Origin of the sequence: Burkholderia sp. RF7-non_BP4 (assembly GCF_001521935.1) — a bacterium.
Taxonomy (GTDB): Bacteria; Pseudomonadota; Gammaproteobacteria; order Burkholderiales; family Burkholderiaceae; genus Burkholderia; species Burkholderia diffusa.
The window spans coordinates 56,994-113,629 of the sequence record NZ_LOTA01000010.1 but is presented as its reverse complement, the minus strand read 5'-3'; the positions used below and the strand labels follow the sequence as shown (position 1 = coordinate 113,629).

Below are 56,636 nucleotides of genomic sequence, written 5' to 3'. Positions count from 1 at the left end.
GTTGTCTGGGTGCAGCGGGTTCGCCGCGAGCGGCGTCTCGAACGGCTCGTAGTGCTCGGGGAACGGACCTTCGTTCATCCCCGCGCGGGCGAAGAAGCGCGCGACGCCTTCCGGGTTCATGATGAACGGACCCATCCCGTTCTCGGGCGATTCGTCGGCCTTGAAGTCCGGCACGTCGGCGCCCTTCCACGCGCTGCCGTTCCAGCCGATCAGCTTGCGGGTCGGGTCGAACGGCTTGCCGCTCACGTCGCACGACGCGCGGTTGTAGAGGATCCGCCGGTTGGCCGGCCACGCCCACGCCCAGTTCAGCGTCTGACCGATGCCGGTCGGGTCCGAGTTGTCGCGCCGCCCCATCTGGTTGCCGGCCTGCGTCCAGGCACCGCAGAAGATCCAGCAGCCGCTCGCGGTCGTGCCGTCGTCCTTCAGCTGCGCGAACGCGGCGAGCTGCTCGCCCTTCTTCACGAGCGTCTTGGCCGGATCCTTCGGGTCGGGCAAGTCGGCGAGCGCACGGCCGTTGAACTCCATCGCGAGCTCTTCGGGCGTCGGGCTTTCCGGGTTCGCGTACGGCCAGGTCAGGTTCACGATCGGATCCGGATACTTGCCGCCGTCCGTCTGGTACATCTTGCGCATGCGCAGGAACAGCCCCGACATGATCTCGAGATCGCTGCGCGCCTGGCCCGGCGGCTCCGCGCCCTTCCAGTGCCATTGCAGCACGCGGCTCGAACTGACGAGCGAGCCGTTTTCCTCCGCGAAGCACGTGGTCGGCAGACGGAACACCTCGGTCTGGATCTTCGATGCATCGACGTCGTTGTAGTCGCCGTGATGCTTCCAGAACTCGGACGTCTCGGTTGCGAGCGGATCCATGATCACGAGCCACTTCAGCTTCGCGAGGCCTGCCGCCGTCTTCACCTTCGACGGCGCCGCCGCGAGCGGGTTGAAGCCCTGGCAGATGTAGCCGTTCATCTTGCCGGCATTCATCAGCTCGATTGCCTGCAGCAGGTCGTACTGCTTGTCCAGCTTCGGCAGGTAGTCGTAGGCCCAGTTGTTCTCGGCGGTCGCCGCATCGCCCCACCACGACTTCATGAAGCTGACGTGGAAGGCCTTGTAGTTCTTCCAGTAGCTCAGCTGGTTCGGTCGCAGCGGCAGCTGCGTGCGCTTCTTGATGTAGCCGTCGAAATCCTGCTCGGCCTGCATCGGCAGCGTCATGTAGCCCGGCAGCAGGTTCGACATCAGCCCGAGGTCGGTCAACCCCTGGATGTTCGAATGGCCGCGCAGCGCGTTCATGCCGCCGCCGGCGATGCCGATGTTGCCGAGCAGCAGCTGAACCATCGCGCCGGTGCGGATGATCTGCGCGCCGATCGAATGGTGGGTCCAGCCGAGCGCGTACAGCACCGTGCCGGCGCGGCCGGGAACGGCCGTCGTCGCGAGCATTTCGCACACCTTCAGGAATTTCTCCTTCGGCGTGCCGCACGTCTGCTGGACCATGTCCGGCGTATAGCGCGCGTAGTGCTGCTTCAGCAGGTTATACACGCAGCGCGGATGCTGCAGCGTCGGGTCGACCTTCACGAAGCCGTCGTCGCCGCGTTCGTAGTCCCAGCTCGATTTGTCCGGGTACGCGTGCTTCTCCGCATCGTAGCCGGAATAGATGCCGTCGTTGAACGCGAAATCCTCGCGCACGATGAACGAGAAGTCCGTGTAGTTCTTCACGTACTCATGCTGGATCTTGTCGTTCGTCAGCAGATAGTTGATCACACCGCCCAGGAAGACGATGTCGGTGCCGGTGCGGATCGGCGCGTAGTAATCGGCCACCGAGGCCGTACGCGTGAAGCGCGGGTCGACGACGATCAGCCGCGCCTTGCGGTGCGCCTTCGCCTCCGTTACCCACTTGAAACCGCACGGATGGGCCTCGGCTGCATTGCCGCCCATCACGAGAATCACGTCCGCGTTCTTGATGTCGACCCAATGGTTCGTCATCGCTCCACGGCCAAACGTCGGGGCAAGACCTGCCACCGTCGGGCCATGTCAGACACGCGCCTGATTGTCGAATGCGAGCATCCCCAGACTACGGATAGTCTTGTGGGTCAGGTAGCCGACTTCGTTGCTGCCCGCCGACGCGGCCAGCATGCCGGTGGTCAGCCAGCGGTTGACCTTCGCGCCGTCTTCGGCCGTCTCGACGAAGTTCGCGTCGCGGTCCGCTTTCATCAGCTTCGCGATCCGGTCGAGTGCGTCGTTCCACGAGATCGGTTCCCACTTGTCCGAGCCGGGCGCGCGGTATTCGGGATGCGTCAGGCGGTTCGGGCTGTGGATGAAATCGATCAGGCTCGCGCCCTTCGGGCACAGCGTGCCGCGATTGACGGGGTGGTCGGGATCGCCTTCGATATGGATGATGCTCGGCTGTGCGTTCTTCGCGCCGTCACCGAGGCTATACATCAGGATGCCGCAACCCACCGAGCAATAAGGGCAGGTGTTGCGCGTTTCGACTGTGCGCGCCAGCTTGTACTGTCGGACCTCGGCGAGCGCTTCCGTCGGAGAAAAGCCCATCAGGGCAAGACTCGATCCGGCAAGCGACGTGGCCGTCACCTTCAGGAACTGGCGCCGGGACATTTGTAGCATGATGGTCTCGGCGTTTTTGTGGGGTGAGGTGAAACTGAAAGGAATTATAGACAGTTCAGGCAACTATGATCGAATCCTCGGATCAATACGGATTTGTCTGATCCCCCGATGTCCTCGCGTACAACGCCCAACCGAACCGTCATGAAACGACCGATCACGTCCGAAGCCACCCGTCTCGCGCAACAACAGGCCAACTGGGCACTCAATGCGTTCAAGCGCTTCTCGTCCGACCGCTGCTCGGCGATGGCCGCGAGCATCGCGTTCTTCTCCGCGTTCTCGCTCGCGCCGACGCTCGTGATGGTGATCGCCGTGGCCGGCTGGTTCTACGGCGACGACGCCGCACGCGGCCAGGTGTTCGAGCAGGCGCATCAGTTGATCGGCGACGACGCGGCGGCCAGCATCCAGACGATCGTGCAGAACGCGCATCGCGCGGGCGAGCGCGGCGGAATCGCGACGCTGATCTCGTTCGCCGCGCTCGCGGTCGGCGCGTCGGCGACGTTCGCGTCGCTGAACACCGCGCTGAGCGTGATCTGGCCGAGCACGGAAAGCCGCTGGTCGAGCATGCTCGGGCTCGTGCGCGTGCGGCTGGTTTCGTTCGGGCTCGTGCTCGGCGTCGCGTTCCTGTTGATCGTGTCGCTGGTGCTCGATACCGCGATCACGTTCGTCGGCACCTGGCTGCTCGGCGATTCGCCGTACGTCGTGATCACCAATCTGCTGCAGTTCTTCGTCGGCATCGCGGTGCTCGCGGGCGCGTTCGCCGCGCTGATGAAGTTCCTGCCCGATGCGCGCGTCGCATGGCGCGACGCGACGATCGGCGGGATCGTGTCCGCGATCCTGTTCTCGGGCGGCAAGAAGCTGTTCGCGCTGTACCTCGCGCGCGCGGGCACGGCCAGCGCGTTCGGCGCGGCCGGATCGTTCGCGGTCCTGCTGATGTGGCTGTACTTCTCGGCGGCCGTGCTGCTGCTCGGCGCGGAATTCGCGGCCGCGCGCGGCGATGCGCATCGCCGCACCGGCAACACTGCGGCCGCGGCCGCGCCGACCGATCGCGCAAGCGGCGACTGATTCCCCACGTATTGCTTCCCGCGGTCGCGCCGCGCGCGTCGTATCGCCGCCCTACGCGACCGTCTCCCTTTCCGCAACCATCCCGCCCGCCACGCATTCGCGCACGTTGACGCGATCTTTGCGTCGGCAGGCGATGCGCGCTGCAACGGCAAACGTTTGCATGCCTCGATTTCCGCGTACGAACCGGCGAAATCCGCCCTTCTCCTGCCGAGCGCATCAACAGCTGCAACAATCGCAGCGCACCAAATGTCAACTATTTCAAAAAGAGGAACAGTCGTTGATGTCCTTGATATATATGGATTTTTTTCGGCTGTTACCTTTTCGAGACACTTTATTTTTTAAGCTTTCTTGCACGTATGGCACTGAGCTATTCTCCAATCCGCAACAAATAACGAATGACGATTCATTTGCGTGGAGATACTCAACGATGAAGAAACTCGCACTCTCGACCCTCTCGCTCGCCCTGCTGGGCGCCGCTGGCGCTGCTCACGCTCAGTCGAGCGTCACGCTGTACGGCGTGATCGATACGTCGATCGCATGGGTTCACGGCAACAACGGCCAGGCCAACAACTCGTGGCAAATGCTGTCGGGCAACCTGCAAGGCAGCCGTTGGGGCCTGAAAGGCGCTGAAGACCTCGGCGGTGGCCTGAAGGCGATCTTCCAGTTGGAAAACGGTTTTGATCCGGGCACCGGCCACCTGAACCAGGGCGGTCGCATGTTCGGTCGTCAGGCATACGTCGGCCTCGAGAGCGCCCAGTACGGTACGCTGACGCTCGGCCGCCAGTATGACCCGCTGGTCGATCTGGTCCAGGCAGTCACGGCTGACAACTACTTCGGCAGCGTGATGGCAACGCCGGGCGACGTCGACAACAACGACAACTCGCTGCGCGTCAGCAACGCAATCAAGTACACGTCGCCGGTCTGGGCAGGCTTCCAGGTCGAAGGCATGTACGCTCTCGGCGGCGTTGCAGGCAAGACGGGTTCGGGCCAGACGTGGTCGGTCGCGGCTGCCTACAACAACGGCCCGGTTGGCGTTGCAGCAGGCTACTTCTACGCAGCCAACCCGTCGCCGACGACGGCTGTCGGCCGCGCAGGCTGGGGTTCGACGACGTCCGACGCGATCTTCGACGGCCCGATCAACTCGGGTTACGCAACGGCGAAGTCGATCGCCATCGCGCAAGTCGCAGGCCAGTATGCCCTCGGCCCGGTGACGTTCGGCGTCGGCTACAGCAACGCACAGTACAAGCCGGATGCGTTCTCGGGCTTCGGCTCGACCGAGAAGTACAACACGATCCGCGGCTTCGCGACGTACCAGGTCACGCCGCCGCTGCTGCTGGGCCTCGGCTACTCGTACACGAAGGCTAGCGGCGACACGTCGGCCAAGTACCACCAAGTCGGTGTCGGCGCGGACTACTCGCTGTCGAAGCGCACGGACGTCTACCTGGTTGGCGCATACCAGCACGCAAGCGGCACGCAGCTCGTCGACGGCGTGCAGCAAAGCGCGCAAGCGTCGATCGCTTCGTACGGCTTCGCTGGCAAGAGCTCGGCCGAGCTGGTCGCGGTCGGCATTCGCCACAAGTTCTAAGAAGTACGTTTCCGGTGTGCATGGCGTCTCCGACGCCATGTCGCCGAACTGCAAAACCAGTCACCGGTTTCGGCCGTGGCTGGTTTTTTTTCGTCCGTTGCCGGCGGCGCCGTGGCGGGCGATGGTCGTGGTCGACACTTGGGTACGGCAACCGGCCGGGAGCGGCTCCTGGACCGCCTGTCGCGCGCTGGAAGCCCGTCCTCAGGCATCCGGACACCTCTTGCTGTCCGACGGCCGCATACGGCCGGTCAGGCGCACGCCGCCGCGCGGACCTCGCCATATCCCCCTGACGCGCGACGACGCGGAATCCAGCATCGCAACGGACACTTGTCCGCCGCCCCTGCCGATTTCGATCCCGCGACGCGAAGCACTATGCTTCGACTTGTCGATTTCGACGGCTTTCGTCCGTCGTATCGATGGCGGCACGCGGATTGCCCCATCCCTCACCGACATCCGATAGGAGACGCTCCATGACGATTCAGAAGATCACGCCGTTCCTCTGGTATGCGACGGAAGCCGAAGAAGCCGCGGCCTTCTACGCGGGCATTTTCCCGAACTCGCGCGTCGTGCGCGTCACGGCGGTACCCGGCACCAGCGGCACCCGGATGGTCGAATTCGAGCTGTTCGGCCAGCCGTTCATCGCGATGAGCCACCCGCGCACCGAGACGTTCAACCATGCGATCTCGCTGATGATCAGTTGCGCCGACCAGGCGGAACTCGACCGCTACTGGAGCGCGCTGCTCGACAACGGCGGCACGGCCGACGGCTGCGGCTGGCTGCGTGACCGCTTCGGCGTCTCATGGCAGATCGTGCCCGACGCGCTGATCCCGATGATGGCCGACCGTGACGAGGTCAAGGCGGCGCGCGTGGCCGCGGCCATGATGCAGATGACGAAGTTCGACGTCGCCGCGCTGAAGGCCGCCTACGCCGGCACGGCGGGCTGACGAAGCACCGGCGCCGCAGCCTCCTTCGCGCGGGCATCGGCACGCCCGCGGCGCGCGCGATACGCGCCTGACCGCGGCCGTCGACGGGATTGCATCGCGCCGCGACGCAATCGCGGGCAGCAGCCCTTCGCGCGCGGCTACGCCGACAACATGGCTTCGACGATCCGTCGCACGTAACGCACGAATACGGCGACCGGTTGGCCCGACAACAGCGCGTCGGCACCGTCGCCGTCACCGCGCAGATAGACGGTACGCGCGGCCGACAGAACGGGGCGGTACGTGTCGGGCAGGCGCTCCAGCGCCCACGCCGCGGCGACATCCTTCGGCGCGATCCTGCCGGTCGCGGCGCTGTACCAGATGCGCGCGAGCGCGAGCACGACGTTGCATTCGTCGCCGCGCCAGTCGGGCTCGGCATTCCACTGCGCAACCGTGGCGAGGAGCGCGGCGACGAAATCGCGTGCGGGCACCGCGTCGAACCACGCGGCCGCGCGCGGCCCGTGCAGCGCAACGTCGTGCTGCCGCACCTTCGTCAACAGAATGGCCAGATCGTGATCGACGCATGCCGGCTCGACGATACCCCCGCGCAGATCGCGGCGCAGCCATTCGCCGAACTGCAGTTCGCGCCGGGCAGGATGACGCCACGGCACCACGTCGCCGCGCACGACCACGGTTACTTCCAGCGCGCGCATGAGCGCCTCGCTCCGCGGCGGCGCAGACACGTCGAGCAAGTCGAGCATCAGCGCGCGCCGCACCGCTTCGCCCGGCGATGCGGCAACCGTCACCAGCAGGTCGATGTCGCTGCGCGGTTTCAGCCCGCCGTCGAGCGCCGAACCGAACAGATGCATCGCCTGCAGCGTCGCGCCGAGATGCCGTTCGATCGCGGCGCACGCGACCGTCACCTGCTCGGCGATCTCGGCGGGAACGATCGTCGCGTTCATCGCGCAAGCCCCGCGCGACGCACGCGCAACGCGCGGCGATGCACAGCCGCGCGCCGGCACGAACACGACGATCCGGCCATCCGCGCAAGCGGCCCGCCACACCGGATGCGCGTCACGTCATGCCGTATCCGCGCCGTGCGATACCGACGCGGCCGTTCGATTTGCGCGGCGCAATAAAAATCCCCGTACGCTTTCGCGTACGGGGATCGTCGGACATCGCAACGGCCGCCGACATGCATTCGGCGACCGTTACGCGGCATTACGCAGCCGCGTCCTTCAGCTTCTTCAGCGCACGTGCCTTCACGCGCACGCTGGCCGGCTTCGCCGGGAACCAGCGCTCTTCGCCCGTGAACGGATCCTTGCCGAAGCGCTTCTTCTTCGCCGGCACGACTTGCGCCGTGATCTTCAGCAGACCCGGCAGCGTGAACTCGCCTGCGCCCTTCTTGTGAACCGAGCCCAGCACGACGTTCTCGAGTGCGACGAGCACTGCCTTGACCGCCTTCACTTCGACAGCTGCGCGCTCAGCGATGTGCGTTGCGAGCGATGCCTTCGTGAACTTGTCCTTCAGCGGCGTCGGAGCAGCCGGTGCTGCCTTCGCGACAGCCTTCTTGGCCACTACTTTCTTCGCGGGCGCAGCCTTTTTGGCAGCCACTTTCTTGGTGGCCGGTGCGGCAGCCTTCTTGGCCACCTTTTTTGCGGAAGTCGCCATGTTTCTCCTACCAGGTGTGGTCGTTGGATACACGAAGCGTGCAACGCGCGCGCTTCAACGCCGGATTCTACAAGCGCCTTGACGCTTCGTGGAGTACTTTTATGCGTTTTCGCGGGGTTTCCCGCAGGTTTTGTTGCGCGCGACCGACTTCGACGCCGCTCCAGCATCGAAAAACGCCTTCACGTATACGTCCAAACGCGTCCGATCGCGAATTACGTTCGATATTTGCGCACCTATACTGACCTCGCTCAGTGCCCCGGATGCCTTCATGCGCGAAGTCAGATACGTCAAAGGACTCGACGGCCTGCGAGCCATCGCCGTCATCCTCGTTTTCCTGTCCCACAAGGGCCACGTCCTCGCCGTCGACGTGGGCAAGCTCGGTGTGTGGACGTTCTTCTTCATCAGCGGATTCCTGATCGTCGGCGAACTGCATCGCAATCGTCAGGCGATCGAGTGCGGCGCGATGACGCGCCGCCATGCGCTGGCGCTGTTTCTCGCGAAGCGCGCGCTGCGGATCTTTCCCGTCTACTACCTGCTGCTCGCCGCGCTCGCGATCGCGCACGCGCTGTTCTACCAGCGCGGCGTCGATCTCGGGCTCGCTTGGCACGCCACGTTCCTGTCGAATTACTGGATCGGCGTCGTCAAGGACGGCTGGCCGGGCTCCACGTCGCACTTCTGGAGCCTCGCGGTTGAGCAGCAGTTCTATCTGATTGCGCCGCTCACGCTGCTCGCGGTGCCGGCCGCGCGCCACGTCGTGCTCGGCGTCGCGGCCATCGCGCTGTGCGCGCTCGCGCATCTCGCGCTCTACGCGGTCGATGCATCGCCGGTGCTGATCTACGCGTTTTCCCCGTGGAATTTCGCGCTGATCGCACTGGGCGGCGTCGGCGCGATGGCGCTCGCCGATCGCGGCCAGGACGTCGTCCGCCGCATTCCGCCCGGCTGGCTCGGCGCCGCCGGCGTCGTGTTCTTCCTCGCGCTGCCCGCGTTCACGATGCTGCCGGACGTCGTCACGGGGCTCGCGGATCTCGGCCTGTCCGCGTCGCTCGGCGCGCTGATGCTGTGGATCGTCACCGAACCCGACCATCCGGCCGTGGCACTGCTCGACTGGGCGCCGCTCGTCTATCTCGGCACGATCAGCTACGGCTTCTACCTGTTCCACAACCTGATCCCGGCACGTTTCGGGGAGATGCCCGCGCTGTTCGCGCGCGTGCCGGTGCCCGTAATCGTCCGGGACGTGCTGCCCGAACTGCTGCAGTTCGCGCTTGCCGTGCTGCTCGCACATCTGTCGTGGCGCTATCTGGAACGGCGCCTGCTCGACTTCAAGAAGCCGATCGCCGCGATGCTGGCCCGGTACTTCGTCGCGCGGCCGAGCACGTCGCCGCGCTGAGCGCGATACCGGCGCGGACCCGACGCAGCCTGTACGCAACCGTCGTTCATCAGCGCGCAAGCGGCCGGCGCGCCGGCACCGGTTTCATCGCCGCGGCATCCGGCGCACCGCTCAACGCGCGCTCGAACCGGCATCACCGTCCGGCGGCATACCAGAATCGTCGCGCACACACCTGCTCGAACCCGCCCGACATCCGCATCGCCGCTCACCCGCCGCCGCACGCGCGCACTTCGTCCACACGCAAAAAAGCCCCGACGCACGAGGCAGCCGGGGCCAACGGAACAACCACCACCTGAAACAATGGAGCAGCGCGGCTGCTTATGCGACAGCAGCCAGCGCGGGCAGACAGGTACGCAGGTACGCCTCGAATTCGCGGCTCACTTCCGGATGCTGGAGCGCGAGCTCGACGGTCGCCTTGAGGTAGCCGATCTTGCTGCCGCAATCGAAACGCGTGCCGTAGTAGCGATACGCGAGCACCTGCTCGTTCGCGAGCAGCGTCTGGACCGCGTCGGTCAGCTGCAGCTCGCCGCCGGCGCCCGGCTTGAGCTTGCGCAGGTGATCGAAGATCGTCGGCATGAACACGTAGCGGCCGACCACGCCGAGGTTCGACGGCGCGTCTTCCGGCGCCGGCTTCTCGATGATGCCCGACAGCTTGATGATGTCCTCTTCCCACTCGCGGCCTTCGACGACGCCGTACGAGCGGCTGTCCTCGCGCGGAATCGTCTCGACGCCGATCACCGAGCTGTGATAGTGGTCGAACACGTCGACGAGCTGCTTGAGCACGGGCTGTTCGCCGTGCAGCAGGTCGTCGGCGAGAATCACCGCGAACGGCTCGCCGTGCACGAGCTTTTCCGCGCACAGCACCGCGTGGCCGAGACCGAGCGCTTCCGGCTGGCGCACGTAGAAGCAGTTCACGTGGCTCGGCTTGATGCCGCGCACGAGTTCGAGCAGCTTTTCCTTGCCGCGCGCCTCGAGTTCGGCCTCGATCTCGTACGACTTGTCGAAGTGATCCTCGATCGCGCGCTTGCTGCGCCCGGTCACGAAGATCATCTCGGTGATACCGGCGTTGATCGCTTCCTCGACCGCGTACTGGATCAGCGGCTTGTCGACGACGGGCAGCATCTCCTTCGGGCTCGCCTTCGTTGCCGGGAGGAACCGCGTGCCGAGACCGGCGACGGGGAACACGGCCTTGGTGACTTTCAACATGTTCGCATCCTGATTGCGTTGACTGCGCCGCGTCGCTGGGCGACCCGGCGCGATTGTTTTTCGAACGGCATATCGAGAACCGGCGGCACGGCCAATTCCACTCCGCTCATTTTCGATATGGACCTATTGCCCATGTTTCCGGAAAATAGATAATCCGCGAATCCGGTCGATATTGCCGAACCCGGCGCCGGCACATAAACAAATTACCGATTTTCCGGATACAAATTCTTACGATTCGAATTCCTCGATATACGGGACGCCGCCCCGCTCGAGGCCCGGGCGAATCGGCTCGTTCTTCAGCGCCTCGCGGTACGCCGACAGCACGGCCATGACCAGCAGTACTGCCGCGCTCGCGATCCAATGCATGTCCATCTTGCCGCTCCTTGCATCAATCAACTGGAGCTTCAAGCTATCAGAAAAAAATCGGCAAATAATTGTGGCGGCGGCGAAACCGCTTTCAGACCGGAATAAAACCACCATCTGAAACACCGTCATTTCCCGGCGAGATTTTTTTATTCATTCGATCGAATTCTTGCGCATTACGATTGGACCATCCCCTTCATCCGTCGCAAGGAATCGAATCGCATGCAAGCTTTCAGCGGATCGTCTTTGACTGCGCCGCCCGTCGCCGACCACAAGGAACACGTGATCGACGCGATGCGCGGGTTCGCGGCGCTGCTCGTCGCCTATTTCCACTGCCGCCAGGTCGTCTGGGTCGGCATGCAGAGCTTCCATCACGCTTACGGTCATGCGCTGAACCCGAGCGTGATCGCCGGCTACCTGACCTTCCCGTTCGCGTGGGGCTCCGCCGGCGTGCCGATCTTCTTCGTGATCAGCGGCTACTGCATCCACCGCAACGCGGCGCTCAAGCTCGCGGCCAACCCCGCGTACCGGCTCGACGCGCCGAACTTCTGGGCGCGCCGCTTCGCGCGCATCTACCCGGTGCTGCTCGCCGCGCTGCTGTTCACGCTCGCGATGGACGCGGTCAGCCTGCAGATCGCGCCGGTCAGCCACAAGATCCGCGACGTCGGCCTCACCGCGTTCCTCGTGAACCTGTTCTCGCTGCAGGGTGTCGCAGGCTACACGTACGGGTCGAACGGCGCGCTGTGGACGCTGTCGCTCGAAGTGCAGTTCTATGCGATCTACCCGCTGCTGTTCGCGCTGCGCCGGCGCATCGGCATGCCGGCCATCGTGGCGGCCGTCGCGCTCGTCAACGTCGCGTCGGCGTGGCTGCTCGAACGGCACGACCTGCAGTTCTTCACGTCGTACTGGCTGTCCTGGACGGTCGGCGCATGGATCGCCGACGTGCGCGCGCAGCCGGCGCGCGGCACGGCCGCCGTGCCGTCGCGCGCGTGGTATCTCGCGGCCGCCGCGCTGCTGGCCGCGGGCTGCGGCGCGTTCCATTTCGGCCAGTACGGCGCGTTCCAGCTGTGGGCGGCCGGCTTCGCGTGCTTCCTGTACCGCGCGCTCGCCTGCCCGCCGCGCCCGACGCCGCTGTTGCGCGTGCTCGGCTGGTTCGGCGACTTCAGCTACTCGCTGTACCTGATCCATCTGCCGCTGTTCGTCTGCCTCGGCTCGGTGCTGTTCCACTCGGAACTGCAACTGTCGATCTGGCCGTCGATCGCGTTCATGGCCGCCGCGATTCCGGTCGCCTACGTGTTCTACCGGCTGTTCGAACGCCCCGCGATGATGTGGTCGGCCAGCCTGAAGCCGACGCGCGCCGCCCGCGTCGTCGCACCGGCGCCCGAACGGGCTGTCTGATTGCGCCGTTACGGCGCTCCCGGCCCCCGCGCGACCTCAGGTCGCCCGGGGGCATTTTCATGGGCGTGACGCGGCGTCACGCGCCGCCTGGGCGGCTGCACTGCCGCCGCATGGCCCGCCCAAAAAGCAGAACCCTCATGCAGCACACCGCCGCATGAGGGCCCGTTTCCCGGCGCATGGCGTCGATTCGCGCCGACGCGCCGCGCCTACCGTTTCTGCGCCTTCGCGGCCTTCGCCGTATCCGCGAGGATCTTCTCGACCCGTTCCACATAGGTCGCGGTGCCGAACCGGCGTACCGCGGTCGCCCGCCCGCTCGCGACGAGCCGCTCGCGCAGCGCGGCGTCGTGCTGCAGCCTGCCCAGCGCGTCGGCCAGCGCGGTCGCGTTGCCCGGCTCGCACAGCAGCCCGTTTTCGCCGTCCTCGATGATCTCGACGACTCCGCCCGCGCGGGCCGCAACCACCGGCCGCCGTGCGAGCATCCCCTCGACGATCACGCGCCCGAACGGCTCCGGCGTGATCGACGTATGCGCGACCACGTCGACCGCCTTCATGCACGCGGCCACGTCGCGCTGGAAGCCGAGGAAGTGCACGCGATCGTCCATCCCGTGACGGGCGACGATCTCGTGCAGCTGCGCCGCGTATTCGTCCTCGCCGAACAGCGGCGCGCCGACCAGCACCACGTGCATGTCCGGCTGGCGAGCCGCGGCCTCCAGCAGCAGGTGCTGCCCCTTCCAGTGCGCGAGGCGGCTGAACGAGCCGACCAGCCATGCGTGCTCGGGCAGTCCGAAGCGCGCGCGCAGCGCGGCCTGGCTGGCCGTGTCCAGCGCGTCGAACGGTTCCGCCGAAATGCCGTTGAACACGACGTCGACGTGCTGCGGCGTGAAACCCGTCAGCGCACGGAACGCCTGCGCGGACGCGTCGGAGTTCGCGATCACGCGCGTGACGCCGAACCGCGCGCAGTACTTGATCGCCATCAGTTGCTTGCTGCCGAAATGGTCGCCGCTGACGATGTCGCGCAGGTGCCAGACCACCGGCTTGCGCGCGAGCCGCCCGGCCAGCGCCGCGACCACCATCGCGCGCTGCGTGTTCGCGTAGATCACCTCGGCGCGGCGTGCGCGCCGCGCGACGTCCCGCACGAGCGTGTAAAGCTGCTTCAACGCGCCGGCCGACACGCCGCCCTGCTTGCGCACCCCGGCGAGCGCGCCCTGGTCGAGCACGTCGACGCGCGCGCCGATCTCGTCGAGCGCCGCGCGGAACGGGCCATCGTCGAACAGCACCACGTCGGCGTTCGCGCGCATGTGCTTCATGATCTCCAGCAGCGACAGCTCCGCGCCGCCGAGCACGCCGCTCTGGTCCAGCACGAGCGTCGCCGGGCCGCGCGCGGGCGGCATCGGCGCGACGGCCGTGCCGCGCTGCGCCGTCGAGCCGGGCAGCGCCGCCTCCACGTAGTCGAGGAAGCGCCGCCGGAACGTGTCGGCGGAGAAGCGCTCCGCATTCGCGCGGCACGCGTGCGGCGTGAAGCGCTGCGGCGCGCGCTCGAAATCGTCGACCGCCGCGACGATCGCGTGCGGCGTCTGTTCGTCGAAGAACAGCCCGGTCGGATTCTCGTGCGCGCGCGGTTCGAGCACCGTCTCGAGCGCACCGCCCTTGCCGTATGCGATCACCGGCGTGCCGCATGCCTGCGCCTCGACCACCGAGATCCCGAAATCCTCCTCGGCCGCGAACACGAACGCCTTCGCGCGCCGCATCCGGTCGTGCAGCACCGCGAACGGTTGATAACCCATGATCTCGACGTTCGGGCCGGCCTTCGCGCGGATCTTCTGCATCTCGGGGCCGTCGCCGATCACCACGAGCTTGCGCTCCGGCGTGCGCGAGAACGCTTCGACGATCAGGTCGATCTTCTTGTACGGCACCATCCGCGACGCGGTCAGGTAGAAATCGTCCTTCGCCTCGTTCAGCGAGAAGCCGTCGACGTCGACCGGCGGGAAGATCACCGCCGCGTCGCGGTGATACACCTTGCGGATGCGTCGCGCGATGAACGCGGAGTTCGCGACGAAGCCGTCGACCGCGTTCGCGGTGCGCGTGTCCCAGTTGCGGATGTAATGCAGGATCATCCGCGCGAGCAGCGACTTCGGCCCGTGCGTGAGGTTCGACTGTTCCAGATACTGGTGCTGCAGGTCCCACGCGTAGCGGATCGGCGAATGCACGTAGCTGATGTGCATCTGGTCCGGCCCGGTCAGCACGCCCTTCGCGACCGCATGGCTGCTGGAGATCACGAGATCGTAGTCCGACACGTCGAGCTGCTCGATCGCGAGCGGCATCAGCGGCAGGTAGCTGCGGTACTTGGTGCGCGCGAACGGCAGTTTCTGGATGAACGAGGTCGTCACCCGCTTGCCGCGCACGAACGCGCGATCGTCGAGAAAATCGACGAGGCTGAACAGGTCCGCGTCGGGAAAGCACGCGACGATCTGTTCGAGCACGCGCTCGGCGCCGGCGTACGTGACGAGCCAGTCGTGGACGATCGCCACGCGCAGCGGGCGCGACGCATCGCGGGCGCCCGCCTGTCCGGCCGGTTCGGTCCGGCGCAGCGCGGCGGTGTCACCGGCTTCGGCCACGGCGGCATCGGCCGTGGCGAGGTTCAGGATGGCGTGTTCCGCCAGATCGCGATTCATACGGTTTTCCTCGCATTGAGACGGACGAACAGGTCGCGCACCAGCGCGCGCAGGGCCGGCGTCATCGTGAGCGACCATGCAAGGTTCAGCACCAGCACGACCGCGCAGAGGCCGATCGACTCGCCGAGCCCCGACCACGCCTGCGCGAGAAACAGGCTCGCGAGCAGGAAGGCGAGATGCGCGAGCATGTCGAGCACGATCGCGCGCATCCGGATCGCCGACAGGTAAAGCAGCACGCCGTAATCGACCAGCGCGCGGGTCGCGACGACCACCGCCGCGCCGATCAGCCCGAAGTGATGAATGCCGAACCACAGGCCGCCGACGAAGAACGGCATCTCGACGAGCCCGGCGAACGCCGCCCGGGCCGGATTGACCTGCGACTGGATCAGGATCCGCGTGACGCTCGCCTGGCCGACGAGCCAGACGCTGATCACCAGCACGCGCCCGACCGGCGCCGAATGCGCGGCGAGATCCGCGCCGACCCACAACGTGAGGAACGGTGCGAGCGCGAAGATCGCGACGATGCCGACCGGCGTGAACACGCCGTTCAGGAATTCGAGCGACTGGCGCGCGAGCGTGTCGGCATGGTCGCGGCCGACCGCCGACAGGCGCGGAAACAGCGTGCGCACCAGCGCGTTCGGCAGCATGTTCAGCCGCGTGACGAGGTTCTGCGGAACCGTGTAATAGGTGACGAACTTCGCGCCCATGCCGGCGCCGAGCATCACGCGGTCGAGCGTGTCGGCGATCATGCTCGTCGTGCTCGCGATCAGCATCCAGCCGCCGAAGTTGAACAGCCCTTTCGCGGTGCCCCACTGCGGCGGGTCGATGCGCCGGATCCCGAGCACCGTGATGCTTGCGTGACCGAGCATCACCGCCGCGATGAGCCGCGCGAGGACGGCCGCGGCCAGCACCGTCTGCAGGTTCGGCGCGATCCACCATGCGGCGCCGAGCGGCAGCAGCTGGAACAGGAACGTGCCGATCGTCTGGTTCGTGTTGAACACGCCGAACCGTTCGGCCCCGTTGATCGCGCCGGCGAACACCCACGACACGTTCGCGAGCGGAATCGCGAGCGCGAGCCACGGCAACGCGAGATACACCTCGTGCTGCATCGCCGCCGACACCTTCGTGAAATATGCGGTGTAGACGAACGCGCCGAAATAGATCAGCAGGCCGCCGACGATGCCGGTGCCGAGGTTCAGCCAGAACGCGCTCCAGAAGACCCGCGCGCTTTCGTCCGCGTTGCCGCTCGCAAGCGCCTTCGAGATGTGGTTCTGCGCGGCCATGCTCATCCCGAGATCGAGGATCCCGAAATAACCGATCAGCGTCCACACGAGGCTGACGACGCCGTAGCGTTCGACGCCCAGCGCGTGGATGTACGCGGGCACCGTCACCAGCGACACGAAGGTCGGCAGGATCAGCCCGATGAAGTTGATCGAAACGTTCTTGAGTATGCCTTTGTCCATGCTTCTGCCTTGTGTGACGCCAACGACGACGGCGCGCCGCCCGTCACGGTTTCCAGCGATACATCAGCACCTTGCCGCGCGCGTCTTCCTCGACGAACACCAGGTATTCGCCGTTCTCGCGCCGGAACGCGCTGATGCCGAACGGCACGTCGACCCAGCCCGACGCCTTGCCGACCTCCACGCCCGGGCTCATCACGCCGACTTCCTTGCCGGTTTCCTTGTCGTACACGTGGATCTTGCCGACCGGCTCCACCGTGAAGATGTAGCGGCCTTCGACCGTGATGCCGATCAGGTCGAGGATCGGCTTCGCGTCGAGCTGCCACGGCAGCGCGACCGTGTAGCGCACCACCGGCGAGCCGGTCGACCACTTGTCGAAGCGCACCAGCACGCGGCCGACTTCCTTGTTGATGCCTGCCTGCGGCGGCGCGTCGGCCGTGTAGCCCGTCACGTACAGCGTGTCCGTCTGCGGCTCGTAGATCGCGCGGCGCAGCTGCGTGAACGGCTGCGGCATCGGATAGGTCGTGACCTTGTCGTACGAGTAGATCGGGTTGCCGGCCTTGTCGACGCCGCCGTAGGCGAAGCGATGAATTCCGCGCACGTCGCTCGTGCGCCAGATGTCGCCCTTCGTGTCGACCCACCAGCCCCAGCCGCCCGCCTTTGCCTTGCCGGTCGTGTTGGTCGTGAATTCGTCCTCGTCGAGCCGGCCGTTGCCGTTCGCGTCGCGCCAGATCCAGTCGCCGCCCGGCGGCTTGTTCGGCACCTTGTCGACCGGCCGCGCGCGACCCGCGATCAGGCCCGACGGAATCGCGACCTCGCCGTCGCGCTTCGCGTCGAAGCGGTAGATCTTCAGGTGGTCGGCGTACATGTCGGTCAGGTACAGGAACGTGCGGCCGTCGACGCGCCGCGCGAACGGCATGCCGGGATACTGGTCCGTGTGGAACACGGGATCGTCCGGATACTTGAAGCGGTTCGACAGGAAGCCGGCGTATTTCCAGTCCTGGCCGGGCGGCTTCGACAAATCGAGCTCGAAGCGCTTGTTGCCCGTGTACACACTGTTCGGCCGCGCCGGATCGAGCCACGCGCCGTCGACGAACAGCAGCCCCTGCACCTGCCAGCGCAGCTTGCCGTCCGGCGTATAGCTCTCGAGCACCGCGCCGAGCCCCGCGCCGATCGTGCCGTGACGCGGTCCGATGCCGTTCATCGACACATACACGTTGCCCGCGCGATCGACGCCCACGCCCGTCAGCCCGTTGAAGCGCTGCGGCCCCGGACGGCCCGGCACCGGGCCCGCGAAGATTCCGCCGCGCTCGCCGAGCGTGCCCGACGGCGCGTAGCCCTTGCCGCCTTTCGAGAAGATCAGCACCTGCTGGCGCGGCCCGTTGTCCGCGACCAGCACGCGCCCTTTCGCGTCGACCGCCACGTCCACCGCCTCGGTGCCGTCGGGCAGCGCGGGCGCATCGTCGAGCTTGCGGCCGTCCGCGCGCACGTGCACGAGGCGCGCGGGCCCGCCGATCGTATCGGTGAGCAGCCACAGCGTGCCGTCGCCGGCGAGCGCGATGCGGCCCGGCTCGTGCGCGCTCCAGGTGGCTTTCTTCTGCATCGTCTCGGCGTCGTAGACGTCCACCGCGTCATGCGACGGATTCGTCGAGAACAGCGTCTTGTCGTCGGCCGCGAGGCCGCCGACTTCCGCCTTCGCCTCGCCCACTTCGGACCGGGCCGGGGCCGGCACCTCGTTGACCATCATGAAGCTGGCGGCCATACGCGCGCGGCCGGCATCGGCGCGCCCGCCCGGCGCGACCTGCGGCGCGGCGCGGAACGGCGCCGGCTGCTTCATGTCGCCGATCGTGCGGCGCGAAATGCCGAACCACTGCTTGCCCTTGTCCGGCCAGATGCCGGGCGACTGCAGATGGCCGCGCTCGTTGCCGACGCCGATCGCGACGTACGCATACTTCCCGTTCACCGCGACCGCGTTGCCGCCGAGGTTGCCCCAGCCGTGCGTGCCGCCGGCGAAGCCGAGCATCTTCCCGTCCTGGTAGACGCTCGCCTCGGCGCCGCTCTCGTCCCACGGCGCGTTCGTATACACCTTGCCGTCGGGCGTCACCGCGATCGCGCGGATGTCGATCTGCGTCCAGCTGCCGTCGCCATAGCCGAACGTGTTGCCGATCCACGACGTGGTCGCGGGCAACACGGTTTCAGCCGATGCGGCGCTCGCGGACAGCGCCGCGCATACCGTCATGCCAACCAGAATCAGACGTCGCAATGCGCTCTCCAGACTCGATGCGGAAGCGACCGGCGGCGCGGCATGCTGCCTGCACGCGATGCCCTGTCGCTAAATAGGTTTCAAACGTCGCGATGCAGGTTACAAGCAAAAATAATCACAAGAAATTTGGAAATATTTGGGGATGTTTCCACCTGAAATATCGAGCCGGAACAGCGATAAATTGGCCCGGCAAAGCGGAAATATCGACCGCCTTTCATGCGGCGATCCGTAGAAAATGCCGCCCCGGGCCGCCCGCCGTGGCGCGTAGCCTGCAAACCTTTCATGTCGCGATTGAAACGACCGGCATTCGAATCTTTTCAGCCGGATAAATGACATGCGTTTTTTTGCCGATTTCTTTTCCCTAGAATCGATTTCGATTCAATATTTCATTTAAACGCATGCATTACGTTCACGCATCGGATGCGCGGCGCGCCACGGCATCGGCCGCGCGTCGCGAAGGAGCGGCGCGATGACGGGCATCTCGCGCACCGCCGACCTCGCCCCGCCGCAACACGGCCGCATCGTGCAGCTCGACGGGCTGCGCGCGATCGCCGTCGGCGCCGTGTTCCTGCAACATGCGCTGAAGGCGCCGCTATGGATGGGCGTCGACCTGTTCTTCGTGCTGAGCGGCCTGCTGATCACCGGCATCCTGCTCGATCGCAAGGCGCGCGGACAGTCGTACTTCAGCCACTTCTACGCGCGCCGCGTGCGCCGGATCCTGCCGCCGTACGTGCTGCTGCTGGTCGTGTCGACGCTGCTGTTCGGTGCGAGCTGGCTGCCGCACTGGCCGTGGTTCGCGTTCTTCTCGACCAACATCGGGCTGTCGCTCGGCAGCATCGGTCACGACAGCCTGAACGTGCTGTGGTCGCTCGCCGTCGAGGAGCAGTTCTACATCTTCTGGCCGTTCGTCGTGCTGTGGTGTTCGGAGCGCGCGCTGCTGTGGATCGCCGCCGCGCTGATCGTCGCGGCGCCCGTGCTGCGCGCGATCGCGACGCCGTGGTTCGATTCGTTCTGGCCGATCTACTACCTGACGCCGTTCCGGATGGACCTGCTCGCCGCGGGTGCGCTGCTCGCGATCGTGCTGCGCCGCGACCGGCGCGCGCTGGAGCCGTTCTATCCGCTCGCGATCGTCGGCGCGCTCGTGGCGCTCGCGATCCTCGGCTGGCTGCACCTGTCGTTCCCGCGTTTCCGCGCGGCGAACACGCCGCTGTCGAACGCCGCGCTCTACAGCATCTCGCTGCTGCTGTGCACGTCGATCGTCGTGATCGCGCTGCGCGGACGCGGCCTCGTCCAGCGCGTGCTGACGAACCCGCTGCTCGTGTACGTCGGCACCGTCAGCTACACCGTCTACCTGATTCACCTGAGCGTGCTGTACGCGCTGTGGCCGCTGCACCTGAACCGCTTCGTCACGGCCGCGCTCGCCCTCGCCATCACGCTCGCGTACGCCACCGTGAGCTGGTACGGCTTCGAGCGGCGCCTGACGCGCGGCCCCGCACGCGCGACGGTGCCCGCCGCCGCGCGCACGACCGCCTGAATTTCTCAATCCATCGATTCGACCAGGACATTGCCATGAGCCAAACTCGCAAGAAGGCCATCATCACGGGGATCACCGGGCAGGACGGCGCCTACCTGACCAAGCTGCTGCTCGACAAGGGCTACGAGGTCACGGGCACCTACCGCCGCACCAGCTCGGTGAACTTCTGGCGCATCGCCGAGCTCGGCGTCGACACGCACCCGAACCTGTCGCTCGTCGAGCACGACCTGACGGATGCCGGCTCCAGCCTGCGGCTGCTCGAACGCACGCAGCCCGACGAGCTGTACAACCTGGCCGCGCAGAGCTTCGTCGGCGTGTCGTTCGATCAGCCGGCCACGACCGCCGAGGTCACCGGCATCGGCCCGCTGAACCTGCTCGAGGCGATCCGCGTGGTGAGCCCGAAGACGCGCTTCTACCAGGCATCGACGTCCGAGATGTTCGGCAAGGTGCAGGCGATTCCGCAAACGGAAACGACCGCGTTCTACCCGCGCAGCCCGTACGGCGTCGCGAAGCTGTACGCGCACTGGATGACCGTGAACTACCGCGAGTCCTACGACCTGTTCGGCTGCAGCGGCATCCTGTTCAACCACGAATCGCCGCTGCGCGGCCGCGAGTTCGTCACGCGCAAGATCACCGACACCGTCGCGAAGATCAAGCTCGGCAAGGCGACCAAACTCGAACTCGGCAACCTCGACGCCAAGCGCGACTGGGGCTTCGCGCTCGAATACGTCGAAGGGATGTGGCGGATGCTGCAGGTCGACGAGCCCGACACCTACGTGCTCGCGACCAACCGCACCGAGACCGTGCGCGACTTCGTGCAGATGGCGTTCGCGGCCGCCGGCTACCAGATCGAATGGACCGGCAAGGGCGAACAGGAACGCGGTCTCGACGCCTCGAACGGCAACGTGCTCGTCGAAGTGAATCCGAAGTTCTACCGCCCTGCCGAAGTCGACCTGCTGATCGGCTGCGCGGACAAGGCCAAATCCAAGCTCGGCTGGGCGCCGGAAACGACGCTCGAGCAGCTTTGCCAGATGATGGTGGAAGCGGATCTGACGCGGAATCGTCACCATGACACGTACTGATGCCGGACGCGCGTCGCGCCGTGCGTTCGTCACGGGCCTGACGGGCTTCACCGGCCGCTACATGGCGCAGCGCCTCGAGGCGGCCGGCTACGACGTGTGGGGCACCGTGGCGCCCGGCGCGGCGCGGCCGGACGATCCGGCGTTCGCGAACTGCACGCTGCTGCCGGTCGACCTGCTCGACGCGCACGCGATGCGCGCGGCGGCCGCCGATGCGCGACCCGATGCGGTCGTGCATCTGGCTGCGCGTGCGCACGTCGCGCAGGACGAGCCGTCGCAGACTTACGCGGTCAACATCGTCGGCACGCGCAACCTGCTGGCCGCGCTCGCGGGCCTCGACCGCCGTCCGTCGGCGGTGCTGCTCGCCAGCAGCGCGAACGTCTACGGCAATTCGACGGCCGGCGTGCTCGACGAAACCGTCGCACCCGCCCCTGCGAACGACTATGCGGTCAGCAAGCTCGCGATGGAATACGCGGCGAAGCTGTGGGCCGACCGCCTGCCGATCGTGATCGCGCGGCCGTTCAACTACACCGGCGTCGGCCAGGACGAGGCGTATCTGCTGCCGAAACTCGTGTCGCACTATGCGCGCAATGCGCCGCGCATCTCGCTCGGCAATCTCGACGTGAGCCGCGATTTCTCCGACGTGCGCGACGTGACGGCCGCCTATCTGAAGCTGCTCGAAGCCGCGCCGGCCGGCGAGACGTTCAACGTCTGCTCGGAGCGCGCGTATTCGCTGAAGGAAGTGCTGGCGATGCTGTCGCGGATCGCCGGCTACGTGATCGACGTGACGATCGATCCGCGTTTCGTGCGGCACAACGAGGTGAAGCGACTGAGCGGGTCGCGCGACAAGCTGCGGCGCGCGGTGGGCGAGCTGCCCGTGACGCCGCTCGACGACACGCTGCGCTGGATGATGGAAGCGATGCGCGACGTGCCGCGGTCCGCGCAGGCCGGGCACGCCGGCTGATTCCGCCAACGCGTGCGACGCAGGCCAAAAGAAAATGGGCCGCTCGATCCGATCGAGCGGCCCATCTCATGTCGGCCCTGAAACCTGCCGCCGCGCTCAGCCCTCGAGGCCGCGCGCGAGATCGTTGCGCAGGTCGCCCGCGTTTTCCAGACCGACCGCGAGGCGGATCAGCCCTTCGGTGATCCCCGCGGCCGCACGCGCTTCCGGCGTGACGCGAGCATGCGTCGTCGTCGCCGGATGCGTGATCGTCGTGCGCGTGTCGCCGAGGTTGCCGGTGATCGAGATCAGCTTGGTGCCGTCGATCACGCGCCACGCATTCGCGCGCTGCTGCTCCGGCGTGTCGCCCTTCAGCTCGAACGACACGATCGCGCCGCCCGCCTTCTGCTGGCGCTTCGCGAGTTCGTGCTGCGGATGCGATTCGAGCCCCGGATAGAACACGCGCGCGACGGCCGGATGCGAATCGAGCCAGCGCGCGATTTCGAGCGCGTTCGCCGACTGTTTCTCGACGCGCAGCGACAGCGTCTCCATCCCCTTCAGCAGCACCCACGCGTTGAACGCCGACAGCGTCGGCCCCGCGCTGCGCACGAACGGGAACACCTTGCCCATGATGAATTCCTTCGAGCCGACCAGCGCGCCGCCGAGCACGCGGCCCTGCCCGTCGAGGAACTTCGTCGCCGAGTGCATCACGACATCCGCGCCGAGCTTCAGCGGCTGCTGCAGCACCGGGCTGCAGAAACAGTTGTCGACGACGAACAGCGCATTCGCGGCCTTCGCGATCTTGCCGATCGCTTCGATGTCGGCAAGTTCGGTCAGCGGGTTCGACGGCGTTTCGAGGAAGAACATCTTCGTCTCGGGCCGCACCGCTTCCTGCCAAGCGTTCAAGTCGGTCGGATCGACGAAGGTCGTCGTGATGCCGAACTTGCTGAAGATCTGCGAGAACATCCCGAGCGTCGAGCCGAACAGGCTGCGCGAGCTGACGAGGTGATCGCCTGCCTGCAGCGCGGACATCACGACCGACATGATCGCGGCCATGCCCGACGCCGTCGCGATGCAGGCCTCGCCGCCTTCGAGCGCGGCGAGACGATCCTGGAACATGGTGACGGTCGGGTTCGTGAAGCGCGAATAAGTGAAATAGTCTTCCGAATTCGCGAAGCGCTCGGCCGCCTCGGCCGCGCTCGTGAAGCAGAAGCTCGACGTGAGGAACAGCGCTTCCGAATGCTCGTTGAAGTTGCTGCGCAGCGTGCCCGCGCGCACGGCGAGCGTGTCGAAGTTGAGGGAGTCGTCCATGTTCCGTTTTCCGTATTCGAGGGTCGCGCCGCGGGTCATGCATCGGCGCGCACCCAGCCACAAAATCAGGCCAAAACAAAAAGCCCGCTATGCGTCGGCATCAGCGGGCTTCGGTGCGGTACGACAGCGATCGACTCGGGCCGGCTGTCGCCGGCCTTCGCTTTAGCTGTTTTGGGAAGTCGCCCCGCGTCCGCAAGCTGAATCAAATCGACGCAAGGCCACATCCTATCACGCTTCGTCGGAAGCGCGCGCCGGCATCACTCGACCGACAGTTGCAGGTTCATCTGCGAACGCGCGGTATCGCCGGCCGTGTCGCGATCGGCCTGCGACGCCGGTGCGAGACGCGCGCGCTCGATCGCATCGAGATACTCGGGCGTCACGGCGCCGGTGATGTAGTTGCCGTCGAAGCACGACGCCTCGAAGCGCTCGAGCTTCGGGTTGATGTCGCGCACCGCGCGGCGCAGGTCGTCGACGTCCTGATAGATCAGGTAGTCGGCGCCGATGATCTTCGCGACTTCATCGTCGGTGCGGCCGTGGGCGACCAGCTCGCCGCGCGTCGGCATGTCGATGCCGTACACGTTCGGGAACTTCACGGGCGGTGCCGCCGACGCGAAGATCACCGACTTCGCGCCCGCATCGCGCGCCATCTGCACGATCTCGTGCGAGGTCGTGCCGCGCACGATCGAATCGTCGACGATCAGCACGTTCTTGTCCTTGAACTCGATGCTCATCGCATTGAGCTTCTGGCGCACCGACTTCTTGCGCACGGCCTGGCCCGGCATGATGAAGGTGCGGCCGACGTAGCGGTTCTTGAAGAAGCCTTCGCGATACTCGACGCCGAGCTTCGCGGCGACCTGCATCGCGGCCGGACGCGACGAATCGGGAATCGGCATCACGACGTCGATCGGCACGTTCGGCAGCTCGCGCTTGATCTTCTCGGCGAGGTAATCGCCCATGCGCAGGCGCACGTTGTAGACGGGCACGCCGTCGAGGCACGAATCCGGACGCGCGAGATACACGTATTCGAACATGCACGGATTCAGCGTCGGGTGCTCCGCGCACTGCTGGCTGTGGAAGTTGCCGGCCTTGTCGATGAAGATCGCTTCGCCCGGCTGCACGTCGCGCACGAATTCGAAGCCGATGCCTTCGACCGCCACCGACTCCGACGCGACCATCCACTCGGTGCCGTGTTCGGTCTCGAGCTTGCCGATGCAGAGCGGGCGGATGCCGAACGGATCGCGGAACGCGAGCAGGCCGTAGCCGGCGATCAGCGACACGATCGCGTACGAGCCCTGCAGGCGGCGATGCACGCCCGCGACCGCCTTGAACACCGCGGCCGGATCGAGCTCGAGGCCCGTCGTCGACAGCTGCAGCTCGTGCGCGAACACGTTGAGCAGCACTTCGCTGTCGGAATTGGTGTTGATGTGCCGGCGGTCGATCCGGAACATCTCGTCCTTCAGCTGTTCCCAGTTCGTCAGGTTGCCGTTGTGCGCGAGGATGATCCCGAACGGCGCGTTCACGTAGAACGGCTGCGCCTCGGCTTCGCTCGACGCCGAGCCGGCCGTCGGATAACGGACCTGACCGATGCCGAAGGTGCCGGGCAGGCTGCGCATGTTGCGCGTGCGGAACACGTCGCGCACCATGCCGTTCGCCTTGTACATGTGGAAATTGCTGCCGTCCGCCGTCGCGATGCCCGCTGCGTCCTGACCGCGATGCTGCAGCAGCAGCAGGCTGTCATAGATCAGCTGATTGACCGGGGATTGGGAGATAACACCTACGATGCCGCACATGGCATGTCCTTCAAGATGACAAAATCGGTTCCGTCCTGCCCGGCCGCGTCGTCACACGCGCACATACTGGGCCATGCCGTCGGGCAGGAGCTGCTTCAGCTCGTGCACGCCCTGTTCGGCGAAAGGACGCAATAGCGCATTGCGCCAGAAATCCTGTTTGGGCAATTCGGTCAGCCCGGCCGCCGCGACCAGCAGCACCACCAGCACGCAGCCGCGGACGAGCCCGAACATCATGCCCAGTGAGCGATCGACTCCGCCGAGGCCCGTCGCCTGCGCGATCCGCGACAACAGCGCGTTCGCGACACCCGCGACGAACACCACGCCGATCACGATCAGCGCGAACGCCAGCACCCACTGTGTCAGCGCGCCGCCCGGCCAGTTCGCCGGGATATATGGCACGACCAGTCCGACATAGCGGGCCGCGATCGCAATCGCCGCGATCCAGCCGATCAGCCCGAAAATCTCCGAGACGAAACCGCGCCATGCGCCACGCAGCGCAGACAACGCGATCACCGCCAATACAGCGTAGTCGAAAGCCGTCAGCATCGCACGTTACTGCGTGAGTCCGGCTTCGCGCACCTTCGCGATCGCGGCGGACGCCGCCGCGCGATCCGCGAACGGGCCGGCACGCAGCAGTGTAGCCGTGCTGCCATCCGCCTGCTTGCGATGTTCGACATATGCGGGCACACCCGCCGATTTCAACTTGGTGGCCCACGAACGGGCCGTTGCGTCGTCCTTGAACGAACCGAGCTGCACCGCGAAGCGCGCACCGGCCGGCGACGCCGGCGACGATGCGTCGCCGCTGTCGGCCGCGGCATCCGCGTTCGCGACCGTCGCGGGCGCCGGTTTCGGCGCGGCCGGCTTCGGTGCGGGTGCGACCGTGGCCGGCTTCGCAGCGGGCTTCGGCGGCGTCACGCTCGCCGTGGTCGTCGGGGTCGTGGTATCGGGCTTCGCGGCCGGCTTGGCCGCGGGCGCGGGCACGGCCGCCACGGCGACATCGGATGCCGGCGGTTCGTCGTGCGCGACGCCCGCCTGCACGTCGGACGCGTCGTCGTCGCGCGGTGCCACCGCCTGATGCGCGGGCCGGTTCGGGATGTCGATCGCGATGTCGTCCGTCACCGGCTTCGGGTGCGAATCGAGCACCATCGGCAGCACGATCACCGCGGCGACGACGAGCGCGATCGCGCCGACGAGACGCCGGCGGGCGCGTTGCTTTTCTGGAAGGGTCGGATCGAGGAGCAGTGCGTCCGATTCCGGACGCTCGGTGCGGCGCGTGCGTCGCTCGACGCGTTCAGTGCGCTCCGTGCGCACGTTCCGGGAGGCCCCGGTACGACCGCCGCGCCGCGGGGGCGCGTCGTCGTCTTTCTTGCCGAACGAGAAAATTCCCATGAATGGCTGAGTCCGAAACTGCCCGTCAGTCAGTGTTGCTGCGATTTCCGGTAGGCCATCACACCTGCCACCGTATGGAAACTGCCGAAAACCACGATTCTATCATTCTCGGATGCTCTTTTTAGTGCATCGCGAAACGCTTCGGCGGGCGACGCGAACCGCGTCACGCTCGAATCGGCCCCCTCCTCCACGCCGGCCTTGCGCAGCGCGGCTTCGAGCTGCTCCGCGCTCGCCGCGCGCGGCAGCGGCAGGTCGGTCACGCACCAGTGGTCGATCTCGCCCTTCAGATGCTGCAACACGCCGTCGATGTCCTTGTCGTGCATCGCGCCGAACACCGCGTACGTGTACGGGAAGAAGCCCATGTTGCCGAGATTCTGCTCGAGCACGGCCGCCGCATGCGGGTTGTGCGCGACGTCCAGCACGATCGCCGGCTTGCCGGGCAGCACCTGGAAGCGCCCCGGCAGTTCGACGTTGGCGAGCCCGAGCCGGATGTCCTGCGCGGACACCGGCAGCACCGGGCGCAGCGCCTCGAGCGCGGCCAGCGCGGCCGATGCATTGATCAGCTGATTCGCACCGCGCAGCGCCGGATACGCGAGCGCCGGATAGCGCTTCTCGCGGCCGAGGTAGCTCCATTGCTGGCGCTCGGCGCCCGGCTGCGCTTCGTAGCGGAAATCGCGACCGACCAGCCACAGGTCGGCGCCGATCGCTTCGGCATGCTCGACCAGCGTGTTCGGCACCGCGGGGTCGCCGCAGATCGCCGGCTTGCCCGCGCGGAAGATCCCCGCTTTCTCGAATGCGATCTTCTCGCGCGTGTCGCCGAGGTATTCGGTGTGGTCGATGTCGATGCTCGTGACGATCGCGCAATCGGTATCGATGATGTTGACCGCATCGAGCCGGCCGCCGAGGCCGACTTCGAGGATCACCGCGTCGAGCCCGCGCGACGCGAACAGGTGCAGGATCGCGAGCGTCGTGAATTCGAAGTACGTGAGCGACACCGGCTCGGGCAGCGACGTGCGCGCCGCCTCGACGGCTTCGAAGTGCGGCAGCAGCTCCGCGTCGCTCACCTGCCGGCCGTTCACGCGCGCGCGCTCGCCGAATTCGAGCAGGTGCGGCGACGTGTGGCAACCGACCTTGTAGCCCGCATGAACGAGGATCGCCTCGAGGAACGCGCAGGTCGAACCCTTGCCGTTCGTGCCGCCGACCGTGATCACGGGGCACGCGAATTCGAGCTGCAACGCCGCCTTGACCTGCCCGATGCGGGTGAGGCCCATGTCGATGCCGACCGGGTGCGCGCGTTCGAGATGCGAAAGCCACGCGTCGAGAGTGGGAAAAGTGCTCATCGGATCAAATCTGAATCGGTACCGCCACTACGCCAAAAAACGAAACGCGCCGCCCGGCGGTTCAGCCGGGCGACGCGCGCAGTTCACAACGCCGCGCCAATCAGGCCAGCGCGTCGGCCGGCTGTCGCTGCAGCAGCGCGAGCAATTGCGCGATCTCGTCGCGCATCTTGCGGCGGTCGACGATCATGTCGATCGCGCCGGTCTTCAGCAGGAATTCCGCGCGCTGGAAGCCTTCCGGCAGTTTCTCGCGAACCGTCTGCTCGATCACGCGCGGGCCGGCGAAGCCGATCAGCGCCTTCGGCTCGGCGATCACGACGTCGCCGAGGAACGCGAAGCTCGCCGACACACCGCCCATCGTCGGGTCGGTCAGCACCGAGATGAACGGCAGCTTGGCTTCGGCCAGCTTGGTCAGCATCGCGGTGGTCTTGGCCATCTGCATCAGCGACAGCAGGCTTTCCTGCATCCGCGCGCCGCCCGACGCCGTGAAGCAGATGAACGGCACCTGCTGCTCCAGCGCATTCTGCGCGCCGCGCGCGAAGCGCTCGCCCACGACCGAGCCCATCGAGCCGCCCATGAACGAGAATTCGAAGCAGGCCGCGACGACGGGCAGCGTGTGGATCGCGCCGCCCATCACGACCATCGCGTCGGTCTCGCCCGTTTCGTCCATCGCTTCCTTCAGACGATCGGGATACTTGCGGCTGTCCTTGAACTTCAGCGAGTCGACCGGCACGATTTCCTGGCCGATTTCATAGCGGCCTTCCGGATCGAGCAGCCCGTCGAGACGCTCGCGCGCACCGATGCGCATGTGGTGATCGCACTTCGGGCACACGTGCAGGTTCGCGTCCACGTCGTTGCGGTACAGCACGGCCTCGCAGGACGGGCACTTGACCCACAGGCCTTCCGGAATGCCCTTGCGGCTTTTCGGGTCGGTCTGCTTGATCTTCGGCGGCAACAGTTTGTCGAGCCAGCTCATCGTATGGTTTCCTGTTCCGTGGCGGGGCGGGCCGACCGGCCCGTTCCCGCTTCCTGTGTTGTGTTTATCGCGCCGTCTTGCCGGCGCCGTCCAGGGCGGCGCGCAGCTCGGCGATGAAAGTCTTCAGCGCGGCGGCGGCGCCTTCCGGCGCGGCGCTCTCGAGCAGCTGCACCAGGCGGCTGCCGATCACGACGGCGTCCGACACTTCGGCCACCGCGCGCGCCGTTTCGGCGTCGCGGATGCCGAAGCCGACACCCACCGGAACCGGCACGCGCGACTTGATGGCCGGGATTTTACCCGCAATGCTCGAAACATCCAGATTTCCGGCGCCGGTCACGCCCTTGAGCGACACGTAGTACACGTAGCCGCTCGCGATCTTGCCCACGTCGGCGATGCGTTCGTCGGTCGACGTCGGCGCGAGCAGGAAGATCGGATCGATCTGCACGGCACGCATTTTCTCGGCGAACACGCCCGCTTCCTCGGGCGGATAGTCGACGACGAGCACGCCGTCGACGCCGGCCGCCTGCGCTTCGGTCGCGAACGTGTCGACGCCCATCCGCTCGATCGGGTTCGCATAACCCATCAGCACGACGGGGGTTTTCCGGTCGGTCTCGCGGAAGCGCTTCACGTCGGCGAGCACGCTCTTCAGCGTGACGCCGCGCGCGAGCGCGCGCTCCGACGAGCGCTGGATCACCGGGCCGTCGGCCATCGGGTCCGAGAACGGCACGCCGAGCTCGATGACGTCGGCGCCGCCTTCGGCGAGCGCGTGCATAAATTCGACGGTCTTCGCGGGATCGGGATCGCCGGCCGTGATGAACGGGATCAGGCCCTTGCGGCCTTGTTCGGCGAGTGCGGCGAAGGTCTGCTGGATACGGGAGGACATGGCAATTTTCCTTGATGCGATCGGCACTGCGGCGGCGCGACTCACGCGCACGCCGGCGTGGCGAGCGCATTCACGCGCTCGTGCGCGATCGCGCAATAACTTTCGTTGATCTCGTAGCCGACGAAGTCGCGCCCCTGCCGTGCGCAGGCCACCGCGGTCGTGCCGCTGCCCATGAACGGATCGAGCACGCGGCCGCCCGGCGGGCAGCTAGCGAGCACCATCCGCTCGATGATTTCCAGCGGCTTCTGGGTCGGATGATCGACGCGCTCCGCGTGCTGCCGGTGCAGGCGCGAGACCGACCAGACGTCCTTCGGGTTGTAGCCCATCTCCAGCCACTTGCTGCCTTCGAACAGCTTGCGCGAGCGGGCCTTCTTCGTGTCGGCGTCGTATGGGATGCGGACCGGATCGAGATCGAAGTAATACGCCTTGGAAACCGCGAAAAAGCCAATGTTGTCGTGCACCGACGTGAAACGGCGCGTCGTGCCGCCCATGCTCGGCACGCGCCGGTCCCAGATGATCTCGTTAACCATCGTGAGCTTCGTCTTCAGGAAGCTGAAGATTTCCGGCGCGTACTGCCACGTGCAGAAGATGTACATCGACCCGCTCGGCTTGAGCTTCGGGATCGCGAGCTCGAGCCACTCGCGCGTCCACGCGAGAAAGTCGTCGCCCGAGCGCTTGTCCGAGTCGTTGCCGTAGTCCTTGCCGAGCCCGTACGGCGGATCGGCGACGATCAGGTCGATCGACGCATCCGGCAGGCGCGCGGCTTCGGACATGAAATCGCGGTTGTGCAGCTCGATCCCGGACGGCAGCGCGCACGGCACGGCGACGGCGGACTGCACCGCCTCCGCTTCGCTCGCGGCGCCGCCGCCCGGTTGTTCGATCAGGTCACGCATCGGTCGGGGTCAGAGCGCGATGCCCGATCGCTCGGCGACCGTGTGCATGTCCTTGTCGCCGCGGCCCGACAGGTTGACGAGCAGGATCTTGTCCTTCGGCAACGTCGGCGCGAGCTTCACGCCATACGCGATCGCGTGGCTCGACTCAAGCGCGGGGATGATCCCCTCGATCCGGCAGCAGTCGTGGAACGCCTTCAGCGCCTCTTCGTCGGTGATCGGCACGTACTGCGCGCGGCCGCTGTCCTTCAGCCATGCGTGCTCGGGACCGACGCCCGGATAGTCGAGCCCGGCCGACACCGAATGCGTCTCGATGATCTGGCCGTTGTCGTCCTGCAGCAGGTACGTGCGGTTGCCGTGCAGCACGCCGGGGCTGCCGGCGATCAGCGACGCCGCGTGACGGCCGGTGTCGAGGCCGTCGCCGGCCGCTTCGACGCCGATCAGCTGCACCGACGTGTCGTCGATGTACGGATAGAAGATGCCCATCGCGTTCGAGCCGCCGCCGACGCACGCAATCACCGCGTCCGGCTGCCGGCCGGCGAGTTCCGGCATCTGCACCTTGCACTCGTCGCCGATCACGCGCTGGAAGTCGCGCACCATCGCCGGATACGGGTGCGGGCCCGCGACCGTGCCGATGATGTAGAACGTGCTTTCGATGTTCGTGACCCAGTCGCGCATAGCTTCGTTCAGCGCGTCCTTCAACGTGCGCGAACCCGATTCGACCGGCACGACCGTCGCGCCAAGCAGCTTCATCCGGTAGACGTTCGCGGCCTGGCGGCGCACGTCCTCGGCGCCCATGTAGACGATGCACTCCATCCCGAAACGCGCGCAGATCGTCGCGGTCGCGACGCCGTGCTGGCCGGCGCCGGTTTCGGCGATCACGCGCTTCTTGCCCATCCGCTTCGCGAGCAGCGCCTGGCCGATGACGTTGTTGATCTTGTGCGCGCCGGTGTGGTTCAGGTCCTCGCGCTTCAGGTAGATCTGCGCGCCGCCGAGCATCTCGCTCCAGCGCTGCGCGTGATAGATCGGCGACGGACGACCGACGAAATACTTGAGTTCGCGCTCGTATTCGGCGACGAAATCGGGGTCATTGCGGAATTTTTCGTACGCCGTTCGCAGTTCGTCCAGCGCGTGAATCAGCGTTTCGGCGACGAACACGCCGCCATACGGGCCGAAGTGGCCGTGATCATCAGGAAGGTTGTACATGGTGTCACTCTCGATTGGTCGGCGCGCCCCGCTGTCGGGGCCGCGCCGGCTTGCATCACCCGGCGTCCGCTTCGCGCACCGCGCGTACGAACGCCGCCATCCGGGCGTGATCCTTCACGCCCTTCGCGCCGTCCACTTCGATGCCGCTCGAGACATCGACAGCAAACGGGCGCAGCTGGCGGATCGCATCACCGACGTTTTGCGCGTTCAAGCCACCACTCAAAACGGCCCGATGCGCGAGCTCTGCGGGAATAAGTGACCAATCGAAGACCTTGCCGCTACCGCCGTAATCCGGCACCAGGGTGTCGAACAGGAGGCCGCGCGCTTTCGAATAATGAAGAGCCGATTCTACCAAATCGGCCGGCTGCGTCGAGGGGCCGACGCGCACCGCGCGCAACCACGGCAGACGTGCCGCGCGGCCGAGGGCGTCGCACTGCTCGGGCGTCTCGTCGCCGTGGAATTGCAGCACCGTGAGCGGCACGTCGCGCACGACCGCCTCGATCTCGGCTTCGGTCGCGTTCACGAACAGCCCGACCACCGACACGAACGGCGGCGCGAGGCGTGCAAGCTCGGCCGCCTGCGCGATCGACACCGCGCGCGGGCTCTTCGGATAGAACACGAGGCCGATCGCGTCGGCGCCGAGCGCGGCGGCGTACAGCACGTCCTCGGGGCGCGACAGACCGCACAGCTTGATGCGCGTGCGCGGCGCGAGGCCGGCCGCGGCGGGAGTCGGGGAAGACACGGCGTGATCCGTCATGGTTGTGGGTCCAGGTCGGCCCAGACGCTGCTCCACGGCACGCTGCCGAGCTGCGCGGGCGGGACGGCGAATTCCGTCGGGTAGCCGACATGGGCGAGATACAGCCCGTCGGCCATGAACGTGGGCGCGGCGAGATTGCGGTCGCGCCCGGCCAGCACGTCGGCGAGCCAGTCCGCCGGATAGCGGCCGCGTCCGACCGCGACGAGGCAGCCCATCAGGTTGCGCACCATGTGGTGAAGGAACGCGTTCGCGCGGAAGCGGAAATGAATGAAGTGGCCCGCACGCCGCACGTCGATCTGGTACAGGTGTTTGACCGGCGTCTTCGACTGGCATTCCGACGACCGGAACGACGAGAAGTCGTGCTCGCCGATCAGGTGCGCGGCGGCGACGCGCATTGCGTCGTCGTCGAGCGGCGTGTGGATCCAGCCGGCCCGACCGGCCAGCATCGGCGAGCGCACGGGGTGCACGTACAGTGCGTAGTAGTAGGTGCGTTCGAACGCCGAGAAACGCGCATGGAACGTGTCCGGCATCGGCTTCGCCCACTGCACGGAAACGGTCGGCGGCAGGAACGCGTTGGTGCCGCGCACCCACGAGAAATCCGCGCGATCGAGGTCCGTGTCGAAGTGCACGACCTGCCCGAGCCCGTGCACGCCCGTGTCGGTTCGTCCCGCGACCGTCGTGTGCAGCGGCACGCACGCGAATTCGCCGAGCGCGCGCTCGAGCGCGTCCTGCACGGTCTTGCCGTGCGGCTGCGCCTGCCAGCCGCAGAACGCGGCGCCGTCGTACTGAATCCCCAGCGCGATCCGCATCACGCCTCTTCCGCCAGTTTCGCGAGCAGCGCGCGCGCATCGTCGCGCGTCGCGGCGTCGTTCGCATCGACGACTTCCTGCAGCAGCGTGCGCGCGCCGGACAGGTCGCCCAGCTCGACGTACTCGGACGCGAGATCCAACTTGTTGCGTGCGATGCGCGCGAGCTCTTCCGGTGTCAGCGCGGGCAGCACGGCGCCCGGCGCGGACGGCAGGTCGAGATCGAAATCCAGCTTCAACGCGCCGAACTGCGCGCCGCCGAGCGGCGGCAGCGACGACGGCGCGGACGCGCCACCCGCGCGCGGCGCGGGCGTTGACGCATCCGGATCCCAGTCGAACTCGTCGTCCTGGTCGACCGGGTGCTCCGGCAACGGATCGTTCGCACCAACGGGCGGGTGCGACGCGGATTGACCGTTAGTTGCGACTTGCTCGCTTTCGGCTTGCCCTTCCCGAGCGGCCGGCTCTTCTGCCGTACGCGGCGGCAGCGGCATGTCGAGGCTGTTCAGCGCGCTGATCGCGTTCTGCATCAGTGCCGCGTGCTGATCGTCGTTCGTCGCCGGCGCGGCGGGCTTCGCGTCGTGCGGTGCCGGCTCTGCGGCGGGCGCGGCCGGCGCTTCCTTTTGATCGTCTTGCGACGGCGTTGCCGCTTCCGGTGACGAAGGCACGTCGAGATCGCGCGTTTCAGCCACCTCCGCCGCTACCGCAGCGGCCGAAACGAGATTCACATCGGCGGCTGCGTCGCGTGCGACCGGTGTCTCAGGAAGAATCGGCGGCACGGGTTCGACGGGCGACGATGATGCGCCGGCATCCGAAGCAGCCGCCCCGCCGGATTCCGCGGCGACCGCCTCGGCGCGCCGCGCTTTCCGGCGCTTGCGCCATGCGAAGCCGGCTGCGAGAACGACCACCGCCGCGCCAGCCGCCGCGGCCGGGCGCCAGTCGATCTGTTCGGAATCGCGCGCGAGCGGCGTCGCCGTCACGGGCGCGGCCGGCTGCACGGGCGCCGATGCCGGCTGCGCCGCACTGGCGGCCTCGCCGGACGCCGCCTCGCTCGCGGCGGGCGACGACGCGGCAGCAGATGCGCCGTCATTCGCGGCGGGACGCGGGGCAGCAGGCGCCGGCGCGGGTGCAACGTTGTTCGTCGCGGCCGGCTTGCCGATTCCGTGTTTCTGCAGCTCCATCAGCACGCGATTCTTCAGCGCGAGCAGTTGCTGCAGGCTCGACGGCCGCGGCTGCGACGCGCCCGCGACGGGTGCCGCCGCGGATGGTTCGTGCATGCCTTGAGCCTGGCCGCCTTGCGCGGGCTGGATGGCGGCTTCGCTCGCGGACGACGGAGTCGCGGACTGAATCGCGCCGCTCCACACATGCGGCCCGCTTGCACCGGCCGCAGGCGCGGCCGGCTGAACGGGCTCGACCGTCGATGCGCCATGCGCGGCGGACGCGCCGGTCGAAGCCGATGCCCCTGCCACGACTGCCGCCGCTGCGACACTTGCGCCGCTGACGGGTGCCGCATGTGCAGCCGGCGCCGTTTGCACGGCCGACCCCGGATGCGGCGCGGACGCGCCATGCTGCGTCGCCACAGCCGCAGCCGCGGCCGCACTCGACGCGGCGGCCACCGCGGACGCGGCCGATGCACCTGACGCACCTGACGCACCGGCCGCCGCGAGTGCCGCGCCCGTCGCGTCGAGCGCCGGCACCGTCAGCGTCGCGCCGACTTTCAGGCGGCTCGGGTCGCGCTTCATGAATGCCTGCGGGTTGGCGTCGAACAGCGCGCGTCCGGCACGCGCGAGCACGCCCGGATCGTGCGACTGCGTGGCCGCCTTTGCGAGATCGTTCAGCGACTGGCCGGGCTGGACCGTCACGGTGAGCGGCGCGGGGCCGCCTGCAGCGGAAGCCGGCAGTTCGACGGTGCCGGCCGCCCAGGCCGACGCGGCCGCGCCGAGTGCCAGGATCGCCAGCGCGCCGCGTACGGCGCGCGACAGACGGGACTGACGCGGAAACAAGGAAATTCGGGACATCGTAGGCTCTATCGCCGCGCGCGGGCGCGGCTCGGATTCGCGTAGGGAAGCGTCAATAAAGTCGCCGCAGAAATGCAAAAGCGTCGCGCAGAACGCGACGCTTTCGGCGACTCTGCGCGTCGTAACCGCATAGTTTACTTCACGCGATCAGGTTCCGGCCGAATTCGTCGCCGGCGGATGCGGCCGCCCATGCCGATGCATCGGCGCAACCGCTATTCGCACCGCGCCGCCGGCGCGCGGATCGCGCGCCCGCCATGCCGATCCTCACCATCAATCGTGCACGGCAGTTTTATCAAAAAGGGGGCATCAATCGATGACGATTGTTGCGGCCGCATCGCTCCGGGAATGAGTTCATGCCCGTATCGTTCGCGTCGCGCCCCTCTCGCAAGCATCTCGGGTTTTCGCCCGCATGCCGCCGCGCCAACCAATAAAAAACGCCTGCCGCCCCGCGAAGGGCAGGCAGGCGTTTCGCGTCGCGCGCCGACGGGGCGCGCAGCGCGGCCCGATCCTTACTTGTCGAGCAGGATGCGCAGCATGCGGCGCAGCGGCTCGGCCGCGCCCCACAGCAGTTGATCGCCGACCGTGAACGCCGACAGGTATTCGCCGCCCATCGCAAGCTTGCGCAGGCGACCGACCGGCACCGTCAGCGTGCCGGTGATCTTCGCCGGCGACAGGTCGCGCATCGACGCTTCGCGCTCGTTCGGCACGACCTTCACCCAGTCGTTCGCCGACGCGAGGATGCCGTTGATTTCGTCCAGCGGGACGTCCTTCTTCAGCTTGATCGTCAGCGCCTGCGAATGGCAGCGCATCGCGCCGATCCGCACGCACAGCCCGTCGACCGGGATCGAACCCGGCTCGCCCATGGCCGGCTTGCCGAGGATCTTGTTGGTTTCCGCGCCGCCCTTCCACTCTTCCTTCGACATCCCGTTGCCGAGATCCTTGTCGATCCACGGAATCAGCGAACCCGCGAGCGGCACGCCGAACTGGCTCGTCGGCATTGCATCGCTGTTCATCGTCGCGAGCACGCGGCGGTCGATGTCGAGAATCGCGGAAGCCGGATCGGCGAGCTGTTCCTGCACCGAACCGTGCAGCGCGCCCATCTGCGACAGCAGTTCACGCATGTTCTGCGCGCCCGCGCCCGATGCGGCCTGGTAGGTCATCGCCGTCATCCAGTCGACGAGGTTCTCGCGGAACAGGCCGCCGAGCGCCATCAGCATCAGGCTGACCGTGCAGTTGCCGCCGACGAAGTTCTTCGTGCCCTTGACGAGCGCGTCCTTGATCACGTCGAGGTTGACCGGATCGAGGATGATGACCGCGTCGTCCTGCATCCGCAGCGACGAGGCCGCGTCGATCCAGTAGCCGTTCCAGCCGGCCGCGCGCAGCTTCGGAAACACGTCGTTCGTGTAGTCGCCGCCCTGGCACGTGATGATTACGTCGCACTTCTTCAGCTCGTCGACGTTGGTCGCGTCCTTGAGCGTAGTCTCGTTTTTCGCGAACGACGGCGCCTTGCCGCCCGTGTTGCTGGTGCTGAAAAACACCGGTTCGATCAGGTCGAAATCACCTTCTTCCTGCATGCGTTGCATCAGCACGCTGCCGACCATGCCGCGCCAACCTACGAGACCTACGTTCATGACTAACCCTTTGAATGGAGCTTCCCCGCCATTTCCGCCCCCGGCGTGACCGCGCGGGGAAACAGGCGGGCACGACGGACGATCAGCGTTTAATGATCGTTTTCGTGGTAATGGTTTTCGTGATGACGATGGCGCGCGTACCCGCACGGGCAGTGTTGCCGTGGAGTTTCAGGACCGGGGAGATCAGGGAAATCAGCGCCATCGTTCGAGTCTACACAAAGCCGGTTGGCCGCACAACGGCCAACCACGCGCGAACCGGCCGATTTCGCGGCCCGTTCGCGCCCTTTCTACAATTCACCGCTGCTGCATTGCCGTGCGCGTTACAGCGCAGCGACCACCGCGTCGCCCATCGCCGCCGTGCCGACCTGCTTGCAGCCCGGCGTCGCGATGTCGCCCGTTCGATAGCCTTGTTCGAGCACCGTTTTCACCGCGCGCTCGATGCGATCGGCCTGCTCCGCGCGATTCAGCGAGTAGCGCAGCAGCATCGCGGCCGACAGGATCGTCGCCAGCGGGTTCGCGATGCCTTTGCCCGCGATGTCCGGCGCCGAACCGTGCGACGGCTCGTACAGGCCCTTGTTGTTCTTGTCGAGCGACGCCGACGGCAGCATGCCGATCGAGCCCGTCAGCATCGACGCTTCATCCGACAGGATGTCGCCGAACATGTTGCCGGTCACGATCACGTCGAACTGCTTCGGCGCCTTCGCGAGCTGCATCGCCGCGTTGTCGACGTACATGTGCGACAACTCGACGTCCGCGTATTCCTTCGACACGTCGATCATGATGTCGCGCCAGAATTGCGACGTTTCGAGCACGTTCGACTTGTCGACCGACAGCAGCTTCTTCGCACGCTTGCGCGCGGCCTGGAACGCGACGTGCGCGATGCGGCGCACTTCCGGTTCCGAATAGCGCATCGTGTCGAAACCCTCGCGCTCACCGGCGAACGGGCCGTCGGGAGCGGCACGCACGCCGCGCGGCTGGCCGAAGTAGATGTCGCCGTTCAGCTCGCGCACGATCAGGATGTCGAGGCCCGCGACCAGCTCCGGCTTCAGCGGCGACGCGTCGACGAGTTGCGGATAGCAGATCGCCGGGCGGAAGTTCGCGAACAATTCGAGATGCTTGCGCAGCCCGAGGATCGCCTGCTCGGGGCGCAGCGCGCGCTCGAGCGAGTCGTACTTCCAGTCGCCGACCGCGCCGAACAGGATCGCGTCGGCTTCCTTCGCGAGTTTCAGCGTCGCGTCCGGCAGCGGATGACCGCTCGCCTCGTAGCCCGCGCCGCCAACCGGCGCCTGTTCGAGTTCGAACTTCTCGTCGAGGGCGTTCAGCACCTTGACCGCTTCGTTGACGATTTCCGGACCGATGCCGTCGCCGGGCAGCACTGCAATCTTCATGCGTTATTCCTGACTGGGTAGGTATGAGTGGCAGGTCGGCGAGCGCGCGTCATGCGCGCCCGCCCGGAGGCAATCTCAGCCGACCAGCTTGTTGTTGAGCCACGGCTGCTTCGCGAGCCGCTCGGCTTCGAACTGGCGGATCTTGTCCGCGTGACGCAGCGTCAGGCCGATGTCGTCGAAACCGTTCAGCAGGCAGTACTTGCGGAACGCGGTGATGTCGAACGCATACTCGCGGCCGTCGCCCGTGCGCACGACCTGCGCGTCGAGGTCGATCGTCAGCTGATAGCCGTTGAACGCGTACGTGTCGTTGAACAGGTGATCGACCTGCTGCTCGGTCAGCACGATCGGCAGCAGCCCGTTCTTGTAGCAGTTGTTGAAGAAGATGTCGGCGAAGCTCGGCGCGATGATCGCGCGGAAGCCGTACTGCTGCAGCGCCCACGGCGCGTGCTCGCGCGAGCTGCCGCAGCCGAAGTTCTTGCGTGCGAGCAGCACCGATGCGCCCTGGTAGCGCGGCTGGTTCAGCACGAAGTCCGGGTTCAGCGGGCGCTTCGAGTTGTCCTGGCCCGGCTCGCCGTGATCGAGGTAACGCCATTCGTCGAACGCGTTCGGACCGAAGCCCGTGCGCTTGATCGACTTCAGGAACTGCTTCGGGATGATCGCGTCGGTGTCGACGTTCTCGCGATCGAGCGGCGCCACGACGCCGGTATGCACATTGAATTTTTCCATGATCCGTCTATCCGGTTGAAGGGCCGGCATTCAGCCGGCGCACATCGACAAATTCTCGGCGGATGTCACTCCGCGGCGCGCTGCAGCGCGTTGCCGGCGGCATTGACGTCCTGGCCGAAGCCTCGGACGGTATTGCAACCCGCAAGGCCGAAGCCCAGCCCCGCGAGCGCCAGCGCGGCAACCAGCCGCGCGATGAGCTTCGATGCCGTCACGCGTTACCCCAGCTTGCGAATGTCGACGAAATGGCCTTCGATCGCCGCCGCCGCCGCCATCGCGGGGCTCACCAGGTGCGTGCGACCGCCCGCGCCCTGCCGGCCTTCGAAGTTGCGGTTCGACGTCGATGCGCAGCGCTCGCCCGGATCGAGCCGGTCGGCGTTCATCGCGAGGCACATCGAGCAGCCCGGCTCGCGCCATTCGAAGCCCGCATCCGTGAACACCTTGTCGAGGCCTTCGCGCTCGGCCTGCGCCTTCACGAGGCCCGAGCCCGGCACGACCATCGCCAGGCGCACGTTCGATGCGATGCGGCGATTCAGCTTCTTCACGACGTACGCGGCCGCGCGGATGTCCTCGATGCGCGCGTTCGTGCACGAACCGATGAAGATCTTGTCGACCTTGATCGACTCGATCGGCGTGTTCGGTTCGAGCGCCATGTAGGCCAGCGCGCGTTCCATCGCGTCGCGCTTGACCGGATCCTTTTCGCGCTCGGGATCGGGCACGCGACCATCGATCGACGTAACCATTTCCGGCGACGTGCCCCACGTGACCTGCGGGACGATCTCGGCCGCGTTCAGCTCGACGACGCGGTCGAACTGCGCGCCTTCGTCGGACTTGAATTCGCGCCAGTATTCGACGGCCTGGTCCCATTCCGCGCCGGTCGGCACGAACGGACGGCCCTTCAGGTAATCGATCGTCGTGTCGTCGACGGCGACCATGCCCGCACGCGCGCCGGCTTCGATCGCCATGTTGCAGACGGTCATCCGGCCTTCCATCGTCAGCGCGCGGATCGTCGAGCCGCCGAATTCGATCGCGTAGCCCGTGCCGCCTGCCGTGCCGATCTTGCCGATGATCGCGAGCACGATGTCCTTCGCGGTACAGCCGCGCGGCAGGGCACCCTCGACCTTCACGAGCATGTTCTTGCTCTTTTTCTGCAGCAGGGTTTGCGTCGCGAGCACGTGCTCGACTTCCGACGTGCCGATGCCGTGCGCGAGCGCGCCGAACGCGCCGTGCGTCGACGTATGCGAATCGCCGCAGACGATCGTCATGCCCGGCAGCGTCGCGCCCTGCTCCGGCCCGATGATGTGCACGATGCCCTGGCGCACGTCGTTCATCTTGAACTGCGTGATGCCGAACGCGTCGCAGTTCGCGTCGAGCGTGTCGACCTGCAGCTTCGAGACCGGATCGGCAATGCCGTGGCTGCGATCCGTGGTCGGGACGTTGTGGTCCGACACGGCCAGGTTCGCGCTGATGCGCCACACCGGGCGGTGCGCGACGTTCAGCCCTTCGAACGCCTGCGGGCTCGTGACTTCGTGCAGCAGCTGACGGTCGATGTAGAGCAATGCCGTGCCGTCGTCCTCGGTGTGGACGACGTGGGTATTCCACAGTTTGTCGTAGAGAGTCTGTGCCATGGGTATGCGGGGTCGTTGTGACTACAAGCCTTGCGGATGCGGTCGATTATGCCACGCAGAACGCGCCACGGCGCAGGCCCGGCGCGAAAAAACCCATTAAAAACAGTGGTTTGGCTGGTAGTGCCAATACCTGTATCGGCATTACCAGCCAAACGGCAGCATCGGACACCGCGACGCCCCGCGCTCGCGACGTTCGCCTCGAGGCGGATTCCGGCATACGATGGGACGACGGACGTCTGCCTGTCCCCACGGTCCGGAACCGGAGCCCACGACGATGAAGCTCGGCATCAACGAATCGCTCGCCCGCCTCGACGATGAAGGCACGCCGTTCACGACGCTGTTTCGCCACGGCACGCTCGACGTCGAGCTGTACCGGCCGCGCGGCGAGGACCTGCAGACGCCGCATACGCGCGACGAGGTCTACGTGATCGCCACCGGCACGTCCCGTTTCGTCGTCGACGGACGCGAATGCGGCGTCGCGGCGGGCGACGTGGTGTTCGTCCCCGCATTCGCGTCGCACCGTTTCGTCGGTTTCTCCGACGACTTCTCGACCTGGGTGTTCTTCTACGGCCCCGAAGGCGGCGAGCGCGACGCGCGCGGTGCATGAAGCGCGCCAAGCACCGCGCGTCACGCACGATCTCCTAGACTGTCTATTCGCAACGGGCGGCGCGGCCGCCCTCCCCGCCATCACGATGCGCGCATCGCCCGGCGCATCGACCGGACAGGAGCACGGCATGCGTTACGAACTCTATTACTGGCCCGAGATCCAGGGTCGCGGCGAATACGTGCGGCTCGCGCTCGAGGCAGCCGAGGCCGACTATGTCGACGTCGCGCGCGAATCGGGGCGCGGCATGGGCGTATCGGCAATGATGCGGCTGATGGACAGCACGAAGACCGAATGCGTGCCGTTCGCACCGCCGTTCCTGAAGGCCGGCGACGTGCTCGTCGGACAGACCGCGAACATTCTGCTGTTTCTCGGCGCACGGCTCGGGCTCGCGCCCGCCGACGAAGCCGGACGGCTGTGGGTGCATCAGCTCCAGCTGACCGTCGCCGATTTCGTCACCGAGATCCACGACACGCATCACCCGATCGGCAGCGGCCTGTACTACGAGGACCAGAAGGCCGAGGCCGCCGAGCGCGCGGCCGATTTCCTCGCGCACCGCCTGCCGAAGTTCCTCGGCTACTTCGATCGCGTGCTGGAGCAGAATCCGCACAAAGGCGGCTATATCGCCGGCAGCGCGCTCAGTTATGCGGACCTGTCGATGTTTCAGTTGATCGAAGGGCTGCGCTACGCGTTCCCGAAGGCGATGAAGCGCGCGGAGCGCAAGGTCGCGGGGCTCGTCGGCGTGCACGACCGCGTTGCACGGCATCCGCCCGTCGCGCGCTATCTGGAGTCGGCGCGCCGCATCCCGTTCAACGACATGGGGATCTTCCGGCACTATCCGGAGCTGGACAAGTAGCGCCGCACGCCGCGTCAGTCGCCGTAGCGATAGCGGCTGCGCATCGCGTCGAGCGGATTGCCGTCGGCGAGCGTCCCGCCGAGACTGCGGATCACCGCGCTCGCCGCGTTGATCGCGGTCTGCACCGCGCCCTCGATCCAGCCGCCCGTGAACGAGCAGCAGCAGCCGGCCAGATAGATGCCACGATCCGACGACGGATCGGCGGCCGTCTGGAACTGATAGAACAGCGCCTGCGAGTGAATGTCCTCGCCCGGATAGTTCAGCTTGAATGCGCCGAGCGCGTAGCGGTCCGACAACCAGTCGTGGCTCGTGACGTTGCGCGCGTAATCGTCGTCGAGCGGACGCAGGTGCGCGGCGAACGCCGGCGACACGATGCCGATCTCGGCCACGAGACGCTTGAACCGCTCGACCTTGTCGGTGAGCGACAGGATCTTGTGCGAATCGTCCTCCCACGTGTAGCTGATCAGCACGACGCCGTGTGCGTCGGGATCGTCGGGCGCGTAGTCGAGGCAGTAGATGCCGCGCGCCAGCGTGTCCGTCTGGATGTTGTGCGGCAGCCCGTGCTTGAGCCAGAACTTGTCGCGGGTCAGCACGAACAGCTTCGACGAGCTGACCATGTGCGTCTCGTTGATTGCGCGAACGACGTTCGGCGCGAACAGGTTCGCGATGCCGGTGATGCCCATGCCGACCTGCATCGCGCGCGTCGTGGTCGCGACTATCACGCGGTCGAATATCCGCGTCGACCCGTCGTCGAGCGTGAGCGCAAAGGTCTCGTCCGGCTGCTTCGCCACATGCCGCACGGCCGCGTGGACGATGCAATCGCGCACTCGCGCACCGTCCCCGCCATCGTCGAGCAGCCCCTGCGCGAGCGCGAAGATGCCGGCCGGGATCAACCGCTGGTCGACTTCGAGCTCGTTGACCACGATCCGCAGGATTTCGAGGAACGATGCGCGATAGACCGGCTGGAAGCCGCCCGAGCCGATGCCGAGCGTGCCGAACAGGCGCAGGTCCTCGCCCTTGCGCCAGCGCGCGCCGCCCGGCGGCGTCGCGCCCGTGAAGATCTTGACGATCGCCGAGTAGAACGACTCGTCGCCGAAGCGGTCGATGTACTGCTGCCAGCCATGCCGCGCATCGTCGTAGCGGTGCGCGCGCAGCAGCGCCGTCAGTTCGGCCGGGGCGGGCAGCTGCGTGCCGTCGTCGAGCCGCACGCCGTCGCGAATGAACGCGCGCCAGCCGCGGTCGACGCGGTCGAACAGCGCGGGAGGCGCATCGCCCGCGGGCCAGCGGTATGCATGGCCCTGGTAGTGGATTTCGGTGTCGACGATGCCCGGATCGGGAAACGCGGATGCGCTGTCGACGCCGAACCGCTCGAGATAGTGGTAAAGCGCGGCCTGCGACGGCGGGAAACGCATCGCGCCCATTTCGGCGAGCAGGTGCGGATGGTCCGGATTGATCGACTGCGACAGCAGGCGCCCGCCCACGCGCGCGCGGTTCGCCTCGAACACGACGACCTGCCGCGCCCCCGCGCGCAGCAGCTCGCAGGCGGCGACCAGGCCGCCGACGCCCGCGCCGACGATCGCGATCCGCGCGTCGCGTGCGCGCTGCGCCGGCAGCGTGCCGAGATGCCCGCCGGTGCGGGACAGGAAGGCGCCGTAGTCGTACAGCGTGTCGATGTACGGCAACGTGCGCGGCAGGAATTCAGGAGCGTTCATGTGGTCGGGAGCGAAAAGGGATGTGCTGGCCGCACGCGATCAGACAGGCAGATGGATGCTGCCGAGCGGCGCGTCGGCGTTGACGAGATCGACACGCTTCACGCGGATGCGCAACGTGTCGTCGCATACCGCGAGTTCATGCGTGTACCAGCCGGCGAACAGCGTCTGCTCGTCGCGTCGCGTTTCGACGTAATGAAACGGCGTGCGCAGCACATAGGCGCCGCGTTCGTGGTCGGCCCGATCGACGTGCGGCTGCTGGAGCAGATGATGACCGCGACTCGCCGGCTGCTGCGAGAACGTCCGGCGCCCGGCCAGCCGCTCGATGCGGATGCGCAGCAGGAGCCGGTCCTCGTCCATCAGCGCGCCGTGCAGCCCGGTGTCGGGCTGGTCCGGCGACAGCGGCATCCAGTAGCGCGCGTCGTCCGCATAGAGCGCGAGCCATTCCTCGTAGCGCCGCTCGTCGAGCAGGCGCGCCTCGCGATAGACGAACGCGACGAGCTCATCGTGCGGAAATACGCGCATCGGCGGCCTCCTGCGTCGATACCGGCGCGATGTACTGCAGCCATGCGCGGAACTGGTTGCGGATCTGCTGTTCGCTGGTGCCGTTCGTCTCCGACGTCGGCTGCGCGAACTCCTCGGGCTCGAACAGCCGCCCGACATGCACCCAGTCGCGCGCCTGCGTGGCGAGGCCGCGCTGGGCGCGTTCGTACATTTCGAGATCGTCGTGCGCGACGATCGATGTCGGCGCGTTGATGAGGCGGTTGTAGGCGAGCGTGCGCTCGAACAGCGAATCGGGCGCGCCGACGAGACGAAACGACCACGACTCCACCAGCGTGCGGTCGACCGCCAGCGGCTTGAACACGCGCAGGATCTGGATCGGCCCTTTCACCATCGCATTCGGAAACAGCACCGTGTTGTGACGCACCTCGCCGAGAATCCGCGCGGCGCGCGCTTCGCCGTAGGCCGCGGTCATCTTCTCGTGATAGCCGGGAATCGGCGTGTAGCGCGCGTGAATCGAATCGGCGGTGCCGGTGTGACCATGTCCGTTGGGCCACACGCGCAACCCCATCTGCTCGAAGAACGCGTGCGGCTGGATGAACGGCTCCAGCAGCTCGACCGCCATCGGCTTCGCCTGCTGCGTGCCGTCGCGCTCCCACACGCGCACGGCCGTGCCGGCCGACGACTCGTGCGCGACCATCGGATGGCAGGTGTCGGTCTGATTCTCGACCAGCATCTTCCAGTTGCAGCCGTGCACGTAGCGGAACACGCCGCCCGCGACTTCCACGCGCCCTTCCGGCGATCGATCGACGAGGTTGTCGAGCGACGACAGCGCATCGCCAAAGTACGCATGGAAATCGACGCCGGACTGACTGAGGCGGCAGAACACGAAACCGCGATGCTCATGGGTCGCGCCGACCGCCTGCATGCCCTTGCTCGCCTCGCACGTCTCGAAGCCCGTGTTTTCGTAGCCGCGCCGCAGCGGAATCGCGTAGAGGCTGCCGTCGGTCCGGTACGACCAGGCGTGGTACGGGCAGCGGAAGAATGTGCCCGTGTTGCCGGAGGCATCCGTCACCAGCTGCGTGCCCTTGTGCGAACAGCGGTTGTGCAGCACCCGCACCGAACCGTCGACGTGGCGCACCATCACGACCGGCTCGGCGCCGATCGTCGTCGTCACGTAGTCGCCCGTGGCCGGAATCTGGCTGACATGGCCGACATAGAGCCACGTGTTCCGGAACAGATGGCGCATCTCCAGCTCGAAGATGCGCGGCGACAGATAGAGGTCCTTGTGCACCTCGGTATCGCGCACGAGCGAAGCCACCGCATCGGTGAACGATGGCGCCGTCATGCGCGCCCCCGACTGCGGACGCGATGCGGCCGCGCGTCCTCGCGACGCGCGATGTCGATTGCTTTTATTGTCATCTCTCAGGTTTCTGGTTGGTATGCCGCTCGGAGGAGCATGTGCCTGCCGCCGCGCGGCGGCGTCAGGCGTTGCGGGTAACGGTCAGCCCGTCACCGGCGTCTCGTGCAGCCGCAGCCAGCCGATGCGACCATCGGCGTCGCGCTCGAACACGACGGTCGAACGGCGCACCGTTCGCCGCCCTGCCGCGTCGGTCTGCGTCTCGCGATAGGCGATCGTCGAGCCGCCCTGCCACGTGCTCACTTCGTGCAGTTCGTCGATCGCGATCCGCAGGCCGGGCCGCGCGCCGAAGCCGCGCGAGAACAGGATGTCGATATCCGCGTAGTCGAGCGCATGCCCGTGCAGCGAGATCATCGAGAAGTCCCGCGAAAAGCGCGCGAGCAGCGGCGCGAGCCCCTCGCGCGCCGCGCTGCCGGACAACCATTGCTCGATGTCGACGTGCGCGTCGACCACTTCCTGGAAAAACGGGTTTGACGAATTCATCTCGAAACTCACGAACGTTGAGAAACCGCACGCCCGGCGGGCGCACGGTGCGCGGCGAGGCGCGCGACGAACGGCAGCGGCAGCAGCGTCGCCAGCGCAGCCAGGCCGAAACATTGCTGGTACGGCAGCCGCCCATCGTCCCCGTGCATCGACAACAGGAAGTTCAACGCGCTGCCCAGCACCGCGACGCCGAGACAGAAGCTCAGTTGCCGATTGATGTTCCACAGCGCGCTCGCGTCGCCCATTCGCGTGGCGGGGACATCGAGAAACGCCGCGCTTTGCGACGTGCTCGTGCACATGCTGGCGCCGAGCCCCATCGCGACGAACGCGAGCACGCGCCCGGCCTCGAAACCGGCAAGCGGGGTCGCGAGCAACACGATCCCGATCGCGTCGATCGCGATCCCGCTCATGAACAGCGGCTTCGGCCCCCACTTCGGGAAACAGCGGCGCGTCGTCGCGATCGCGGCGAACGACGCGATCGCCCACGGCACCATCAGCGCGCCCGTATGCGTCGCACTGAGCCCGAGCGCGTTCTGCAGATACAGCGCGGCGACGAGGTTCACGCCGGTGAACACGCCCGGCACGCACAGGTAGACGATCAGCCCGATCCGCAGCAGCGGCTGCGCAACCAGGCGCAGGTCGAGCAGCGGCGCGGCAGCGCTGCGTGCGTGCGCGACATACGCACCACCGGCGACGAGCGCGATCGCGAGCGGAACGAACGCGTCGCGGCCCGCGCCCGGCTGTCCCGCGAACGTCAGGCCGAGCAGCAGCGCAACGAGCGCCGCGGCGCTCAGCCCGAGGCCGCGCACGTCGAGCGCCGGCGGGCTGCCGTCCGGTTCGTCGGCCGGCAGCCACGCGAACGCGAGCACGCTCGTGACCGCGGCGAGCGGCAGCATTCCGAAGAAGATCGCCCGCCACGACACACGATCCACGACCACGCCGCCCAGCGCCGGCGACAGCGCCGGCACGAGCAGCGCGACCATCATCACGATCGACGTCAGATGCGCCCGCGCATCGGGCGGATACGCACGATAGGCCATCGTCTGCCCGACCGGGATCAGCAATCCGCCGCCGAGCCCCTGGACCAGCCGCCATGCCAACAGTGCGCCGATCGACGCCGACAGGCCGACGCCGAGGCTGCCGAGCGCGAACAGCAGCAGCGACGCGATCAGCAGCCGGCGCTCGCCGAAGCGGCGCGCGAGCCACGTACCGAGCGGGATCACGACCGTCAGCCCGAGCACGTACGCGTTGCCGATCCACGCCAGCTGCGCGACCGACGCGTGCAGCTCGCGCTGGATCGTCGGATAGGCGGCATTGATGACGAACATGTTGGCGAGGTCGATCGCGAACCCGAGCAGGTAGACGGCGGCGATTTTCGAGCGATCGGTCATGGCGGCGGAAGACGAACGAAACGCCGCAGTGTAAGGTTCGCCGCGCACGTCGATAAGCCCGGCCGGACGGCAGGACTGGTCGAAAAATTTTGACAATCAGGGCACCATGTCGGTTTTCCGTCTCGGATCCGACACGCCATGGTGAGTCTCGATCGTTTCGCCGTCTTCCGCGCCGTCGTGGAAGCAGGGTCGTTTACGGCCGCCGCCGCCCAGCTGAACCAGGCCCGGGCCGCGGTGAGCTTCAACATCAAGCAGCTGGAAGCCGAGCTCGGCGTCACCCTGCTCACGCGCACCACGCGGCGCGTCGAGCTGACCGACGCGGGCGAGCGCTTCCATGCGCGCTGCCTGCGCGTGCTGGAGGAAGCCGAAAGCGCGATCGAGGACGCGCGCAGCGAGCATGGCGGGATGCACGGCGTGCTGCGCGTGACGTCGACCGTCGAGTACGGGACGATGGTCGTCGCCCCCGCGCTGCACACGTTCATGCAGCGGCATCCCGCGCTGCGCGTGCGGCTCGAGACGCACGCGTCGCAGGTCGATCTGGTGCGCGAGCGCGTCGACGTGGCGATCCGGCTCGGCCGCCTCGAACAGTTCCAGGATCTGCCGTACCGCGGCGCGTGCCTCGCGACGTACGAAGTGCGGCCCGTGATCGCGCCGTCACTGCTCGCCGCGGCCGGCCTGTCGCACATCGATTCGCCGGACACGCTCGCCCGGCTGCCGCAGCTCGGCCATACGCGGCTCGAGCGCATCGCCACGTGGCCGCTCGCCGATCGCGACGGCAACCCGCACGCGTTCCGGCCCGGTGCCAAGCCGCGCGTCGTGGTCGACAACGCGTCGGTCCTGCGCGTGCTCGCGCGGCAAGGCAGCGGTGTCGCGCTGCTGCCCGAATGGCTCGTGCGCGACGATCTCGCGAGCGGCGCGCTGGTCGATGCGCTCCCCGGCTACCGGTTTCCGCCGCAGGCCGTCTATGCGCTGTACCCGTCGACCCCGCACGTGCCGCAGAAAGTACGTGCATGGGTCGACTTCATGAAGGCATATCTCGCCTGAACCCGGCGTGAACGTGGCAGGCGCGCGGCGACTCACGCGCGCGCCGCATCGTCCCGCAGCAGCGCGTCGATCCGCCGGGCGATCGCGAGCAGACGGCGATCGCCGCCCCATGGCCCTTCCAGCATCAGCCCGACCGGCAGCGCCGTTTGCGGGGAGCGTCCGGCCGGGATCGAGACGGACGGCACGCCGGCGAGCGTCGCCGGCGAAGTCTGGCGCGCGACGCGCGCGAACAGCGCGGCATCCTGCGCGGCGGTCATCGCGGCCGTGTCGTCGAGCGACGGCGGCTCGCCCGGCACCGTGGGCATCGCGATGCAGTCGACCGGCGTACCGAACGCGTCGTCGTACCAGCGCACGAGACGCCGACGGCACGCGATCGCGTCCGCATACGCCTGCGCATCGACCGGCGCGGACACGAACGACCGGAAGATCGCGCGCACGTCGTCGCTCGCGATCCGCTCGACGAACGTGTCGAACGGGATGCCGAGCCGTTCCGCCGCGAAGCGGCGCCAGTATTGGTTCGCCTCGTATCCCACGAGCGGAAAGCCGCATGCTTCGCTGGCCTCGTGCAGCGGCATCGCCGGCAACGGCACGAGCGTCGCGCCGGCCGCCGCGAACGACGCGAGCGCACGCTCGATGCAGGTCGCGACGCCCGGATCGAGCGCGTCGAAGTACGGTGCGCCCGGCACGCCGATGCGCAACTGCGGCCATTCGGGTGCGGTCGCGATGCCGTCGTCGCGCGTCAGCACCGCGTCGAGCAGCAGCAGATCGTCGATGCCATGTCCGATCGGCCCCACCGTGTCGCGCGTGGGCGACAGCGACAGCACGCCGTGCGCCGAATAGCGCTGCGCGGACGGCCGCAATCCGTAGACACCGCAAAATGCGGCCGGAATCCGCACCGAGCCGCCCGTGTCGGTACCGAGACCGAACGGGATACCGGCCGCGACGGCCGCCGCCGTGCCGCCGCTCGACCCGCCGGCGATACGCCGCGGATCCTGCGGATTGCCGACCGCGCCGAAGTGCCGGTTGCCGCTCGTGATGCCGAACGCAAGCTCGTGCATGTTCGCCTTGCCGAGCGGCACCGCGCCGGCGTCAAGCAGGCGCCGCACGGTCAGCGCGTCCGAGGCCGCCCGATAGCCGTTCACCGCCGGGCTCGCGCCGAGCGTCGGCATCCCGGCGGTATCGAGGTTGTCCTTGATCACGAACGGCACGCCGGCAAGCGGTAACACGTCGCCCTGGGCGACGCGCGCATCGACGTGCTCGGCCGTGCGGCGCGCGAGTTCGCCATCGACGTGCACCATCGCATTGAGCGGCGCGATCGCCACGAGACGCGCGAGTGCGTCGTCGGCCAGATCGACAGCGCGGCGTTCGGCCGTGCGCACGGCATCGGCAAGCTCGCGCACGCTGGCGGCGGAAACGAATGAAGAGGAAGAAACGCGGTTCGGCTGTATTGTCATGTTGTGTGCTGGACGCGGAATCGATCGGGAAACGCGCGACGTGCCGGAGGCCCTGTCCGGCACGCTACGCGAAGGCGATGGTATCCCGGCCCGCGGCCGCATGCACGCTACGCGCCGCGCGACGACCGCTCGCGCGTTTCCCCCGCGTCGCCGACCGGGCGCGTCAGCCACGGCCCGATCTCCATCTCCTCGTACCGCACGAGCCGGCTCTTGCGCGCGCGGCGATACGCCCACCAGATCGCGACGAACAGCGGAATCCACACATAGATCGACAGCACTTCCATCCAGTCGATGCGAGCGGCGAAGAACGCCTGGTAATCCTGCCCGAGCGAGATCACGCTGCAGACCGCGATCGCGAACAACGGCCCGAACGGGAACCACTTTGCGCGATACGGCAGTTGATCGAGCCGGTAGCCCTGCTTCAGAAAGCCCTTGCGGAACCGGTAGTGGCAGACCGCGATGCCGAGCCACGCGATGAAACCGGTGATGCCGACCGTATTGAGCAGCCACAGATAGATGCGCTGGTTGTTGGTCAGCGACGTGAGGAAGCACAGGCCGCCCACCGCCATCGTCGCGTAAAGCGCGTTGCGCGGCACGCCGCCCGGCGACAGCGTCGCGAACATCGCGGGCGCACGGCCTTCCGCCGCGAGGTTGTACAACATCCGCGTCGCCGCATACGTGCCGGAGTTGCCGGCCGACAGCACGGCCGTCAGGATCACGAGGTTCATCGCGCCCGCGGCAAGCGGAAAGCCCGCATGGCTGAACACGAGCGTAAACGGACTCACGCCGATGTCGGTCACGTCGCTCTTCAGCAGGTTCGGGTCGGTGTACGGCACCAGCAGGCCGATCACGAAGATCGCGAGCACGTAGAACAGCATGATCCGCCAGAAGATCTGCTTCACCGCGCGCGGGATCGTCTTGCGCGGGTTTTCCGATTCGCCGGCCGTGATCCCGACCAGCTCGGTGCCGAGAAACGAGAAGCCCGCGATCAGCGCGACGCTCATCATCGCGTGCACGCCGCCGACGAACGGCGCATCGCCGGTCCTGAAGTTGCGCCAGCCGACCGGATGCCCGTTGCCGAGCAGGCCCGCCGCGATCAGCAACCCCGCCGCGATGAACGCGATCACGGTGACGACCTTGATCAGCGAGAACCAGTATTCGGATTCGCCGAAGCCGCGCACCGACAGCGTGTTCAGCAGGAAGATCAGCACCAGGAAGCCCGCGCCCCACCACACGCCCGGCACGGCTGGAAACCAGTAGCGCATCACGATCTGCCCGGCGACGAGTTCGATCGCGATCGTCACCGCCCAGCTGTACCAGTAGGTCCAGCCGAGCGCGACGCCGAAGCCTTCGTCGACGTACTTCTCGCCGTAGATCGCGAACGAGCCCGACACCGGCATCAGCGCGGCCATCTCGCCGAGCCCGGTGACGACGAAGTAGACCATCAGCCCGATCGCGACATACGCGGCGATCGCGCCGCCCGGCCCCGCCTGCGCGACCGATGCGCCCGACGCGACGAACAGCCCCGTGCCGATCGAGCCGCCGATCGCGATCATCGCGATGTGGCGGCTCTGCAGCCGGCGCTTCAGCGCCGTTCCGGACGGCGGGGCCGTCTCCACTGCCGCTTGCAAAGCATCCATAGTGTTCACCCTGATTGGATTCGGGCCGCCCCAATTGATTCGGAATACCAATCGATCGGCCCGGTTATTCGCGTCGAAGAACGGTCCTGTTCGCCGGGCCGCGCGTCCGATGCGGGCGGCCCGGACGCGCACGGCCGCGTCAGACGACGCTGCGCTTGATCGCCTGCAGCTCGGCCGTCGTCACGATCTTCTCGATCCGGAACCGCTGACTTTCCAGCCACATGTTCGCGATCCGCCGGTATTCGTCGAGATCCTCGCACGCGAGCCGCACGAGAAAATCGAACGTGCCGCTGACGAGCCAGCAGTCGAGCACCGCCGGGTTGTTCCGCATCTCGTCCTCGAACGGCGCCTGCGAACGGCCGTGGTCGGCCAGCACGATCTGCGCGATCACGACGATCGGCTTGGTCGCGCGCGGCGCCTTGATCACCGCGCGATAGCCTTCGATCACGCCGAGCGCCTCGAGCCGCTCCACGCGTGCCTGGCATGGGCGCGGCGTGAGGTTCACGAGCTCCGACAGCTTCCGGTACGAAATCCGTCCGTCGGTGCGCAGGATATCGAGGATCCGGAGGTCGATCTTGTCGAGCTGCATCTTCTTGTCGGTCATCCGCGTTCGCTCCGGTCGGGTGGTGGCTGGCGCGCGGAGCGTCTCCTCCAGTTCCGCGCGGGGGCCACATTATCCGGCCGAAGCGGCCGCGCGCCAATCGGCTAGAAGCGCAGCGACAGGCAGGTCAGGCCGCCGTCCATCTTGCGGAACTCGCTCGTGTCGATCACGTGCAGCGGCAGCCCGAGCGAGCCGATCGCGTCGTGCACGCGCGGGTAGCCGGCCGGTGTGATCAGCGTGCCGTTCACGCGCAGCGTGTTGCCCGCGTATTCATCGGCGGCCGAGATGGCGATCCGGCGATAGTCGGCGAACGCCGGATGCGCGGCCAGCGCCTCGGTCACGAGCAGCGTGTCGTCGCCGAGCGCGTTGACCACCGATTTCAGATGCAGGCCGGCGCCGACCGGCACCGCGACGACCGAATAGCCGTAGCGCGACACCAGCGACTCGAACGCGGCGATGCCCTCGGCATCGGTGCGGCTCGTCAGGCCGATGTAGAAGCGCTTGCCGACGAGCATCACGTCGCCGCCGTCGAGGCGGCCCGCCTGCATCGGCAGCAGGTCGCGATGCGCACCGAGCGCCGCTTCGATATGCGCCGTCTCGCCGCGCCGCGCGGGTGCGCCGGGGCGCGTGATCACCGCGAATTCAGGCGTGACGACGGCGACGTCCTCGACGAAGTGCGAATCGGGAAACGCGTCCAGCGGCGGCAGTTCGGTCAGTTCGACACCGAGGCCGCGCAGCGCGTCGCAGTATGCGTGGAACTGCGTGAGCGTCTTGTCGTAGTCGGGCGCGCCGAGCGCGGCGGTGGTGAGACCCGCGCCGCAGGACGGCGCGGGACGGCGAACGATCGCTTGCGTGAATTGCATCGACTCCTCCATGGTCACGCTGCCCCGTGCGGCGCACCGGGCAGCTGCGTTGTGTCCGGACCATTATCGGAAGCCAAATTGCGCAATTCGCGTCGAATTCGGGCGCGCCCGCAGCCGATCGCGTCGAATTGCGTGCGTGACGCAGCGGATTCGGCAGACGGCCGGCGTGCGCGGCGCAAACGCGCCGTACGCGGGTGCCGGAGCGACCCATGCGTCCGTGCGCTGCATCCGTCATGCGGCGACAGGCGCGAACCCCATTTGCGCACGCCCCAGCGCCGTCAGATCGCCCTCGCCGCCGCGTCCGTCGAAATCGACCTCGAAATGATCGGCCGGGAAATCGGGCGGGCTGTCGCCGCGCAGGAACGCGAGCCGCTGGCGCTGGAGGTACGCATCGTTCTTCGCGCAACCGGGCGCGGCCGCGATGTACATCACGTTGCTGTCGCCGCTGCCGCGATGCGCATCCTCGACCGCATGCACGACGTCGCCATGCCAGAACACCGCATCGCCCGGCTCCATGTGCGGGATCGGCACCAGCGCGTCGAGCAGCAGCGCATGCCATTCGGGCAGGATCGACAGCGCGCGACCCGGACGCGCGCCGCACAGGTCGTCGTCGGCGACGTCGTCCTGCAGCGCACGCAGCACGACGTACGCCATCGCGTTCGCAACCGGGATCAGCTGCAGCGTGCCGTCGCCGGGCCCTTGCGGCGTCAGCGCGGTCCAGCCCTGGAACGTGCGGAACATCGAGCATACGGCCGGCGACGGAATCTCCTCGACGTCCGGGCGGAACGCCGCGTCGAACGGATCGTAATCGCGCCAGTTGCCGGCCAGCACGTGGCGGTAGACCTGCCGGAAATTCGCGCCGAGCCAGCGTTCGACCGAGCCGCCGTCGACGTGCGGCGACAGCCCGAGCGACGTCGAGCCCGGTGGCCGGCGGCGGATCCGGTCCGCGTAGGCCGGCACCTGGTCGGGATCGAAATGCGTGCGCGCGCCGTCCGCATGACGCCACAGCCGGTTCAGGAACACGCGTGCCCGCGTGAGGGCCGGCGACTGGCGCGCCGCCACCTGCGGCTTCGACCAGTAGACGCCGTAAATCTGCGGCTTGCCCGACGCGAGGTTGCCGAAGTAACGGTCCTCGGCGCGCGCATGCAGCCGCTCGGCGAAGCGGTTCGCGTCCAGATAGGCGCCGATCTCGTCGTTCCAGTCGCGCGCCTGCTGCGCGTCGAACACACCGCGGATCACCGCCGCGCCATGCGCACGGATCGCGGCGATCGCCCGCGGATCGACGGTGTCGTTCGCGATGTCCGCGAATTTCAGCACCGGAATCAGGTCGCGGCCTTGCGCGTGCGCGCGGCGGATCGCGTCGACCTGCCGCGCGATATCGCCCTCCAGCTCGCGGAACGTGGCCGCGTAACCGGGCAGATCGGCGCGCAGCGCCCGTTTCGCCGTGCGGATCGCGGCCGGCAGATCGTCAATCGTCAGGTGCATCGTCGTCTCCTCGCTGAATCGTGTGTCGTGTCGAGCATTCAGCGTACGGCCGGCGCGGTGCCGTCATCGACACTATCCGGTCAACTATCGATACAATCCCGACAACCATCCGCTACTCGGGACGATGGCAGACCACGCACAGCTTGTTGCCGTCCGGGTCGCGGAAATACGCACCGTAGTAGTCGGCGTGATAGTGCGGCCGCAGCCCCGGCGGCCCGTCGCAGGTGCCGCCGTGCTGCAGCGCGAGCGCATGACAGCGGTCGACCCGCGCGCGCGTCTGCACGTCGAACGCGATCGTATGGCCGTTGCCCGGTTCGGGCGCGCGGCGGTCGAGGGGCGGGCCGAAGAAGAACAGCGGCCGGTCGGCATCGGCCGGCATCCAGCCCGACCAGCCGTCCGGCTCGCTGAACTTCAGACGCAGCCCGAGTTCCGCGAACAGCGGCGCGTAGAAGTCGTACGCGCGCGCGGTATCGCTGACGCCTACGCAAACATGTGAAAACATGGCATCGCTCCGTCGTGACGATCGATCACGATCATGCCACGGCGCGCTGCCCCGCTCGACCGGAGGTCGCGATGAAGCCGCAATACGAGCATGTGACGTTCGCCCCCGGCTGTTCGATTCGCGTGTATCACCGTCAACTCGCGCACATTCCGTTCGAATGGCATCGGCATCCCGAATACGAACTGACGCTGACGCTGAACAGCCGAGGCCGGCGCTTCGTCGGCGATCATGTCGCCCGTTACGGGGACGACGACCTGGTGCTCGTCCCGCCCAACCTGCCGCACACGTGGTCGTCGAATGCGCGCATCGATCGTGACGCGCCGGAAGTCGCGCTCGTCGTCTGGTTTGACGGCGACTGGGCACGACGCATGGCCGACTGCTGCCCCGAGTACGCGCCGCTGCGCTCGCTGCTGCGTCGCGCGGCGCCCGGTCTCGCGTTCGACGCCGAGACGGCCCGCGCGATGCGCGCACGCTTGCCGCAGTTGCTCGACTCATCGCCGCGCGTCCGCCTCGCGGCCGCACTCGACACGCTCGCCGATCTCGCTGAAGCCGGCGGCGAACCGCTTGCCACCGCCCAGGCCTACGGCCGGCCCGACGCCGCCGCGTCATCGGCCGACTCGGCCGCGCCCGAAGCCGAACGCCTCGACCGCGTGCTCGACGCGATCGACCGGCGCTTCCATGAGCCGCTGCGCATCGACGCACTCGCCGCCGTCGCGCACATGTCCGAACGCACGCTGCAGCGGCTGTTCGTGCGGCACCTCGGCGAAAGTGTCGGCCGCTACGTGCAGCGGCTGCGGCTCGCGCATGCGTGCCGCCACCTGGTCGGCACCGACTGGCCGATCGCGACGGTCGCCGCGCGCTGCGGCATTCCGAATGCCGCGAACTTCAACCGCCAGTTCCTCGCCGCGCGCGGGATGACGCCCGGCGCGTACCGGCAGTTCTTCGCGCGGCATGGCCACGCGCCCGACGCCGGCGCGCCGCCACCGCTCGACACGCGGCCGCCGTCGCTGGAACGCCATGCCGTTCGGCCGCGCAAATGAAAACACCCCGGCGGGATGACCCACCGGGGTGTCGGGGCGTTGCGATTGCCGGACGCGAGCGGCCTTGCGACCGTTCGCGCCGCGCACGACTCAACGTGCGTTGAGCGGCTTCGCTTCGCGCGGCGTGTCGCCGATGAACAGCTGACGCGGACGGCCGATC

General features: G+C 67.3%; 51 protein-coding genes (2 of these 51 cut by a window edge). 12 read left to right on the top strand and 39 right to left on the bottom strand.

The window, feature by feature from the left end:
* Positions 1-2,613, bottom strand: the 5' portion of a protein-coding gene (gene fdnG / locus WS49_RS04330; RefSeq protein WP_156437126.1) for a formate dehydrogenase-N subunit alpha. Its footprint begins 459 nt before the window's first position; 2,613 of the gene's 3,072 nt are visible here — the first part of the coding sequence; its start codon is at positions 2,611-2,613; its stop codon lies off the left edge, out of view.
* Positions 2,614-2,754: 141 nt separating this feature from the next.
* On the opposite strand from fdnG, the gene WS49_RS04320 reads away from it, so the two are divergent.
* From WS49_RS04320 to WS49_RS04310, 3 genes are all read left to right on the top strand, one after another.
* Positions 2,755-3,675 carry a YihY/virulence factor BrkB family protein gene (locus WS49_RS04320; RefSeq protein WP_059524789.1) on the top strand — a complete coding sequence of 307 codons (921 nt, stop codon included), beginning with the start codon at positions 2,755-2,757 and terminating at the stop codon, positions 3,673-3,675.
* A gap of 427 nt (positions 3,676-4,102) precedes the next feature.
* Entirely contained in the window at positions 4,103-5,260 is a 1,158-nt protein-coding gene (locus tag WS49_RS04315) for a porin (RefSeq protein ID WP_059524787.1), read from the top strand.
* A gap of 470 nt (positions 5,261-5,730) precedes the next feature.
* A complete protein-coding gene (locus WS49_RS04310) occupies positions 5,731-6,204 on the top strand; it encodes a VOC family protein (RefSeq protein WP_059524785.1) in 474 nt (157 codons plus the stop codon).
* Positions 6,205-6,341: 137 nt separating this feature from the next.
* Here WS49_RS04310 and WS49_RS04305 read toward each other — a convergent pair whose 3' ends face one another.
* Positions 6,342-7,142 carry an aminoglycoside adenylyltransferase family protein gene (locus WS49_RS04305; protein WP_059525649.1) on the bottom strand — a complete coding sequence of 267 codons (801 nt, stop codon included), beginning with the start codon at positions 7,140-7,142 and terminating at the stop codon, positions 6,342-6,344.
* A 259-nt stretch (positions 7,143-7,401) separates the two neighbouring features.
* Positions 7,402-7,851: an HU family DNA-binding protein gene (locus WS49_RS04300; RefSeq protein WP_011548077.1), complete on the bottom strand. Its 450-nt coding sequence runs from the start codon at positions 7,849-7,851 to the stop codon at positions 7,402-7,404.
* 268 nt (positions 7,852-8,119) lie between these two features.
* On the opposite strand from WS49_RS04300, the gene WS49_RS04295 reads away from it, so the two are divergent.
* Entirely contained in the window at positions 8,120-9,238 is a 1,119-nt protein-coding gene (locus tag WS49_RS04295) for an acyltransferase family protein (RefSeq protein ID WP_059524783.1), read from the top strand.
* Between the two features lie 318 nt (positions 9,239-9,556).
* Here the strand turns inward: WS49_RS04295 and galU are convergent, their stop codons facing one another.
* Both galU and WS49_RS35530 read right to left on the bottom strand, forming a co-directional pair.
* On the bottom strand, positions 9,557-10,444 hold the full coding sequence (gene galU, locus WS49_RS04290) for a UTP--glucose-1-phosphate uridylyltransferase GalU (protein ID WP_034179975.1): 888 nt from the start codon (positions 10,442-10,444) through the stop codon (positions 9,557-9,559).
* Positions 10,445-10,672: 228 nt separating this feature from the next.
* A complete protein-coding gene (locus WS49_RS35530; RefSeq protein WP_006479318.1) occupies positions 10,673-10,816 on the bottom strand; it encodes a hypothetical protein in 144 nt (47 codons plus the stop codon).
* A 213-nt stretch (positions 10,817-11,029) separates the two neighbouring features.
* Between WS49_RS35530 and WS49_RS04280 the strand changes: the two genes are divergently transcribed.
* A complete protein-coding gene (locus tag WS49_RS04280) occupies positions 11,030-12,205 on the top strand; it encodes an acyltransferase family protein (protein ID WP_059524779.1) in 1,176 nt (391 codons plus the stop codon).
* A 206-nt stretch (positions 12,206-12,411) separates the two neighbouring features.
* Here the strand turns inward: WS49_RS04280 and WS49_RS04275 are convergent, their stop codons facing one another.
* The 4 genes from WS49_RS04275 to WS49_RS34795 form a co-directional block, all read right to left on the bottom strand.
* Complete coding sequence (locus WS49_RS04275; protein ID WP_059524777.1) at positions 12,412-14,877, bottom strand: glycosyltransferase family 4 protein; 2,466 nt, start codon at positions 14,875-14,877, stop codon at positions 12,412-12,414.
* On the bottom strand, positions 14,874-16,340 hold the full coding sequence (locus tag WS49_RS04270) for a flippase (protein ID WP_059524775.1): 1,467 nt from the start codon (positions 16,338-16,340) through the stop codon (positions 14,874-14,876). Before WS49_RS04270 ends, WS49_RS04275 begins: the two co-directional genes overlap by 4 nt.
* Positions 16,341-16,383: 43 nt before the next feature.
* Positions 16,384-18,576, bottom strand: a complete 2,193-nt coding sequence (locus WS49_RS04265) for a hypothetical protein (protein ID WP_059524773.1) — start codon at positions 18,574-18,576, stop codon at positions 16,384-16,386.
* Between the two features lie 104 nt (positions 18,577-18,680).
* Positions 18,681-18,884 carry a hypothetical protein gene (locus tag WS49_RS34795; protein WP_156441338.1) on the bottom strand — a complete coding sequence of 68 codons (204 nt, stop codon included), beginning with the start codon at positions 18,882-18,884 and terminating at the stop codon, positions 18,681-18,683.
* A 185-nt stretch (positions 18,885-19,069) separates the two neighbouring features.
* Here WS49_RS34795 and WS49_RS04260 point away from each other — a divergent pair, with 185 nt between their 5' ends.
* The 3 genes from WS49_RS04260 to WS49_RS04250 are packed head-to-tail and all read left to right on the top strand — an operon-like array spanning position 19,070 to position 22,177.
* Entirely contained in the window at positions 19,070-20,134 is a 1,065-nt protein-coding gene (locus WS49_RS04260; RefSeq protein ID WP_059524771.1) for an acyltransferase family protein, read from the top strand.
* Between the two features lie 35 nt (positions 20,135-20,169).
* Entirely contained in the window at positions 20,170-21,216 is a 1,047-nt protein-coding gene (gmd, locus tag WS49_RS04255; RefSeq protein WP_059524769.1) for a GDP-mannose 4,6-dehydratase, read from the top strand.
* A complete protein-coding gene (locus WS49_RS04250; protein ID WP_059524767.1) occupies positions 21,203-22,177 on the top strand; it encodes an NAD-dependent epimerase/dehydratase family protein in 975 nt (324 codons plus the stop codon). Before gmd ends, WS49_RS04250 begins: the two co-directional genes overlap by 14 nt.
* A 96-nt stretch (positions 22,178-22,273) precedes the next feature.
* Here WS49_RS04250 and WS49_RS04245 read toward each other — a convergent pair whose 3' ends face one another.
* The 18 genes from WS49_RS04245 to leuC all read right to left on the bottom strand — a co-directional run bounded on the left by WS49_RS04245 (position 22,274) and on the right by leuC (position 40,883).
* A complete protein-coding gene (locus WS49_RS04245) occupies positions 22,274-23,464 on the bottom strand; it encodes an O-succinylhomoserine sulfhydrylase (protein WP_059525647.1) in 1,191 nt (396 codons plus the stop codon).
* 257 nt (positions 23,465-23,721) lie between these two features.
* Positions 23,722-25,254, bottom strand: coding sequence for an amidophosphoribosyltransferase (gene purF, locus WS49_RS04240; RefSeq protein WP_059524765.1), 1,533 nt, complete (start codon positions 25,252-25,254; stop codon positions 23,722-23,724).
* Positions 25,255-25,305: 51 nt separating this feature from the next.
* Positions 25,306-25,800, bottom strand: a complete 495-nt coding sequence (locus WS49_RS04235; protein ID WP_059524763.1) for a CvpA family protein — start codon at positions 25,798-25,800, stop codon at positions 25,306-25,308.
* A 6-nt stretch (positions 25,801-25,806) separates the two neighbouring features.
* Complete coding sequence (locus tag WS49_RS04230) at positions 25,807-26,643, bottom strand: SPOR domain-containing protein (protein ID WP_059524761.1); 837 nt, start codon at positions 26,641-26,643, stop codon at positions 25,807-25,809.
* Positions 26,644-26,672: 29 nt separating this feature from the next.
* Entirely contained in the window at positions 26,673-27,983 is a 1,311-nt protein-coding gene (folC, locus tag WS49_RS04225) for a bifunctional tetrahydrofolate synthase/dihydrofolate synthase (RefSeq protein WP_059524759.1), read from the bottom strand.
* Positions 27,984-28,083: 100 nt separating this feature from the next.
* Positions 28,084-28,956 carry an acetyl-CoA carboxylase, carboxyltransferase subunit beta gene (accD, locus tag WS49_RS04220; protein ID WP_044843820.1) on the bottom strand — a complete coding sequence of 291 codons (873 nt, stop codon included), beginning with the start codon at positions 28,954-28,956 and terminating at the stop codon, positions 28,084-28,086.
* A gap of 64 nt (positions 28,957-29,020) precedes the next feature.
* Positions 29,021-29,839: a tryptophan synthase subunit alpha gene (gene trpA / locus WS49_RS04215; protein WP_059524757.1), complete on the bottom strand. Its 819-nt coding sequence runs from the start codon at positions 29,837-29,839 to the stop codon at positions 29,021-29,023.
* Between the two features lie 41 nt (positions 29,840-29,880).
* Positions 29,881-30,732, bottom strand: a complete 852-nt coding sequence (locus WS49_RS04210) for a DNA-methyltransferase (protein WP_059524755.1) — start codon at positions 30,730-30,732, stop codon at positions 29,881-29,883.
* A gap of 9 nt (positions 30,733-30,741) precedes the next feature.
* Positions 30,742-31,935, bottom strand: coding sequence for a tryptophan synthase subunit beta (gene trpB, locus WS49_RS04205; protein WP_059524753.1), 1,194 nt, complete (start codon positions 31,933-31,935; stop codon positions 30,742-30,744).
* A gap of 55 nt (positions 31,936-31,990) precedes the next feature.
* On the bottom strand, positions 31,991-32,692 hold the full coding sequence (locus WS49_RS04200) for a phosphoribosylanthranilate isomerase (RefSeq protein ID WP_059524751.1): 702 nt from the start codon (positions 32,690-32,692) through the stop codon (positions 31,991-31,993).
* Positions 32,689-33,501, bottom strand: coding sequence for a tRNA pseudouridine(38-40) synthase TruA (truA, locus tag WS49_RS04195; RefSeq protein ID WP_059524748.1), 813 nt, complete (start codon positions 33,499-33,501; stop codon positions 32,689-32,691). The genes WS49_RS04200 and truA overlap by 4 nt, the downstream gene beginning before the upstream one ends.
* Positions 33,501-35,513, bottom strand: coding sequence for a FimV/HubP family polar landmark protein (locus WS49_RS04190; protein WP_059524746.1), 2,013 nt, complete (start codon positions 35,511-35,513; stop codon positions 33,501-33,503). Before WS49_RS04190 ends, truA begins: the two co-directional genes overlap by 1 nt.
* A 509-nt stretch (positions 35,514-36,022) precedes the next feature.
* Positions 36,023-37,144 (bottom strand): aspartate-semialdehyde dehydrogenase, encoded by a 1,122-nt coding sequence (gene asd / locus WS49_RS04185; RefSeq protein ID WP_059466419.1) that lies wholly within the window; start codon positions 37,142-37,144, stop codon positions 36,023-36,025.
* 82 nt (positions 37,145-37,226) lie between these two features.
* The gene (locus tag WS49_RS35955; RefSeq protein ID WP_039319027.1) at positions 37,227-37,346 is read right to left on the bottom strand and encodes a hypothetical protein; all 120 of its coding nucleotides are present in this window, start codon (positions 37,344-37,346) and stop codon (positions 37,227-37,229) included.
* A gap of 118 nt (positions 37,347-37,464) precedes the next feature.
* Complete coding sequence (gene leuB, locus WS49_RS04175) at positions 37,465-38,532, bottom strand: 3-isopropylmalate dehydrogenase (protein WP_059524744.1); 1,068 nt, start codon at positions 38,530-38,532, stop codon at positions 37,465-37,467.
* 75 nt (positions 38,533-38,607) lie between these two features.
* Positions 38,608-39,258 (bottom strand): 3-isopropylmalate dehydratase small subunit, encoded by a 651-nt coding sequence (gene leuD / locus WS49_RS04170; protein ID WP_059524742.1) that lies wholly within the window; start codon positions 39,256-39,258, stop codon positions 38,608-38,610.
* Between the two features lie 65 nt (positions 39,259-39,323).
* A complete protein-coding gene (locus WS49_RS04165) occupies positions 39,324-39,470 on the bottom strand; it encodes an entericidin A/B family lipoprotein (protein ID WP_059450800.1) in 147 nt (48 codons plus the stop codon).
* A gap of 3 nt (positions 39,471-39,473) precedes the next feature.
* Entirely contained in the window at positions 39,474-40,883 is a 1,410-nt protein-coding gene (leuC, locus tag WS49_RS04160; protein ID WP_057923944.1) for a 3-isopropylmalate dehydratase large subunit, read from the bottom strand.
* A 274-nt stretch (positions 40,884-41,157) separates the two neighbouring features.
* On the opposite strand from leuC, the gene WS49_RS04155 reads away from it, so the two are divergent.
* Positions 41,158-41,490, top strand: a complete 333-nt coding sequence (locus WS49_RS04155; protein WP_059524740.1) for a cupin domain-containing protein — start codon at positions 41,158-41,160, stop codon at positions 41,488-41,490.
* 127 nt (positions 41,491-41,617) lie between these two features.
* Entirely contained in the window at positions 41,618-42,343 is a 726-nt protein-coding gene (locus tag WS49_RS04150) for a glutathione S-transferase (protein WP_059525645.1), read from the top strand.
* Positions 42,344-42,357: 14 nt separating this feature from the next.
* On the opposite strand, the gene WS49_RS04145 is transcribed toward WS49_RS04150, so the two are convergent.
* The 5 genes from WS49_RS04145 to WS49_RS04125 form a co-directional block, all read right to left on the bottom strand.
* On the bottom strand, positions 42,358-44,055 hold the full coding sequence (locus tag WS49_RS04145) for a flavin monoamine oxidase family protein (RefSeq protein ID WP_059524738.1): 1,698 nt from the start codon (positions 44,053-44,055) through the stop codon (positions 42,358-42,360).
* 39 nt (positions 44,056-44,094) lie between these two features.
* Positions 44,095-44,577, bottom strand: a complete 483-nt coding sequence (locus WS49_RS04140) for an aromatic-ring-hydroxylating dioxygenase subunit beta (RefSeq protein WP_059524736.1) — start codon at positions 44,575-44,577, stop codon at positions 44,095-44,097.
* Positions 44,555-45,901, bottom strand: a complete 1,347-nt coding sequence (locus tag WS49_RS04135; RefSeq protein ID WP_059524734.1) for an aromatic ring-hydroxylating dioxygenase subunit alpha — start codon at positions 45,899-45,901, stop codon at positions 44,555-44,557. Before WS49_RS04135 ends, WS49_RS04140 begins: the two co-directional genes overlap by 23 nt.
* 156 nt (positions 45,902-46,057) lie before the next feature.
* Positions 46,058-46,456, bottom strand: a complete 399-nt coding sequence (locus tag WS49_RS04130; RefSeq protein WP_059524732.1) for a hypothetical protein — start codon at positions 46,454-46,456, stop codon at positions 46,058-46,060.
* A gap of 8 nt (positions 46,457-46,464) precedes the next feature.
* Complete coding sequence (locus WS49_RS04125; protein ID WP_059524730.1) at positions 46,465-47,847, bottom strand: MFS transporter; 1,383 nt, start codon at positions 47,845-47,847, stop codon at positions 46,465-46,467.
* 138 nt (positions 47,848-47,985) lie between these two features.
* Between WS49_RS04125 and WS49_RS04120 the strand changes: the two genes are divergently transcribed.
* Positions 47,986-48,891, top strand: coding sequence for a LysR family transcriptional regulator (locus tag WS49_RS04120; RefSeq protein WP_059524728.1), 906 nt, complete (start codon positions 47,986-47,988; stop codon positions 48,889-48,891).
* Between the two features lie 32 nt (positions 48,892-48,923).
* On the opposite strand, the gene iaaH is transcribed toward WS49_RS04120, so the two are convergent.
* The 6 genes from iaaH to WS49_RS04090 all read right to left on the bottom strand — a co-directional run bounded on the left by iaaH (position 48,924) and on the right by WS49_RS04090 (position 55,436).
* Complete coding sequence (gene iaaH / locus WS49_RS04115) at positions 48,924-50,345, bottom strand: indoleacetamide hydrolase (protein ID WP_059524726.1); 1,422 nt, start codon at positions 50,343-50,345, stop codon at positions 48,924-48,926.
* Positions 50,346-50,452: 107 nt separating this feature from the next.
* On the bottom strand, positions 50,453-51,985 hold the full coding sequence (locus WS49_RS04110) for an amino acid permease (RefSeq protein WP_059524724.1): 1,533 nt from the start codon (positions 51,983-51,985) through the stop codon (positions 50,453-50,455).
* A gap of 139 nt (positions 51,986-52,124) precedes the next feature.
* Positions 52,125-52,589: an Lrp/AsnC family transcriptional regulator gene (locus WS49_RS04105; protein WP_059524722.1), complete on the bottom strand. Its 465-nt coding sequence runs from the start codon at positions 52,587-52,589 to the stop codon at positions 52,125-52,127.
* Between the two features lie 101 nt (positions 52,590-52,690).
* Complete coding sequence (locus WS49_RS04100; protein WP_059525643.1) at positions 52,691-53,449, bottom strand: dimethylarginine dimethylaminohydrolase family protein; 759 nt, start codon at positions 53,447-53,449, stop codon at positions 52,691-52,693.
* Positions 53,450-53,680: 231 nt separating this feature from the next.
* A complete protein-coding gene (locus WS49_RS04095) occupies positions 53,681-54,934 on the bottom strand; it encodes a DUF1479 domain-containing protein (RefSeq protein WP_059524720.1) in 1,254 nt (417 codons plus the stop codon).
* Positions 54,935-55,046: 112 nt separating this feature from the next.
* Positions 55,047-55,436: a VOC family protein gene (locus tag WS49_RS04090; RefSeq protein ID WP_059524718.1), complete on the bottom strand. Its 390-nt coding sequence runs from the start codon at positions 55,434-55,436 to the stop codon at positions 55,047-55,049.
* A 71-nt stretch (positions 55,437-55,507) separates the two neighbouring features.
* Between WS49_RS04090 and WS49_RS04085 the strand changes: the two genes are divergently transcribed.
* Positions 55,508-56,476, top strand: coding sequence for a helix-turn-helix domain-containing protein (locus WS49_RS04085; RefSeq protein ID WP_059525641.1), 969 nt, complete (start codon positions 55,508-55,510; stop codon positions 56,474-56,476).
* Positions 56,477-56,566: 90 nt separating this feature from the next.
* Here the strand turns inward: WS49_RS04085 and gltA are convergent, their stop codons facing one another.
* Positions 56,567-56,636, bottom strand: partial view of a citrate synthase gene (gene gltA, locus WS49_RS04080; protein WP_011881720.1) — the 3' portion only. Its footprint extends 1,232 nt past the window's final position; 70 of the gene's 1,302 nt are visible here — the last part of the coding sequence; its start codon lies beyond the right edge, outside the window — the gene reads right to left on this strand; its stop codon occupies positions 56,567-56,569.

What these genes read in the sequence shown, in the direction of transcription:
- WS49_RS04320 (WP_059524789.1), top strand. Translation starts at nt 2,755, where the DNA reads ATGAAACGACCGATCACGTCCGAAGCCACCCGTCTCGCGCAACAACAG.
- WS49_RS04315 (WP_059524787.1), top strand. Translation starts at nt 4,103, where the DNA reads ATGAAGAAACTCGCACTCTCGACCCTCTCGCTCGCCCTGCTGGGCGCC.
- WS49_RS04310 (WP_059524785.1), top strand. Translation starts at nt 5,731, where the DNA reads ATGACGATTCAGAAGATCACGCCGTTCCTCTGGTATGCGACGGAAGCC.
- WS49_RS04305 (WP_059525649.1), bottom strand. Translation starts at nt 7,142, where the DNA reads ATGAACGCGACGATCGTTCCCGCCGAGATCGCCGAGCAGGTGACGGTC.
- WS49_RS04300 (WP_011548077.1), bottom strand. Translation starts at nt 7,851, where the DNA reads ATGGCGACTTCCGCAAAAAAGGTGGCCAAGAAGGCTGCCGCACCGGCC.
- WS49_RS04295 (WP_059524783.1), top strand. Translation starts at nt 8,120, where the DNA reads ATGCGCGAAGTCAGATACGTCAAAGGACTCGACGGCCTGCGAGCCATC.
- galU (WP_034179975.1), bottom strand. Translation starts at nt 10,444, where the DNA reads ATGTTGAAAGTCACCAAGGCCGTGTTCCCCGTCGCCGGTCTCGGCACG.
- WS49_RS35530 (WP_006479318.1), bottom strand. Translation starts at nt 10,816, where the DNA reads ATGGACATGCATTGGATCGCGAGCGCGGCAGTACTGCTGGTCATGGCC.
- WS49_RS04280 (WP_059524779.1), top strand. Translation starts at nt 11,030, where the DNA reads ATGCAAGCTTTCAGCGGATCGTCTTTGACTGCGCCGCCCGTCGCCGAC.
- WS49_RS04275 (WP_059524777.1), bottom strand. Translation starts at nt 14,877, where the DNA reads ATGAATCGCGATCTGGCGGAACACGCCATCCTGAACCTCGCCACGGCC.
- WS49_RS04270 (WP_059524775.1), bottom strand. Translation starts at nt 16,340, where the DNA reads ATGGACAAAGGCATACTCAAGAACGTTTCGATCAACTTCATCGGGCTG.
- WS49_RS04265 (WP_059524773.1), bottom strand. Translation starts at nt 18,576, where the DNA reads ATGACGGTATGCGCGGCGCTGTCCGCGAGCGCCGCATCGGCTGAAACC.
- WS49_RS34795 (WP_156441338.1), bottom strand. Translation starts at nt 18,884, where the DNA reads ATGAAAGGTTTGCAGGCTACGCGCCACGGCGGGCGGCCCGGGGCGGCA.
- WS49_RS04260 (WP_059524771.1), top strand. Translation starts at nt 19,070, where the DNA reads ATGACGGGCATCTCGCGCACCGCCGACCTCGCCCCGCCGCAACACGGC.
- gmd (WP_059524769.1), top strand. Translation starts at nt 20,170, where the DNA reads ATGAGCCAAACTCGCAAGAAGGCCATCATCACGGGGATCACCGGGCAG.
- WS49_RS04250 (WP_059524767.1), top strand. Translation starts at nt 21,203, where the DNA reads ATGACACGTACTGATGCCGGACGCGCGTCGCGCCGTGCGTTCGTCACG.
- WS49_RS04245 (WP_059525647.1), bottom strand. Translation starts at nt 23,464, where the DNA reads ATGGACGACTCCCTCAACTTCGACACGCTCGCCGTGCGCGCGGGCACG.
- purF (WP_059524765.1), bottom strand. Translation starts at nt 25,254, where the DNA reads ATGTGCGGCATCGTAGGTGTTATCTCCCAATCCCCGGTCAATCAGCTG.
- WS49_RS04235 (WP_059524763.1), bottom strand. Translation starts at nt 25,800, where the DNA reads ATGCTGACGGCTTTCGACTACGCTGTATTGGCGGTGATCGCGTTGTCT.
- WS49_RS04230 (WP_059524761.1), bottom strand. Translation starts at nt 26,643, where the DNA reads ATGGGAATTTTCTCGTTCGGCAAGAAAGACGACGACGCGCCCCCGCGG.
- folC (WP_059524759.1), bottom strand. Translation starts at nt 27,983, where the DNA reads ATGAGCACTTTTCCCACTCTCGACGCGTGGCTTTCGCATCTCGAACGC.
- accD (WP_044843820.1), bottom strand. Translation starts at nt 28,956, where the DNA reads ATGAGCTGGCTCGACAAACTGTTGCCGCCGAAGATCAAGCAGACCGAC.
- trpA (WP_059524757.1), bottom strand. Translation starts at nt 29,839, where the DNA reads ATGTCCTCCCGTATCCAGCAGACCTTCGCCGCACTCGCCGAACAAGGC.
- WS49_RS04210 (WP_059524755.1), bottom strand. Translation starts at nt 30,732, where the DNA reads ATGCGTGACCTGATCGAACAACCGGGCGGCGGCGCCGCGAGCGAAGCG.
- trpB (WP_059524753.1), bottom strand. Translation starts at nt 31,935, where the DNA reads ATGTACAACCTTCCTGATGATCACGGCCACTTCGGCCCGTATGGCGGC.
- WS49_RS04200 (WP_059524751.1), bottom strand. Translation starts at nt 32,692, where the DNA reads ATGACGGATCACGCCGTGTCTTCCCCGACTCCCGCCGCGGCCGGCCTC.
- truA (WP_059524748.1), bottom strand. Translation starts at nt 33,501, where the DNA reads ATGCGGATCGCGCTGGGGATTCAGTACGACGGCGCCGCGTTCTGCGGC.
- WS49_RS04190 (WP_059524746.1), bottom strand. Translation starts at nt 35,513, where the DNA reads ATGTCCCGAATTTCCTTGTTTCCGCGTCAGTCCCGTCTGTCGCGCGCC.
- asd (WP_059466419.1), bottom strand. Translation starts at nt 37,144, where the DNA reads ATGAACGTAGGTCTCGTAGGTTGGCGCGGCATGGTCGGCAGCGTGCTG.
- WS49_RS35955 (WP_039319027.1), bottom strand. Translation starts at nt 37,346, where the DNA reads ATGGCGCTGATTTCCCTGATCTCCCCGGTCCTGAAACTCCACGGCAAC.
- leuB (WP_059524744.1), bottom strand. Translation starts at nt 38,532, where the DNA reads ATGAAGATTGCAGTGCTGCCCGGCGACGGCATCGGTCCGGAAATCGTC.
- leuD (WP_059524742.1), bottom strand. Translation starts at nt 39,258, where the DNA reads ATGGAAAAATTCAATGTGCATACCGGCGTCGTGGCGCCGCTCGATCGC.
- leuC (WP_057923944.1), bottom strand. Translation starts at nt 40,883, where the DNA reads ATGGCACAGACTCTCTACGACAAACTGTGGAATACCCACGTCGTCCAC.
- WS49_RS04155 (WP_059524740.1), top strand. Translation starts at nt 41,158, where the DNA reads ATGAAGCTCGGCATCAACGAATCGCTCGCCCGCCTCGACGATGAAGGC.
- WS49_RS04150 (WP_059525645.1), top strand. Translation starts at nt 41,618, where the DNA reads ATGCGTTACGAACTCTATTACTGGCCCGAGATCCAGGGTCGCGGCGAA.
- WS49_RS04145 (WP_059524738.1), bottom strand. Translation starts at nt 44,055, where the DNA reads ATGAACGCTCCTGAATTCCTGCCGCGCACGTTGCCGTACATCGACACG.
- WS49_RS04140 (WP_059524736.1), bottom strand. Translation starts at nt 44,577, where the DNA reads ATGCGCGTATTTCCGCACGATGAGCTCGTCGCGTTCGTCTATCGCGAG.
- WS49_RS04135 (WP_059524734.1), bottom strand. Translation starts at nt 45,901, where the DNA reads ATGACGGCGCCATCGTTCACCGATGCGGTGGCTTCGCTCGTGCGCGAT.
- WS49_RS04130 (WP_059524732.1), bottom strand. Translation starts at nt 46,456, where the DNA reads ATGAATTCGTCAAACCCGTTTTTCCAGGAAGTGGTCGACGCGCACGTC.
- WS49_RS04125 (WP_059524730.1), bottom strand. Translation starts at nt 47,847, where the DNA reads ATGACCGATCGCTCGAAAATCGCCGCCGTCTACCTGCTCGGGTTCGCG.
- WS49_RS04120 (WP_059524728.1), top strand. Translation starts at nt 47,986, where the DNA reads ATGGTGAGTCTCGATCGTTTCGCCGTCTTCCGCGCCGTCGTGGAAGCA.
- iaaH (WP_059524726.1), bottom strand. Translation starts at nt 50,345, where the DNA reads ATGACAATACAGCCGAACCGCGTTTCTTCCTCTTCATTCGTTTCCGCC.
- WS49_RS04110 (WP_059524724.1), bottom strand. Translation starts at nt 51,985, where the DNA reads ATGGATGCTTTGCAAGCGGCAGTGGAGACGGCCCCGCCGTCCGGAACG.
- WS49_RS04105 (WP_059524722.1), bottom strand. Translation starts at nt 52,589, where the DNA reads ATGACCGACAAGAAGATGCAGCTCGACAAGATCGACCTCCGGATCCTC.
- WS49_RS04100 (WP_059525643.1), bottom strand. Translation starts at nt 53,449, where the DNA reads ATGCAATTCACGCAAGCGATCGTTCGCCGTCCCGCGCCGTCCTGCGGC.
- WS49_RS04095 (WP_059524720.1), bottom strand. Translation starts at nt 54,934, where the DNA reads ATGCACCTGACGATTGACGATCTGCCGGCCGCGATCCGCACGGCGAAA.
- WS49_RS04090 (WP_059524718.1), bottom strand. Translation starts at nt 55,436, where the DNA reads ATGTTTTCACATGTTTGCGTAGGCGTCAGCGATACCGCGCGCGCGTAC.
- WS49_RS04085 (WP_059525641.1), top strand. Translation starts at nt 55,508, where the DNA reads ATGAAGCCGCAATACGAGCATGTGACGTTCGCCCCCGGCTGTTCGATT.